The sequence below is a fragment of the Echinicola pacifica DSM 19836 genome (assembly GCF_000373245.1).
Taxonomy (GTDB): domain Bacteria; phylum Bacteroidota; class Bacteroidia; order Cytophagales; family Cyclobacteriaceae; genus Echinicola; species Echinicola pacifica.
In genome coordinates, this window is the sequence record NZ_KB890738.1 from 1 (window position 1) to 57,671 (window position 57,671).

General features: G+C 46.2%; 38 protein-coding genes and 2 tRNA genes (1 of these 40 running past the window's edge). 15 read left to right on the top strand and 25 right to left on the bottom strand.

Features of this window, described 5'->3' with window-relative positions:
• Positions 1–574: aldo/keto reductase (locus B050_RS0100005; protein ID WP_018471809.1), on the bottom strand; the 574-nt coding region annotated here is incomplete at its 3' end.
• Between the two features lie 151 nt (positions 575–725).
• Between B050_RS0100005 and B050_RS0100010 the strand changes: the two genes are divergently transcribed.
• Positions 726–1,748: a LacI family DNA-binding transcriptional regulator gene (locus B050_RS0100010; RefSeq protein ID WP_018471810.1), complete on the top strand. Its 1,023-nt coding sequence runs from the start codon at positions 726–728 to the stop codon at positions 1,746–1,748.
• Between the two features lie 137 nt (positions 1,749–1,885).
• On the top strand, positions 1,886–2,770 hold the full coding sequence (locus B050_RS0100015; RefSeq protein WP_018471811.1) for a mechanosensitive ion channel family protein: 885 nt from the start codon (positions 1,886–1,888) through the stop codon (positions 2,768–2,770).
• A 51-nt stretch (positions 2,771–2,821) separates the two neighbouring features.
• Here B050_RS0100015 and B050_RS0100020 read toward each other — a convergent pair whose 3' ends face one another.
• The 10 genes from B050_RS0100020 to B050_RS0100070 all read right to left on the bottom strand — a co-directional run bounded on the left by B050_RS0100020 (position 2,822) and on the right by B050_RS0100070 (position 21,467).
• Positions 2,822–4,498: a ribulokinase gene (locus B050_RS0100020; protein WP_018471812.1), complete on the bottom strand. Its 1,677-nt coding sequence runs from the start codon at positions 4,496–4,498 to the stop codon at positions 2,822–2,824.
• 106 nt (positions 4,499–4,604) lie between these two features.
• Positions 4,605–6,152, bottom strand: coding sequence for an alpha-N-arabinofuranosidase (locus tag B050_RS0100025; RefSeq protein WP_018471813.1), 1,548 nt, complete (start codon positions 6,150–6,152; stop codon positions 4,605–4,607).
• Between the two features lie 47 nt (positions 6,153–6,199).
• Positions 6,200–8,152 (bottom strand): glycoside hydrolase family 97 protein, encoded by a 1,953-nt coding sequence (locus B050_RS0100030; protein ID WP_018471814.1) that lies wholly within the window; start codon positions 8,150–8,152, stop codon positions 6,200–6,202.
• A gap of 4 nt (positions 8,153–8,156) precedes the next feature.
• Complete coding sequence (locus B050_RS0100035) at positions 8,157–10,523, bottom strand: glycoside hydrolase family 127 protein (RefSeq protein WP_044201401.1); 2,367 nt, start codon at positions 10,521–10,523, stop codon at positions 8,157–8,159.
• A gap of 43 nt (positions 10,524–10,566) precedes the next feature.
• Positions 10,567–11,544: an arabinan endo-1,5-alpha-L-arabinosidase gene (locus B050_RS0100040; protein ID WP_044201547.1), complete on the bottom strand. Its 978-nt coding sequence runs from the start codon at positions 11,542–11,544 to the stop codon at positions 10,567–10,569.
• Between the two features lie 84 nt (positions 11,545–11,628).
• Complete coding sequence (locus B050_RS0100045) at positions 11,629–12,312, bottom strand: DUF3823 domain-containing protein (protein ID WP_026235487.1); 684 nt, start codon at positions 12,310–12,312, stop codon at positions 11,629–11,631.
• 13 nt (positions 12,313–12,325) lie between these two features.
• The gene (locus B050_RS0100050) at positions 12,326–14,188 is read right to left on the bottom strand and encodes a RagB/SusD family nutrient uptake outer membrane protein (protein ID WP_026235488.1); all 1,863 of its coding nucleotides are present in this window, start codon (positions 14,186–14,188) and stop codon (positions 12,326–12,328) included.
• A gap of 12 nt (positions 14,189–14,200) precedes the next feature.
• The gene (locus tag B050_RS0100055) at positions 14,201–17,398 is read right to left on the bottom strand and encodes a SusC/RagA family TonB-linked outer membrane protein (protein WP_018471819.1); all 3,198 of its coding nucleotides are present in this window, start codon (positions 17,396–17,398) and stop codon (positions 14,201–14,203) included.
• A gap of 1,254 nt (positions 17,399–18,652) precedes the next feature.
• Entirely contained in the window at positions 18,653–20,608 is a 1,956-nt protein-coding gene (locus B050_RS0100065; protein WP_026235489.1) for a M1 family metallopeptidase, read from the bottom strand.
• A gap of 181 nt (positions 20,609–20,789) precedes the next feature.
• Positions 20,790–21,467, bottom strand: coding sequence for a hypothetical protein (locus B050_RS0100070; RefSeq protein ID WP_018471822.1), 678 nt, complete (start codon positions 21,465–21,467; stop codon positions 20,790–20,792).
• Positions 21,468–21,632: 165 nt separating this feature from the next.
• Here B050_RS0100070 and B050_RS0100075 point away from each other — a divergent pair, with 165 nt between their 5' ends.
• The 11 genes from B050_RS0100075 (at position 21,633) to B050_RS0100130 (ending at position 35,852) form a co-directional block, all read left to right on the top strand.
• Positions 21,633–22,304 carry a TetR/AcrR family transcriptional regulator gene (locus tag B050_RS0100075; protein WP_018471823.1) on the top strand — a complete coding sequence of 224 codons (672 nt, stop codon included), beginning with the start codon at positions 21,633–21,635 and terminating at the stop codon, positions 22,302–22,304.
• 184 nt (positions 22,305–22,488) lie between these two features.
• Entirely contained in the window at positions 22,489–24,033 is a 1,545-nt protein-coding gene (amaB, locus tag B050_RS0100080; RefSeq protein WP_018471824.1) for an L-piperidine-6-carboxylate dehydrogenase, read from the top strand.
• Positions 24,034–24,171: 138 nt separating this feature from the next.
• Positions 24,172–24,789, top strand: coding sequence for a DUF1684 domain-containing protein (locus tag B050_RS0100085; protein ID WP_018471825.1), 618 nt, complete (start codon positions 24,172–24,174; stop codon positions 24,787–24,789).
• A gap of 274 nt (positions 24,790–25,063) precedes the next feature.
• A tRNA-Val gene (locus B050_RS0100090) sits at positions 25,064–25,138 on the top strand.
• A 51-nt stretch (positions 25,139–25,189) separates the two neighbouring features.
• Positions 25,190–25,267 (top strand) — tRNA-Val (locus tag B050_RS0100095).
• Between the two features lie 609 nt (positions 25,268–25,876).
• Positions 25,877–27,442, top strand: coding sequence for an amidohydrolase family protein (locus tag B050_RS0100100; RefSeq protein WP_018471826.1), 1,566 nt, complete (start codon positions 25,877–25,879; stop codon positions 27,440–27,442).
• Between the two features lie 493 nt (positions 27,443–27,935).
• Positions 27,936–28,340: a hypothetical protein gene (locus B050_RS0100110; RefSeq protein WP_018471828.1), complete on the top strand. Its 405-nt coding sequence runs from the start codon at positions 27,936–27,938 to the stop codon at positions 28,338–28,340.
• A gap of 358 nt (positions 28,341–28,698) precedes the next feature.
• Entirely contained in the window at positions 28,699–29,787 is a 1,089-nt protein-coding gene (locus tag B050_RS0100115) for an efflux RND transporter periplasmic adaptor subunit (protein ID WP_026235491.1), read from the top strand.
• A 24-nt stretch (positions 29,788–29,811) separates the two neighbouring features.
• Positions 29,812–32,976 (top strand): efflux RND transporter permease subunit, encoded by a 3,165-nt coding sequence (locus B050_RS0100120; RefSeq protein WP_018471830.1) that lies wholly within the window; start codon positions 29,812–29,814, stop codon positions 32,974–32,976.
• Positions 32,969–34,402 (top strand): TolC family protein, encoded by a 1,434-nt coding sequence (locus B050_RS0100125; protein WP_044201550.1) that lies wholly within the window; start codon positions 32,969–32,971, stop codon positions 34,400–34,402. The genes B050_RS0100120 and B050_RS0100125 overlap by 8 nt, the downstream gene beginning before the upstream one ends.
• Positions 34,403–34,811: 409 nt before the next feature.
• Complete coding sequence (locus B050_RS0100130) at positions 34,812–35,852, top strand: linear amide C-N hydrolase (protein WP_026235492.1); 1,041 nt, start codon at positions 34,812–34,814, stop codon at positions 35,850–35,852.
• 42 nt (positions 35,853–35,894) lie between these two features.
• On the opposite strand, the gene B050_RS0100135 is transcribed toward B050_RS0100130, so the two are convergent.
• From B050_RS0100135 to B050_RS0100200, 14 genes are all read right to left on the bottom strand, one after another.
• Complete coding sequence (locus tag B050_RS0100135; RefSeq protein WP_018471833.1) at positions 35,895–37,340, bottom strand: nucleoside hydrolase-like domain-containing protein; 1,446 nt, start codon at positions 37,338–37,340, stop codon at positions 35,895–35,897.
• Positions 37,341–37,394: 54 nt separating this feature from the next.
• Positions 37,395–38,834: a glycoside hydrolase family 88/105 protein gene (locus B050_RS21905; RefSeq protein WP_018471834.1), complete on the bottom strand. Its 1,440-nt coding sequence runs from the start codon at positions 38,832–38,834 to the stop codon at positions 37,395–37,397.
• A gap of 11 nt (positions 38,835–38,845) precedes the next feature.
• Complete coding sequence (locus B050_RS0100145) at positions 38,846–40,273, bottom strand: DUF1593 domain-containing protein (RefSeq protein ID WP_018471835.1); 1,428 nt, start codon at positions 40,271–40,273, stop codon at positions 38,846–38,848.
• Between the two features lie 64 nt (positions 40,274–40,337).
• Complete coding sequence (locus B050_RS0100150; RefSeq protein WP_018471836.1) at positions 40,338–41,819, bottom strand: FGGY family carbohydrate kinase; 1,482 nt, start codon at positions 41,817–41,819, stop codon at positions 40,338–40,340.
• 89 nt (positions 41,820–41,908) lie between these two features.
• The gene (locus B050_RS0100155) at positions 41,909–42,883 is read right to left on the bottom strand and encodes an ABC transporter permease (protein ID WP_018471837.1); all 975 of its coding nucleotides are present in this window, start codon (positions 42,881–42,883) and stop codon (positions 41,909–41,911) included.
• Complete coding sequence (locus B050_RS0100160) at positions 42,880–44,400, bottom strand: sugar ABC transporter ATP-binding protein (RefSeq protein WP_018471838.1); 1,521 nt, start codon at positions 44,398–44,400, stop codon at positions 42,880–42,882. Before B050_RS0100160 ends, B050_RS0100155 begins: the two co-directional genes overlap by 4 nt.
• A gap of 1 nt (position 44,401) precedes the next feature.
• Positions 44,402–45,019 carry a DUF2291 domain-containing protein gene (locus B050_RS0100165; RefSeq protein ID WP_018471839.1) on the bottom strand — a complete coding sequence of 206 codons (618 nt, stop codon included), beginning with the start codon at positions 45,017–45,019 and terminating at the stop codon, positions 44,402–44,404.
• Positions 45,020–45,021: 2 nt separating this feature from the next.
• A complete protein-coding gene (locus B050_RS0100170; protein WP_026235494.1) occupies positions 45,022–45,972 on the bottom strand; it encodes a D-ribose ABC transporter substrate-binding protein in 951 nt (316 codons plus the stop codon).
• 16 nt (positions 45,973–45,988) lie between these two features.
• The gene (locus tag B050_RS0100175; protein ID WP_018471841.1) at positions 45,989–46,960 is read right to left on the bottom strand and encodes a transketolase family protein; all 972 of its coding nucleotides are present in this window, start codon (positions 46,958–46,960) and stop codon (positions 45,989–45,991) included.
• Between the two features lie 6 nt (positions 46,961–46,966).
• Positions 46,967–47,791 (bottom strand): transketolase, encoded by an 825-nt coding sequence (locus B050_RS0100180; protein WP_044201560.1) that lies wholly within the window; start codon positions 47,789–47,791, stop codon positions 46,967–46,969.
• A gap of 39 nt (positions 47,792–47,830) precedes the next feature.
• Positions 47,831–49,246, bottom strand: coding sequence for an L-fucose/L-arabinose isomerase family protein (locus tag B050_RS0100185; RefSeq protein ID WP_018471843.1), 1,416 nt, complete (start codon positions 49,244–49,246; stop codon positions 47,831–47,833).
• A 22-nt stretch (positions 49,247–49,268) separates the two neighbouring features.
• Positions 49,269–50,048 (bottom strand): DeoR/GlpR family DNA-binding transcription regulator, encoded by a 780-nt coding sequence (locus B050_RS0100190; protein ID WP_026235496.1) that lies wholly within the window; start codon positions 50,046–50,048, stop codon positions 49,269–49,271.
• 293 nt (positions 50,049–50,341) lie between these two features.
• The gene (locus tag B050_RS0100195; protein WP_018471845.1) at positions 50,342–51,979 is read right to left on the bottom strand and encodes a RagB/SusD family nutrient uptake outer membrane protein; all 1,638 of its coding nucleotides are present in this window, start codon (positions 51,977–51,979) and stop codon (positions 50,342–50,344) included.
• Between the two features lie 21 nt (positions 51,980–52,000).
• Positions 52,001–55,018: a SusC/RagA family TonB-linked outer membrane protein gene (locus B050_RS0100200; protein WP_018471846.1), complete on the bottom strand. Its 3,018-nt coding sequence runs from the start codon at positions 55,016–55,018 to the stop codon at positions 52,001–52,003.
• Positions 55,019–55,302: 284 nt separating this feature from the next.
• On the opposite strand from B050_RS0100200, the gene B050_RS0100205 reads away from it, so the two are divergent.
• Together B050_RS0100205 and B050_RS0100210 are read left to right on the top strand one after the other, a co-directional pair.
• Entirely contained in the window at positions 55,303–56,604 is a 1,302-nt protein-coding gene (locus B050_RS0100205) for a nucleoside hydrolase-like domain-containing protein (RefSeq protein WP_026235497.1), read from the top strand.
• A gap of 109 nt (positions 56,605–56,713) precedes the next feature.
• Positions 56,714–57,671: the 5' portion of a pectate lyase family protein gene (locus B050_RS0100210; protein ID WP_026235498.1), read on the top strand. The gene runs 431 nt beyond the window's last position; 958 of the gene's 1,389 nt are visible here — the first part of the coding sequence; its start codon is at positions 56,714–56,716; the stop codon falls past the right edge of the window.

Sequence of the window (57,671 nt, forward strand, 5' to 3'; positions counted from 1 at the left end):
AGTCTTTGGCGCCTACGCCGATACCTTTTACCAATCCCTGTTTCTTCAGGTCTTCCAAGGCCCGGTAGGCCTCCAAAATATCTTCAAAAAGCGCTTTCTCTTCTTCCTCTGTCTTCGCTTGCGCCAGGTACTCATCGGGATCATGCACCGAGGCCAGCTGAGTAGAATAGCCTTGCAGAAGCTCATTCCCCTCCTCAAAGCACTCCAAGATACCATTATAGCTGATCTTCTGCACGGCATCATGCTTCAGGTCTCTCCATACGCCTTTCTCAAACTGCGGCTCATCACCCAGCAGGGGACTTCTCACCCAGCCCAGCTTATTGCTGACCACCACCTGGTCTTTTGGCACGCCCAGTGCATTCAGCGCTGCGCCCAATGACTCCAAGGCCAGGCCAGCACCGTACTTCCCTGCCGAATCAAAAAAAGTCTGCGGCTGCGTATAACGAATGCTCTCCGCCACGATCTCCTGCTTTACCGAAGGATCCAGCGCCGTAAACAAATTGCCCAGGGCACTCGTGCCAAATACTATCGATGGAACTTCAATTCCGGTACTTCCTAATGTCTTTAATTTCATAATCAACTTCCTATTATTTTGGGAAAAGCATACCAAGATATCATTTTATTATCCCATACAAAACCCCTGAAGCTGACAGACTTGACTTTTCTCACCTGCAAAGGTTTCCGCAAAGCTTTGCAGGTAAAAAAAAAATGACTTTTTTTATAGAATGAAGAAAAAAAGAATCACCCTTAAGGATTTGGCCACCGAAGTGGGAGTTTCTATTTCCACTGTATCTCGAGCACTCAAGGATCATCCTGACATTGATAAGACGCTCACCAAGAAGATCCAAGCACTCGCTCAGCAGAAGAACTATATCCCCAACCCCTTGGCGATGGGGCTCCTTCGGCAGCAGACGCGGGTAATTGGTGTAATCGTGCCTGATCTCACCACTCATTTTTATTCTTCCATCATCACCGGTATCGAGGATGAGCTGCGGCTAGCCGGCTACTATATTGTGATTTCTTCCTCCAAAGAGCGGGTAGAAAAGGAGATAGAGTCCGTTCAGAATCTATTAAACCTCCGCATCGATGGGCTTATTGTCTGTATCGCTCAGGATAGTGAAAGTACCGAGCATTTTGAGAAGGTGCTGGACCATGAGGTACCACTGGTATTTTTTGACCGGGTCTGCCTGGAGAGGAAGGTATCCTCAGTGGTGGTGGACAATGTGGCGATGGCTAGGGACCTGACGGCTCACCTTATCGACAATGGCGCCCGACGTCTGGTGCACATTACGGGGCCCTCTCATCTGAATATCGTCCATGAAAGGGCCGAAGGATACCAAAAAGCCCTACAGCAAACCACCGTGGGGCCAATTTCCAGCCAAATCATCCATACCGATCTCAGTACTGAAAGCGCCGCCAAAGCCCTGCGGCAGCTGCTGACCGCTGAGCCCAGACCAGATGCTATCCTGGGAGTCAATGATACCGTGATCTTTGCCATCATGGACGAAATCAAAAGCCATGGGCTGAGCATCCCTAAGGACATTCTGCTGGCTGGCTTCTCGGATGAATTTCATGCCCGCGTCATTGAGCCCAAACTAACCTCTGTGGCCCACCCGACGCATGAAATTGGCCGGTCTGCTGCCCAGCTGATCTTAGAGCAGATCGAAGAAGGCCAGGCGATACACAAAAAAATTGTACTTAATACTGCCCTTCATATCCGAGCCTCCTCCACGCGGCAAAATTCTTAACCCGACCACAGAAAAACAAACTGGTCAGGAAGCGGTTAGTCTTTGGGAGTAGAACATACTAAAAAAAGAAGAGTCCCCTCAAAATTTTATTAATCGAATAAAAAATAGTTAAATTCATAGATGAACCCATTTCAATTATGAAAGAACATCCAATTTCCACCATTGCCCAGTCCTTGGAAGCTTCATGGAAGAGTTTCTTAGAGAATATTCCAGGCATTATTTTGGGCCTGGTAATTATTATTATCGGCTATCTGCTCGCCAGGAAGATTGGTGATCTTGCCCAGAATAAAATTGGCCGAAGGTCCAGTGATCCTTTGATGAGTCGGTTTCTAGCGAATAGCGTGAAGATCGGTATTTTTGTTCTGACGCTCATATGGGCTATGGATATTGCGGGACTGGGTCATATCACCACCTTTTTGCTGACCTCTCTGGGCGCTTCAGCCATCATTATCGGCTTTGCCTTTAAGGATATAGGAGAGAACTTTATTAGCGGCATAATCCTGGCCTTCAACCGCCCCTTCAATATGGAGGACACCGTGGAAGTGGGAGATCATTTTGGCAAGGTAAAATCCCTGGAATTTAGATATACCAAGCTGAAGACCTTCGATGGCAAGGACGTATATATTCCCAATAGCGATGTTCTACGAAAACCGGTCATCAACTATACCGAAGATGGTTTTTTCCGCTGGAGTTTCGTGGTAGGCATCGCTTATGAGGACGATGTGGACACGGCCAAATCACTCATATTATCTACTGTAAACGCCCATCCTTCGGTCATTCAGGACCAAATTCACCAAAGCTATGTCGCGGAGGACGAGCTGGCCGTGAGTACCGTAAACCTCAAAGTTTTCTTCTGGGTCAATACCTTTGAATTCAGAAAGGAAGCGGTAATGGTGAGAGGGCAGGTCATCAGAGATGTCAAGCAGGCCCTAGCAAGTCAGGGCTTCTCTATGCCTAGTGATATCATCGAAGTCAAGCTGTACGGCAGTCAGAAGGAATTACCTATACGCATCACAAAATAAAAAGCCCCAGAAAATTAATCCTGAGGCTCTTCGGCTGTTAGTGCTAATTATTTAGTTTTTGATCGTGTTATTTTCTACATATTCACCAAAGGCGGAATAGGACTCATAGAGCTTTTTATAGACCTCCACATTTGCTGGAATAGGCTCATAGACTTGGTCAAAGCCATTACTCATGGCCGCAATCGCTGCCTCGGTACTTGGGTGAATGCCAGCGGCCACGGAGGCATACATGGCTGCACCCAAAGCTGGCGCTTGGTCAGAGGTGGCGATTTTGATAGGCATATCGAGCACGTCGGCCATGGTCTGCATCACCAGCCTGGACTTCTTGGCCACGCCGCCCATTCCGATCACAGCATCGATGGTCACCCCTTCTTCCCTGAAGCGGTCCACGATTTTCTTTGAGCCGAAGCAGATGGATTCGACCAAGGCCTTAAATACCCGCGCCGCATCGGTGCCCATGCTTAGACCCATCAGGGCTCCCTTCAAGCCTTGGTTGGCATCTGGAGTCCGGCGTCCATTGACCCAGTCGAGGGCCACAGTCACTGATTCCGAAGGCGGTATCTGCAAGGCTTCCTCTGATAATTTGATCAATAGCTTGTTTTCTATTTCTTCGATCAGCGACTCTTTCTGAGATTGATCCAGGACCTTGCTGGCGCTTATCAGATCTGCTGCGGGATTTACCAGCAGGTTTTTGAACCAAGCGAGGACATCGCCGAAGCCCGACTGGCCAGCTTCCAGACCGATGGACCCTGGGATGACTGATCCGTCCACCTGGCCACATATTCCCTTCACCAGGTTTTTTCCTATTGCCTCGTAAGAGGCCACCATAATATCACAGGTAGAAGTCCCCATCACCTTCACGAGGGTATTCTCTGTCACCTCGCCACCCACAGCCCCCGCATGGGCATCAAAAGTCCCCACGGCCACCAGGGTATCGGTGTTCAGGCCCAGCTTTTCCGCCCATAGCGCACTCAGCTGGCCTGCGGGAAGGTCTGAAGTATAGGTTTCGGTATAAAGGCGATCTTTTAAGTCCGCCAATCTCGGGTCCAGCTTAGCGAGAAATTCCCTGGAGGGTAATCCCTCCCAGCTCTCATGCCACAGGGCCTTATGGCCAGCAGCACATCGGCTGCGCCTAAAAGTCAGCGGATCCTGCGCACCTATAAGCTCGGCAGTGATCACATCACAATGCTCCATCCAGCTATATGCGGCATCTGACACCTCCTCATCCTCACGGATGATATGGAGGATCTTAGCCCAGAACCACTCGGAAGAGTAGATTCCTCCCTCGTATTTGGTATAATCCTCCCCACCCCAGCTTCGAGCCAATTCATTGATCTCATCAGCTTCACGAATAGCGGTATGGTCCTTCCATAAGACCATCATAGCATTGGGGTTTTCGGCAAAGTCCGGCGAAAAAGCCAGCGGCCTAGCCTGAGCATCCACGGCCATCGGTGAGGATCCGGTGGTATCAACCCCTATGCCTTTGATCTGCTCAGCGGGGATTCCCGCTTGACGGATCACCTCACAGATGGTTTCCTCCAGGCCTTCCAAATGGTCTTTTGGATGTTGTCTGAACTGATTTTTGACTGGATCGCAGTATTTGCCAGCCTTCCAGCGTGGGTACCAAAATACATGGCTGGCTTTCACCTCCCCATTGGCGGCATTTACCATCACAGCCCTTACCGAATCTGACCCGTAATCAAGGCCAATGACAAAATTATCATTCATATTATTGATGCTTAATATTGATGCGACTTACTGCTTAATCTGCTCGCCGAGCTTGCCTCCTTGTCTAAGGCTACACTTACATCGGCTAAGATGCTATAAAAATCGCTTATTTTACTCGAAGGACTATCACGGACTTTGCTGGTACCTTTACTTTTAGCACCTCTTTATTCCACTTATAATCTTCAAAATCCTTAATGGAAACAAGGTCATTTTCCTCAAATGTATTATGGCTATTGATTTCCGGAGCCGTTAGGTAGCGGCCAGAGACATTTTTGGCCTCCGTACCGTTCAGCGTGACGTCCAGATCAATGGCATGGTCAGGGTCGATATTCGCAATACTGATGTTTACCGTGCCATCCTCAGATAGAGAAGTGGAGACATTTAAGGCATCCATTTCCACCCTTCCTGCTTTCACCTTGTCGGAGGACAATAAAGCTGGCAGCAACATGGCGTCCATATGTGGCTTATATAGGTCAAAAACATGATAAGTAGGAGTCAAAAGCATCTTATCTTCCTCAGTAAGGATCAGGGCCTGCAGTACATTTACCGTCTGGGCCAGGTTGGCCATATGTACGCGGTCGGCATGTTGGTTGAAGATATTCAGGGTGATAGCGGCCACAAAAGCATCCCTAAGGGTGTTTTGCTGATACAAAAAGCCAGGATTAGTATTTGGCTCCACATCGTACCAGGTACCCCACTCATCCACGATCAGCTTCACCTTTTTTGATGGATCATATTTGTCCATACGGGTGCCGTGATTGGTCAGAAGCTCATCCATAAAGGCGGCCTTCTGCAAGGTGCTCAGGTATTCTTCTCTAGAAAAATCCGTGGACGAACCCTTATCTCCCCAGCTTCCCGGGATGGTATAATAATGCAGCGACATCGCATCCATCATATTCAATGGAATATCTCGCATCAGGACCTCCGTCCAATTATAATCCGTCGAATTCGCTCCACCGGCGATTTTGTAAAGCTTAGATCCTGGGTAATCCCTCGCAAAAGTGGCGTATCGGCGGTACTCATTAGCATAGTATTCTGGAGTCATATTGCCTCCACAGCCCCAGCTTTCATTGCCTACACCCCAGTATTTGATATTCCAAGGCTTGTCTCGACCGTTTCTTTTTCGCAAATCCGCCATAGGACTTACTCCGTCAAAATTGATATACTCCACCCATTTTGACATCTCTTCCACAGATCCACTGCCCACATTTCCGGTAATATAAGGTTCGGTACCTAATAACTCCACAAAGCCAAAAAACTCATGCGTTCCGAAGGAATTGTCCTCCACCACGCCACCCCAATGGGTATTGATCATCTTTGGTCGCTCACTGGTGGGGCCTATGCCGTCTGTCCAGTGGTACTCATCTGCAAAACATCCCCCTGGCCATCTTAGATTAGGAATATCCAAGGCCTTCAATGCCTCAAAAACATCCTTGCGGTAGCCATTGATATTGGCAATATCGGAATCTGGTCCTACCCATATTCCCCCATAGATGCAGCGGCCTAAGTGCTCACTGAAATGACCGTAAATATGCCTGCTAATCTGCGTCTTGCCATGATCAGCATTGATTACCAGCTTACTTTGAGCGCTAGCTCCAAAGCTGAAAATCGCTAATACAGAAGCTATTAAGCCCTTTAATAAATACTTTTTCATGATCTTAATTTAGGTTTATTAATTATTAAGTGTCTAATTTACATTTTTTAATTGGTTTGAAAAAGCACAAAGCCAGAATTGCTTGGAAAATCAATAGCAGCAAGCTGAGTATTGCTTAGATTTTTCTGCACCAGTGCTTGGCCATCTGCAGAATCCATGATCAAAATCCAGGAACTCCCTGTTCCCGCAAAGGACAGATCCAATGAAAGTTTTTTGGCTTCTCCGGCATTGATCCCTGCCAGATACCAGTGATCGTCCCCCTTGCGGGCCATCACGGCATAGTCTCCCGGGTAGCCTTGGATAAAATTAGTTTCCTCCCAGGTACCCGGCAGGCTTCTCAGATAATGGAGCACAAAGCCCTCCTGCTTGAAGCTGCCTTCAGGGGATTCGGCCAGATGCTGTATTCCCGATTCAAAGATGACCGTAAGCGCCAGTTCGAAGCCTTTGCTGGTCTTCCGGTCTATATTAGGAATCTCATCCAATGACATGGGAGTAAAATCCATAGGGTCAAAAACATTCCTTGTGAAGGGAAGCACGAGGCAATGTCTGGCCGCCCGATCTGCAAATGCCTGTTCAAAAGTGATCATCTCAAATCCTTTGACCGCTTCCATCGTCATCAGATGCGGATAAGTACGCGCCCATCCTCGTGGAAGCGTGGTTCCATGGAAATTGACCATCAATTTGGCGTCAGCAGCATCCTCCAAAATATCAATATAATAACCGATCATGGACTGGCCATCCCCCCCAAAAAAGTCGATTTTTACTCCTGCCACGCCCATATCTGCAATCTTTTGAAATTCGGCTTGCCGGCCTTCTGCCTCTAGCAGCATTCCTCTAGGGTGATAGGGAGTCGTATTCCAGCTGCCAGCGGAATTATACCACAGGTGCACCTTTACGCCCTGCTCTGAGGCATAGGTCACCAGCTCCTGGATTTTTTCATAGCCTATAGTCGTATCCCAGTTGACATCGATCAGACAGTGTTCGTAGCCCATTGCTGCCGCAAAGTCAATATGTTCCTTTTGGATATCATAAGTAATCGAATTGTCCTTGCCGAGTGCCCAGCTCCAGGCGGCCTGCCCAGGGAGCACGAAGCTCATATCCTCTTTTAGTTGCTCCTCTGCCAGGTCGGTGCCCAAGGTGGACTCCACCACGGTTTTTAGGTCACCGGCAGCGATAATGCGCCACGGTGATGACCAGGGAAAAGTCCCCGTAGGCTTGGCAGGCCCTCCCGGAAAGGCCTCCTCATCGGAAGGGAAGATAAGAGAATACTCCCCCTCTGGTGAGTCTGCCGCCAGACGTGAGCCGCAATAATCTCTGCCCAATCCCGCCTCACTAATCAACAACCAGGCGCCATCAGTCTCAAATAAGGCTGGATATACCCATCCAGCACTAATCGGGGACGGCGTCCCCACTGGTACGCCCATTTGGTACTCCTCCTCATAAGAGGGATTGCTACCTTCCCAGCCGGTATTGACCTCGGCAATTGGCTGCATCCAGGCCTTGGCGCTGGCGGGAAGATTGAAGCTGGTCAATTCTTCATTTATTGTATAAATCTCCTCGCCCTCTCCTTCCAAATGATACTGAAAGGCCAGACCATCATTGGATAGCCGGAAGATGAGCGTCATCTGTTGGCCTGAGGGATTAGCAAAGGTGAAGGTTTTCTGATTGGCCTGATATTGTATTGATCTTGCCTTTCCATGCAGCAGCGTATAATCATCCTTTACAACTTCCAGCGCAGATACCTGCTCGAGATTGAGTTCTTTTGACAGGTCCATTTGATCCAATATCAAGCCCAAAGCGGACCACTCCAGCAGCTCCTGGTCTTCACGGATCAGTCTATATTGAATCTCCCCATTTTCGGAAAGAAGTTCCAGCCGCAGCTGCTCATTGGGGGAGGTCAGGCTCAGGTCCCGGGGGCTGCTGCATCCCGGCGAAAGGCTCAGCAGAATGATCACCGAAAGGAGTCGAAGCAATAGTGTAATGGTGCGGGGTCTATTCATAGTATTATTTCATTAAACGGATATAGTAAATCTTTTCAATCTGGCTTCCAGGCTTAGCCTTAAAGGTAATTTTCAATTTATCTGTGTCCTGATAAGCATCAGGGAGGACGAGGTCCAGCTCCTGACTTTCTCCCTCCACGGTATCCAGCAGGATAGTATGGAATAGGGTCTCATTCAGATACAGCTCAAAAGGCTGTTTCTGTGCCTTTGCAGGGAAAGTAAGTCTCAATTTTCGCCCTTCAAGCCTGGGATTCTTTAGTTCATAGCTAAACCATGCCGAGCCACTTCGCCAGAAATAGCCATTTTCATTACCTGAGAGGGTTTTCTCTCCTTGGAAGAAATGGTCCGACTCCGGCTGCTGCTCGCCAGTAGCGACCTGATCCACAGTTTCATGATCGAGGGCTAGCATCCACTCGTCTTTCTGGTTAAAGGAATTTCTTATTTCCGCCTCCATTCCTTTTGCCGCTAGCGGCCAATAGACCTGATATCGGGCATCATGAATGGTATAAAATGGCTTAAGGGTAAATTTCTCATCATGATCCTCTCCTTGCGAAAGTTCAAAAAACAAGGGCTCGGCGCCGGCAGAAATAAGTTGCAAGGCCTGCTCCTTCTCTGCGGTCAAGAGCGGTACTGCTGCGAGCGGTCTCATCTTCCCAGCAGCTATATGGCCCATTCGACTGCCATCCGCCAGTAAGCCCGGCATATCGTATGTTCCCGCTTCCGCGGCAAGAACAATCGGTCCATAGACAAATGCCCCCCAGTCCGAGCCATCGGGCAGAGTCTCCCATTTCATGGTCATGGGCATCTGCACTTCCAGCTTATCTTTATGATCCCAGATACGATCTATGCTCACATAGCTTCCCGGCTTCTGGTCCAGTGGAAGGACTTCGCCATTCAGCAGGATAGTTAACTGGCCTTCGGGCACCCAGGAAGGGTACCTCATCAGCAGATTGATTCTCTTGGACTCTTCTAGCTCAAAGTGAAAGGTGCTTTTTTCTTTCTCAGGGAAATCAGTTTCTTGTTTTAGCACTAATCCCATGTCTGCCCAGTCTAGCTCAGAGGGGATAAATAGATTGACATACAGGTCCTCCCTGGTATGCGCATAGATGAATTCACCATATTTAGCGTGATTTTCCAGACCCGAGCCGACACAGCACCAAAATCCCTCATGGGCTTGGGAATACACCCGATAATGCTCCGGACGCATGGGAGTAAAATAGACGAAGCCACCACGCACAGGGTGTTGGCTTGACAGGATATGATTGTACAGACCCCGCTCGTAGAAATCCACATATTCGACTGAGGGCTGAGCCATGAAGAGCTGCTCCGTAAGTCGGAGCATATTATAGGTATTGCAGGTTTCTGGGCCTTGGTTTGAGGACATCATAGAGGAGAAGTCATCGATGGGGTGAAAGTGCTCCCGCACGCTATTACCACCGATGGCCACCGTCCGGTTCTCTGTAACGGTATGCCAAAAAAAGTCGGAGGCCTCATGCCAGGAGTCTATGCCCGTGGCCAGGGCTATGCGCTGAAAGCCAATCACCTTAGGAATCTGGGTATTAGCGTGCATGCTGGTCAGTAGGTCCTGATGATCCACCAGAGGCTCCAGGAGCAGCAGGTGAGACATTTTCCTGGCCAAGTCCAGGTACTTCTCCTCCCCCGTCATGATGGCGACATCTGCAAATGTCTCATTGAGGCCTCCATGCTCACTGATCAGCAGCTCCTGTAGCTGCTCGTCTGAGAGGCTGCGGGTGAGGGCATAAAACCATTCGGTCAAGTCCACTAAAACTTCTCTGGCCTGTTCATTTCCCCCGATCAGATAGGCATCCCGCAGACCTGCAAAGATCTTATGAATATTATAAAGGGGTACCCATTTTTGGTTGAGTGAAAATCCTCCGGCATCGATTTCTCCGCGGCCTATCTGCTCCCACATGGCCATGCCACCAGGAATTCCTCCCACATAGCCATTTCCATTTTTCTGCTGCGCAAGGGCCAGGCTCTCCACCATATAATCCATCCTCCGCTTCATCTCCAGGTCACCCGTGCTAGCATACATCATGGCTAAGGCAGACAGATAATGTCCACCTATATGCCCATCCAAACCCGTATCCTCCCAGTTGCCATACCGTTCAGCAGCCCAGTCAAGGCCTGCTTCCTGCATATAAGGCGCCAGCAATCGGTCCACATCCATCTCCAGGATATACTTCCTATCCACCTCCTGGGCATTCTGAAATGGGCTAGGGTAAAGTCGTACTTGCTCCAATGAAAACAATTCCACCTGCTCATACTGTGGATAAGCCTTCTCGAGTCCTATCCCTATCAAGGAAATCGTGAGCATCAAGGATCTATATAGAAGTGGGGAAAATGTCATTTGTTTAGGTTTATGGATACTTATGATAAATCGGTATTGAACCTTAATACACTATAGATGGCCAGCCGGCATCATCCCATTGGATCTGCCGTGACAGGAGTTTCGGCTTCCCTCCTTCGTGAGCATCATAGCCGTGGAAGATCAGGTAATCTTTGCCTTCGAAGTGGTAGGCGGAATTATGACCGAGCCCAAACCAATCCTCATTGCCTTCCAGCAGGAGGCTGCCTCCGCCATTGTATAAGTTATTGCCTTCTTTGTCCAGATAGGGGCCTTGAATCTTCTCCGATCTGCCCACCATTATCTTATAGGTGCTCTCGGCTCCTCGGCAGCACAGGTCGAAAGAAATGAAAAGGTAGTAAAAGTTATTTTTCTTAAAAATAAATGGGGCTTCCACGGCGGCATCGCCGGGTGCTCTTTCGTTGAGTTCAAAAGTTCTAGGTCTTCTGGCTATGGTAAACCAATCTTCAGGGCCATTTCTCACGGATAGCAGGTCCTCCGAAAGTCGCACCAGCTTTATCCCTCCCCAAAATGAACCAAAAGACATCCATGCGGCACCCTCCTCATCCAGGATTATATTAGGGTCGATGGCATTCCACATATCCCTTCCGGGCACGCTTTGGAGGATAATGCCATGATCGGTCCAGCCATATTCCGGGGAAGCCTGGTTCAGGGTTTTGCTGGTTGCCAGGCCTATAGCCGAGGTGTTTTTGGCGAAGGAGGATATGGAATAATATAAATAATATTGATCCTTAAAATAAAAAATATCAGGGGCCCAAATATGATTCCCGAAGTCCGGCACCACTTCCGCTGCCCAGCGGGGAGCCTGAGCAAATACAGGTGCCTGCCTGGTCCATGATTTCATATCGGTGGACGTCCATATTGCGATGCCTTTGCCGGTGGAGAACAGATAATACTGCTCCCCTTCCCTGGCCATTACGGGATCATGGACGGATATTTCCTGGGCCGCGGAGGAGCCTATCATTAGCAGTAAGGAGGCGAAGAACAGTAGGGGATATTTCATGGTCATCAGGGCTATGCAAAAAGAGAAATTCAGTCACCCTTTCGGGTGACTGAATAGTTGGTTTATAGGAATTGATAGTTAGTATTAATTGATTGCTACATTCTCCACCTGAGAATACACCAGTTCTTCCACACCGGAGGTCTTCACACCCAGCCTTACGAAAAGGTCGGTACGTCCTCTTAGGTGATTGGGGACGGTGACTTCCACTGTGGAAGGCGCACCAATGGTAATCTGCTCAGCGAAGAATCGGCCCAGGTATTCATTCCTTACGATATCTGTAAGGGAGGTCCTCCCCAGATAGAGGTCGGCAAATTCCATATTGGCCATTTGGTTGACCTGGTCCACGGTAAAGCTCGCCCGGACGATAGTATCATTTATGATGCTGTAAGTGGGCTCGTCGATGATAAAATGAGGCATTACTTCAAGGTCCATGGTGAGGTTACCATTAATATTGACGTCTATGGAATCGGTCTGATCGAGCCAGGGGCCATTGCCACGGATAAGGGTGAGCTTATAATCACCGTCAAATAAGGTCGCCGTAAAGCTACCATCATGAGAGACATACACCGGGATTTTCTGAAAGAGATCATAGCCGTGCTGCCATAGCTCCAGCTGGACCCCCTGACTGCGCAGCCCCAGGGCCTCGCCATCATATACTATTCTGCCGCTTAGGGTAGATTTTGGTGCTTCGAAATTGTCATATGCACAGCTGGCAACCGTCACCCCCAGCACCATCATTAGGCATATTTGAATTATATTACGTTTCATAATAGGCTTATTTTTAGTGGAACGGATTTCTTACAATTTTTGGATTGGCATCGATGATATTCTGGCCAATCAAGGAATAATAATTCCCCATACGGAAGAATCTAGGTGCTCTAAATCGGGGAGCCACTTCCTTGGTAAATACATACTTCCCATCACGAGGGTCTCCCGGACGAATGACTCTGTAGGGATATAGTGCATAGGCCATGCTCTCAGGATTGTCCACACTTCCGGACCATTTGAGGTGGGCCACTCTCCAGCGTTTATAGTCCCAGACGATATGATCTTCGAAGGCCAACTCCACCCTTCTTTCATGGCGGATGGTTTCTGTGGTGAGAGTAGAGAGGCTATTCTCCCCAAATCCGGCTCTTTCTCGCAGGGTATTGATATAGCCTAATGCCTCGGCAGACTGGCCCAATTCGTGGGCAGCTTCGGCGGCATTCAGATAGATCTCCGCCAAGCGGAACCTCACCCACCATACCTCACTGAGATTTCCCCGGGTACTGGCTCCAGGCGTATCATCCACATATTTCCTCAGATAAAATCCGGTATTACTTACCTCCTGCAGGTTTCGATGCGGGCCGGCCTCGGCTTTAAGTATCCCTCCATCAGTATAGACAGAGCCCAAATCAGGCTGCTGATCGGCAAATTCTATCCTATCATATCCTGAGCCATTCCACTGCATCACCCCGGCCTGCATGAATACCTCCTGACCTCTAAAAGGCGCACCGGGGTATATGATGGTTCCGTAAAGCCTTGCGTCTTTATTGGCGAAGATATCTTCCACATTGTCATAATAGATATAATCGGATCCATCGGCGGTGCGGGTCTTCAGCGCTCCATCGCTTCCATCCAGGTACTCATAGTCTTCCACCAAATTCAGTATCGGTGTCAAAGCGGATGAGGCGAGGTTGTCCTCACGTACGGAGCGGGCGACATTGTCATAGGTAAACCAATGACGCTTATCGGCGGAGGCCAGAAAATCCTGCGCCCATAGCACTTCTTTATTCCCCGACTTGGATACGATGGCCTCGTAAAAATTCTCCCCTAGGTTGGGGTTATTTTGATACAAGCTATAGCCTCCTTCTTGCAGGATAATTCTGGAAGCTTCTAGGCATTTGGTAAAATAGGCGTTGGCAAGCGAGGGGTCTATGCCCACTTCCTCACCAGGCAAGCTAATAGGCGAGGGCATAAGGCTATTGTACTTGGCCAAAGAGCCTGCATATAGTGCCGCACGGCTTACCACAGCAAGGGCAATAAAGCGGTTGGCACGGGTGAGGCTGCCACCATTTCCCAAAGTGGGCATAATGGCCTCCATCTCACTGATCACAAAATCATATACTTCCTGCTCGGTATTCCGCGGGTATTGGAGGTAAGAGGGATCACCGCTGAAATCATAGATCAGCTCCTCGGTGATGATCGGTACGCCGCCCATTCTTTTGACATGGTCAAAATAAAGATAAGCGCGGATAAACCTCAGCTCACTAATAAACTGCGTGCGCTGCTCCTCTTTGAGGCTGGAGTAATTGTTTAATTTGTCAATGGAAAGGTTGATATCTCTAATCAGCCCATAATCCCACAGTCCCCATCGGCCATAGTCATAATCCAGCAGATTATTGAGCCAGTCATTGCCGGTATATCCTGACCAGATCGCCTCATCATAGGCAGCAAAATCCAGCCATCCGGCAGTTAGGCTGGTATGAGCGGGCAGCCGATCGTAGAAATTCGACAGAACGCCTGTGATGGAATTAGGATCATTCCACACCTGATCATCCAGCAGGATATTTGGTGGCTGGCGGTCCAGCCAATCGGATTCGCAGGAGCCTAGAAATAGGCCTGCAATGACCGCCATCGCTATTATTATTTTAGATAGTTTCATTATTTCGGGGTTTTAAAAGGTAAGGCTAAATCCAAGATTGAACAGTCGCTGTTGTGGATACACCAGGCCATTGGCGGAGCCGATCTCTGGGTCGATCCCAAATTCCTTAGTATTGTCAATAGAGAATAAATTGGTGCCATTGGCATAAACTCTCACATTGCCCAGGCCGTATTTTTCCAGGAATGCTTTAGGCACCTGATACCCTATTTCCAAATTGCGCAAGCGTAAGTAGCGGACATTTGTCAACCAGAAATCACTATGTCTGTAAAGGTGATCTGCACCAGCCCTGCGGATGGCGGGGTAGGTTCCTTCCACCCATTCGCTATCAGGATTGAATAGGTCCTCGCGGTGCCATCTGTCTTCCAGCATGAAATCCGGGGAATTCCCATTGTTTTGGAAAGGATATCTCAGCTCCCAGTTTCGGGTAAAGGACTGCATGGAAGCGCCTGCAAAACTGAAGTATAACTCAAAGCCCTTATAGCTGGCAGAGCCATTCAGGCCAAAGCTCATATAGGGATTTGCTCCTTCAGCATAGCCAATAGGGCGCTCATCCATATAATTGATCAGACCGTCTTCGTTGACATCCTTATAAATGAAATCGCCCGGAAGGACGTTTCTATTGCCATTGCCATCGATATCCACAGGATAATTTTCGATTTGGGCTTCATTTTCGAACCTTCCGATCACATTATACCCCCAGTTGATATTGGACCAGCGGTCATCCTGCATCGCTCGGTACTCATTCCAGGAGTTACCAAATCGCGGCTTATATTTCTCCAATACTCTCAATCTGGAGATGGTGGCATTTCCAGAGATGGAATAGTTTACATTACCGGCCTTGCCATTATAGGTGATGATTCCCTCTAGTCCCCGGTGCACGTCAGACTCTAAGTTTTCCGAAGGAAGGCCATAGCCTACCTCCACGGGCAGCAGCACATCATAGCGTCCTGCAGGAATGCCGGATCTTTTTCTTTCAAATACATCCGCCTGAACAAATAGCTTACTATTAAAGAAATAAGCGTCCACGCCGATATCAATATTGGTATTAGTGATCCACGATAAATTGGTGACAGGAAGACCACGAGGATCCACTCCCGGCACAAAGGAGCCGTTCAGTACGGCACTTCCGCCAGCCGTTGGGATGAAGTCATAGCCAGCATAATAACTGAAAGGGGCCACGATAAAATCATTACTTCCTATAAATCGGTCATTGCCTGACTGACCCCAGGAGGCTCGGAGCTTAAGGTCTGAGAGCACTTTTCCTTTTATCTGCTGCATAAAAGGCTCATCACTTACCTTCCAGCCTGCGGAGATTCCCGGGAAGAAGCCATATCGATCTTCCTCCGGAAAAAGGAAGGATCCATCATATCGGGCAATAAGCTCGACGAGGTATTTTTCCTTATAGTCATAATTAATCTTCGCCAGATAACCATCTCTGGCTTCCTGATAGATCTCATCGATCAGCACATCCTGATCAGCAAAGGACATCAGAGGTATATAGTTGTTTGGTGGAACGGTATGGACCACCATATAATTGGAGCGTTGATCCCATCTTTCGTAGCCTACAATGGCGGAGATATTATGGTTCTCAAAGTTCCTGGCATAGTTGATCTGAAACTGACCTACACGATCGACGGTATTCCTTTTTCTTCTCTCCCGCCAAGGGTTTTGGTTGCCCATGGATTCGTTGGTATAGTAGCTATCGGAGGCTTCATCGTAACCATAAGCATCATACCTGTATTCGAAGCCATCAAAGTCAAAATTGGTGAAATTATACGAATAGGTTCCTTTCATGGACAAGCCAAAGTCGAAGTCATATTCGGCGAAGAAATTACCCTTGATGGAGCGGGTGATTTCATTTACATAGCCAGTGATCTCCTTGGTATAGGTCGCTGGGTTTACGTTGATATTATGGACTTCCCCATTGACATATTCGGGATTGTCATTGGCGTAAGGGCGCTCTGTAGGCCACATGGTGAAGATACTCAGGAAGGGATTGAAGTAATCATCCAAGCCTGGCACACCCACCTGTTCGCGGTTTTCGATCCTGCCGCTCAGCTGAGCGCCTACCTTGAAGCCCTCCGCTAGGGTCATATCAATATTTGACTGGAAATTGGTCCGCTCAAAGAGGTAATCATCAATGGTCGCATCCTGGCTCAGGTGGCCGAGTGAGAAATAATACTTGGTATTTTCGGATCCACCGATTGCGCTGGCATTGATGGAATACTGTGGGACATTTGGCTTGATGATAAAGTCATAATAATCAGTACTCACATAGCCTTTCTCTGTTCCCTGCTCCCACTTGGATAGCTCCTCCGGGGAGATGCCCGGGGCTCTTCCTGCATTCACATTGGCCTCCGCGCTGGCACGCACATATTGGTAGGCATTGGCTGGCTGAGGATAGCGAGTGAAGTTCTGAAAACCATAATATCCCGACAGGTTGATCTCAGCCTGCTGGTTGGTTTTCCCTTTTTTGGTCGTCACCAATACCACCCCATTGGCGGCTCTCATACCATAGATGGCAGCAGAGGCGTCTTTTAGGATGGTGACACTTTCGATGTCATTTTGGCCCAGGTTGTTAAATTGCGCTGCATCGGAGGGAATGCCGTCAATCACAAATAGTGGCGTGCCCATATTCCGTATCTGGATGGAGGTGCTTGACCCTGGACGGGCATCTGTCTGGCGGGCGGTGATCCCTTGGATCTTGCCTACCAATGCCTCAGAAGTGGTCACCGAGGGAGTCCTGATCAGGTCTTTGGCATCCACTTCCCCTACAGCGCCGGTGATCGTCCCTTTCTTCTGGACACCGTAACCTACCACCACGACCTCTCCCAAATCACTGAGATTTTCGGCGAGGTTTATGGTGATATTGGTTTGATTGCCTACGGCAATTTCCTGGGATTTATATCCCAGAAATGAAATCACTAATACTGACTGGGAAGAAGGGACATCCATGGTAAACTTACCTTCCAGGTCGGTGGCGGCACCGATGGTGGTCCCTTTGACCAGGATGGACACTCCCGGAATGGGCGTGCCTTCTTCATCGAGTACTAGGCCTGACACGGTGATATCAGCAAGGCTGATCGTGGAGCTCAAGGAAGAAAGTAAGTGAGGATTGGGGGCTGCCCCCAAGGGCGGAGAGTGCTGAAACAATACTGCTCCAAGCAAAGCAAGTGCGCTAAAGCGCCTTAGTAAATTATCATAATTCATATAAATGGGGTTTATTGTAAATTTTATTGGTAAATAATACTTACACTTACCTGCCAGATGGCAAGACCAATCGCTACCAAAACCTGCCTTAAGATTCCAGCTTAGTTCTATTCATTGTTGGGTAAATCCGCAAACTGTGAGGCATCTTATTTAATAAGTGTAATAAAGCCACTTATTAATATTTTCGAATATTAGGGAATAAAATTCTTTTATACAAAAATTAAATGTTTTTTCTACACTAATAATTTACAGAAAAGCATTTTGAACAAAAGTATAAAAGAAAAAGCCCTTCTACGCTTATTATAAGCCCGCCACCATACTGCTCCGTTACTATGATTGTGCGATTATTTATCATCTGAGGTTCTGCCCTTTCAGGGCCAAAATCATCCTTACCATGGGCCTGGGATAAGGACTATCTATAGTGAAATAAAATTGATTGTAATTAAGGAATACAATCAATTTTGGCCTGCCATAATTCCCTTCCTATGAGCTGGGATCCTAAAGGAAACCTGGCTATGCAATTAAGCTTCACCGGAAATGGGCTTGCAATAATAGGTAGGGTCTTGAGCATTCTTTGCGTAAAAAAAGCTTATTGGCTGTCAGTAAGGAAAATTGTAATAAAATAATACAATAACTTTTGGCCTGCCATAAATCCCTTCCTATGAGCTGAGATCCTAAAGGAAACCTGGCTATGCAAATAAGCTTCACCAGAAATGGGCTTGCAATAATAGGTAGGGTCTATGGTATTCAAATCGTAGAAAAGGATTATTAGATATCCATAAGGCAGGTTGTAATTAAGGAATACAATCAATTTTGGCCTGCCATAATTCCCTTCCTATGAGCTGCGATCCTAAAGGAAACCTGGCTATGCAATTAAGCTTCACTGGAAATGGGCTTACAATAAATAGGTAGGGTCTATGGTATTCAAATTGTAGAAAAAGCTTATTAACTATCGGTAAGGAAGATTGTAATTAAGGAATACAATCAATTTTGGCCTGCCATAATTCCCTTCCTATGGGCTGGGATCCTGAAAGAAATCTGGCTATGCAATTAAGCTTCACTGGAAATGGGCTTGCAATAAATAGGTAGGGTCTATAGTATTAATAAACTTGAAATCACTAGCTATAAAAAGGGAAATGAGCAGATGATGAATGAGGGGATTGAAGAAAAAAGAGGCGAGTCAACATGGGACAAAAAAAGAAGGCAGAACCTATGCCCTGCCTTCTTTTGCAACTAATTATATAATAGAATGCCTTAATCTTTATCGTAGATTGCAGCAGGCCATTTGTCATTTCCGATATTTACATCCGGAAGAATCTTATCAGGGTCAATCTCTATGCTTTTTACGACTTTATCAGATTGGAAAAGGTGATTCCATTGATTTCCTCTTTGCCAGATCTCCACTGGAAGCTTCACTCTTTCGGAAGATCCATCCTCGAAGATCACTTCAAGCAATACCGGCATCGGCACCCCACCTCTATTGGAAAGTGCCAGTACATAATTGCCACCATAAGGATATACAGCGTCTATGGAAAGGTCAATATTTTCGGTACCATAGAACCAATTTTGCCAGAACCAGTTAAGGTTTTCTCCAGCCACATTTTCCATATGGTTGAAGAAATCCGTTGGTTGAGGGTGCTTATAAGCCCAGGTTTTGATATATGATTTGAAGGCATTGTCAAAGCGGGCATGGTCTAGGATGTACTCTCTAAGCATAATCAAACCTATACCTGGCTTCATATAAGCGGTCATGCCTAGGTTACTGGTATTGACCACGTCTGGATAAGTTTCTATGCCTTCGCGGGTTTCTCTATTGAACCAAGAAAGGTATTTACGGGTATGGTCGAGGTCGGCGGTATATTCGCCATCATTGAAGGCCTGAGTGCTATAGTGGTTGATGAAAGTATTGAATCCCTCATCCATCCATGGATAAAGACGCTCATTACTTCCGACGATCATAGGAAACCAGTTGTGACCAAACTCGTGATCGGTCACTCCCCAAAGGTCCTCGCCTTTGCTTTCGAAAGAGCAGAAGTTAAGACCAGGGTATTCCATTCCACCGATGTCTGCGGCCACGTTGGTGGCGGAAGCATAGGGGAATTCGAACCACATTTCAGAATAATGCTCGATGGAGGCTTTGCTATACTCAGTGGATCTGGCCCAAGCTTCCTGTCCATCACTTTCTTTTGGATAAACTGACTGAGCGATGATCGTTTTGCCACTTGGGAGGTCCACTTTTGCGGCATCCCAGATGAAGGCTTTAGAACTAGCGAAGGCTACGTCTCTGGAGTTTTCGATTTTAAATTTCCAGGTAAGGGTGCCATCCGATTTGGCGCGGGTAGCGGGGTCAGCCACTTCCTCAGCTTTCAGGATCTGCACCGCAGTATCACTTTTCATCGCCTGGTTTAGGCGGTTTTGCATTTCTTTGGAAAGCACTTCTCCTGGGTTAAGAAACTCTCCAGAGCCCACCACGATATGCTGAGCGGGGGCGGTAACGCTGTATTCAAAGTCGCCGTATTCCAGATAGAACTCACCAGCACCGAGATAAGGCTCCACATTCCATCCTTTCACATCATCGAATACTGCCAGACGTGGATACCACTGCGCCAGGGCATAAATGGTACCTTCTTCCACTTCCAATCGGCCCATTCTGTCCATTCCTTTGACAGGGATGATATAAGAAAAGTCCATAGAAATGGTCGCCTGCCCACCTTTGGCAGGGATAGGCTCTGCAAAGAACACCTGCATACGGGTGTCATTGATGACAAATCGGTTAGAATTATCACCTTTTTTGCCAACTTTTCCATTGATATTGGACAGCTTATAGCCACCATCCACATCTCCATTATAGCGATTACCCTGGATAGGAGTGGTTAAAGTACCTCTAGACTCCTTGGTAAAGCGGTTTTGCTCTAAGCTAAGCCACACAAAATCCAATTCTTCCGGGCTATTATTCGTATAAGTGATGCTGATCGATCCAGTGATAGAATGATCCTCGTCATTGAGAGTAACGTCTATCTTATAATCGGCCTCATTCTGCCAGTAATTTGGGCCTGGCTTGCCAGAAGCAGAGCGGAACATATTGCCTTTGCGGTAAATAAAATCTCCAAATTCTCCTTGGTTATTCTCTTCTACTTGCTGGGCCACCGCAAAATGCGCCATAAACAAGCTCAAAAACAGAACTGATAATTTCCCTAAAGTGTATTTCATATCTTGAGTATATTAAATAATGCTGCAAATTTACATAAACTATCACGAACAGAAAATGGATTTATTTCAGCGGTCGTAAATTAGGCTCAGATAAATTAATTAATAGAGATGAAATACTAAGGATATTTCCTCCACAGAGAGATAACTGCCCTGAAAATAAGGTTAAAAAACCGTCCAGCTCTTATGGTTTAGCGGAATAGTGTAAGCGGTAGGATTTCACAGCCAAGGTATCCTGACTTGTCATATGCTCAATAAAATCCTCATTAAAAACATTATGAACCGTACCGAAGTCCACGGATATCAGTGTGCCTTCCTCAGAATATCGGACAAGCTTATAATACAATAAGGCCACTTCCAGCGCAGACTGCTCCTCGCCATACATGATATGCTGGATAGTGTACTGCCCATAGCTGCTGATATCATAGGGGAATTTAAAGAAGTCCGTGTCCACCAGCGGCGTATCCTCCACCTCATTCATCAAATTAGATTTCATGATAATGGCATCCTCCACCCTCTCCACGGCTGAGATCTCCGAGGCGAAACTAATCCTACCGTTGGCAAAATAGGTAAATCGGGCACCATCCCCATAATTGATCCCTGGCTCCACAAATTTAGAATTGTATGAAGTGAAGCCTATGGTATAATACCGCCCCAAATAGTCGGCAATGCTGATGTTTTCTGATAGAGGATCTAATAGCTCTCCTCCCGCAAATACACGCATCTCAGACTTGACAGCAATGGAATCAAAAGTCAAGGTAATCGGATAAGCAGGAAGCTGCTCCTGCTCCTCACAGGAATAAAAAACTGCTATCACGCATAATAATGCCCAGAGGCCAGAGGAAGGTATTGATTTCTTCATTTTTATTAAATCGTATTAAGTATAAAACTTTAATTTTATTCTTTCTCCCAAACATAAATATAAAAATCTCCCCAAGTGGTGACATAAATAGAATTTTGTCACCACTTGGAGATATAATGAATTTTTAAATCAATAAATTAGCCCGGAAGCAAAACCGTATGATTCATGGCACGAAAAATACCAGAGGGAGAATTCCGAAATAAGGAGCGCACAAAGCTAAAACTGATCCAAGCGGTAGGGGTGATCATCCGCACCGAGGGCTATACCAAGCTTGGTGTAAACCGCATAGCCGACACTGCCGGGGTTAGCAAAAAACTAATCTACCGCTACTTCGGAAATGCAGATAAGCTCATTGAGACTTATGTAAAAGGCGAGGATTACTGGATGATGTTTTCTACTTCTGATCAGGAGCCAATCGAGGAGTCTGTGGAAGACCAGGGACAAGCAGCCATAGCAAGGATGCTTAAAAGTCTCTATGAGCATCTGGAGAGTTCTCCAGAAGCACGAAAGATCATCGTCTGGGAGATAAGCGAAAAAAGTCAACTCATGAAAGAGGTCAGCCAAAATCGCGAAAAATTCGGCGCCCCGATTTTAGCTCAGCTGGATGCTTTCTTCGATTCCAGCGACATCGATATCAGGGGGATCCTATCCCTTCTGCTAGGGGGGATATATTATATCAACTTACATTCAAATAGCACTGGGGGGAACTTTTGCGAGATAGAAAACCAATCCGAAGAACGCAAGAAACGCATTTTCAAAAGCTTGGAGGCCATTTTGGAATGGACCTACGAGGAGGCTGGGAAGCAAAAAACCAGAGAGAAAACTCCAAGCAAATAAAATCAAGAATCCTAAATAACCTGAGCTGAGGCCCTTACAGAAAAGGTCTAAAGCTGGACAGCAATAGAATCCTAAACTGTTTTACTCGAAAGAAGTAAAACAGTTATCTTTAATTTCTTATAAATATTGAATAACTTCTAGGGCTTTTCCCAATACTAATTTTAGCATAAACCATAGACTTACCATGACTAGCGCAATAAATATTAAAGAGATCTTCGAGGCATTAGAACTTAATGAAGTAAACAAAGGCACCTGGACCGGTGTGGATGCGATAGACCTCAAAGGGGAGTGGCTGATCAGTCATTCCCCTGTGGACGGTCAGGAGATCGGCAAGGTTCAGATGACCAGCCGCGAGTCTTACGAAAAGGTAATTACGAAAGCCGAGAAGGCCTTCAAAACCTGGCGGAAGGTCCCGGCACCACAGCGGGGGGAAGTCATCCGTCAGATTGGCAATGAACTAAGGAAGAAAAAAGAAGCTCTGGGGAGATTGGTTTCTTACGAAATGGGGAAATCCTACCAGGAAGGACTGGGAGAAGTGCAGGAGATGATAGACATCTGTGATTTTGCGGTGGGGCTATCGCGGCAGCTATATGGCCTGACCATGCATTCAGAGCGTCCCGCACACCGCATGTACGAGCAGTGGCACCCCCTGGGCTTAGTCGGTATTATCTCAGCCTTTAACTTTCCTGTGGCTGTATGGGCATGGAATACCATGATCGCCTGGACCTGCGGCAATGTATGCGTATGGAAGCCCTCCGAAAAGACCCCACTGACCTCATTGGCCTGCCAGCAATTGGCGGCGAACATCTTCAAGACCAATGGTTATCCCGAAGGCATCTGCTCACTCCTTACGGGCGATGCCATCGTGGGCTCTTATCTTACCCAGGATCCACGCATCGCATTGGTCTCCGCCACTGGCTCCATCGGGATGGGCAAGGCCGTGGGCGAAGCCGTCGGAGGTCGATTAGGAAAGGTATTGCTGGAGCTGGGAGGAAATAATGCTATGATCATCTCCGATCAAGCTGACCTGGAGATAGCCATTCGGGGAGCGCTATTTGGCGCTGTCGGTACCGCCGGGCAGCGATGTACCAGCACCAGAAGGCTGATCATCCGTGAGAATATCTATGAGGAAGTGAAAGAACGACTCGCCACGGCCTATCAAAAATTGACTATCGGCAATCCATTGGACGAAAAAAACCATATCGGTCCCTTGATCGATCAGTCTGCCGTAAATCAGTACCTAAGAGCGATCGAAAGAGTAAAGGCAGAAGGCGGACATGAGGTGGTCCCAGGGGAGGTCCTGCAAGGTGCTGGCTACGAGTCCGGCTGCTATGTCAAGCCATGTATTTACGAGGTGGAAAACCACTTCCAGATCGTCCAGCATGAGACCTTTGCTCCCATACTTTATTTGATCAAATACACCGAACTGGATGAGGCGATCAGCCTGCAAAATGCCGTTCCACAAGGTCTTTCTTCCGCTATAATGACCCTCAATATGAGGGAAATGGAAACATTCCTCTCCGTCCAAGGCTCTGACTGCGGTATCGCTAATGTAAATATAGGTACCTCAGGAGCGGAAATTGGAGGGGCTTTCGGGGGTGAAAAAGAGACCGGCGGTGGAAGGGAGTCCGGTTCTGACGCCTGGAAAGCCTATATGCGCCGACAAACCAATACCATAAATTATAGCTCAGAGCTACCACTAGCTCAGGGCATCAAATTCGATATTTAAGTCCTAACTGTTTTGCTTTCCCTCAATACCAAAAGCAAATATCAATGGAGTTTCCTTCTTCCTCAAGGAGGAAACTCCTAAATTTCCATCACTCTATTTGCCATTGGTCGATAGAGAAATAGCTTTAAAAAAACCCAAATGAAAAGAATAAACAAAATCGTACTGGCCTGGATGATTACACTTCTAAGCCCTGGAATAGTGGCGCATTCACAGACTGATTATACTTCAGAAATCAAGGTTTTTCAGGAAGAGCTCAACACAGAATTTGCGAATCCGGAGGAATCTCCCCTGAAAGAGGAAGATCTGGCGGAGTTTAAAGCGTTGGATTTCTTCCCCATCGACTCCTCCTACCGCGTGGAAGCGGAATTTGTGAGAAGCAAAGATGCGGCGCCTTTTAAGATGGAAACCACGACCGCCAGAAGGCCCATTTATGAGAAATATGGAGAGGTATATTTTACCCTAGCGGGAAATAAATACCGACTCAATATCTACCAAAGTCATGACCTAAGAGAAAAGGAAGAATACAGAACCTACCTTTTCCTCCTTTTCACCGACCAAACCAATGGCAGTGAGAGCTATGGTGGAGGGCGCTTCATCGACCTGCAAATCCCCGATGGAGAACAGCTCATCCTGGACTTCAATAAGGCCTACAATCCTTACTGTGCTTATAATGCTAAATACTCCTGCCCCATCCCGCCTAAGGAAAATGATATGCCTATGGAAATTAGAGCGGGCGTAAAGAAATTTCATGATTAGGCCAGACACAGACCCAGGGAGTCGGGAGTGAATACTATTCACTTTAGCACAGCTAGATATTGGTATAAAAACACTTGAAAGAACAGTGAAACTAAAATCCCATTGCTTTCTCAGAGGGCAGCGCCTATTTAAGTGGCCGAACCTATGGATATTTTCAGCTTCATTATCAGGCAGTTAAATTTTATGTTATTTTTTTTCTTTTGAATATTTGCCAGAATGAAAAATACACCTACCTTTGCAATCCAATTCAACAACAAATTGTTGGAAACGACCAGGGAATTTAGCTCAGTTGGTTCAGAGCATCTGCCTTACAAGCAGAGGGTCGGGGGTTCGAATCCCTCAATTCCCACATTAGATTAAAAGGTAAACAACGGTTTACCAAAATAGAGAAAACATTCTTGGGAATTTAGCTCAGTTGGTTCAGAGCATCTGCCTTACAAGCAGAGGGTCGGGGGTTCGAATCCCTCAATTCCCACCATATTGCCTTTGCATAAGCAGAGGCTTTTTTTTTGCCCAATTTTTCCCCGTTCCGGCGCAATTTTCTTTTTGATCTAGAGACAAAGTCAAGAAAGGTGAGGCTTCATTTGAAAATACACTCAGTAATAAGACAAGCTAAAAAACCCTGGCTAATATTACTATCCAATATTGTCATTCTACTGGATTTGAGGACCTTAAGGCCTACGTAAAATTGACGAAGAATATAATTTTGTATACGCAAAACATTTCCTTCTATGGGAAATAATTATATATTGCACTGGGAAACAGATATAACCAACTGTATGTCAACCGGAAAGAAGCAAAGTTCTTAAATAAACGTCTTCGTTGATTTTTTCTATTTATCACTGTGCTTTTTATGAAAAATAAGCCTCCCATTATCAACTGTCACACGCACGTATTTACAGCGGACTCGGTCCCTCCCTACCTTGCAAAAACCATCGTGCCTTTAAAGCTTTGGTTTTTTCTCCACTTAGGCTTTTTTGTGAAAATTACTAGGTGGTGGTTCAGGTCTAGTTTTAGCCCTTACAAATGGCCCTACCAGAGTTGGTATCGCAAATTGCGCCATATTTTATACCAGCTACGCACCGCAATGATCCGGTATTTTATTTGGCAACTGGTAAAAACCATTTTTGGAGTGATTATCGTTGCTTCGATATTTCATATAACCTATAAAGGAACCATTCAGCCTTGGTTAATTAAAGAATGTATTTCCACGGCATGGGCTGATGGGATCCATACTTTTCTTACCAATCACGGAATACTGATCGTAGTAGATAATTGGTGGATTAAAGGCTTATTACTTATAATTCTGCTCTTATTTTTCCCAAGTGGGAGAAACCTGCTCCTATTTTTATTGAAGAAGTTCTCAGGATTATTGCAAATGCTTCCAGGCAAAAGCACAATGGGGATTATCAGTCGCTATGTGAATATCCTGCGTTTTGCTCAATACAAGCATCAGAAAGACATCTTCTCAAAGTTGATCAACCAATACCCTCCAGGAACTCAAATGATTGTTTTGCCCATGGATATGAAGTTTATGGATGCCGGAGAGCCCAAGAAACCTTTTGAGCAACAGATGTCGGAGCTCTACGAGCTCAAAAAAAGACGTTCACAGCAGATCCATCCTTTTTTGTTCGTAGATCCCAGAAGGGAATCCGCCGGAAACAAAGCATTTTTCAATTACACGATCGAAGGCAGTAAGGTGGTATTGGATAATGATTGTTTTATCAAAGAATACATGGAGGACAAGGCGTTCGCAGGATTCAAAATCTACCCTGCACTGGGGTATTACCCATTTGACGAAGCTTTATTACCCTTGTGGAAGTATGCCGCGGACAATGGCATCCCCATTATGACACATTGTATCCGTGGTGTGATTTACTATAGGGGGCCAAAGAAAAAGGAATGGGACGAACATCCGGTCTTTGAACAAAACATGAATTCTCAGGATGACAAGTCAAAAAAATATAAGCCCTTGCATTTAGAGCAGATTGAAGCCAATGATGTCCAAGAGATCTTTACTCACCCTCTTAATTACGCTTGCCTGCTTAAACCCAGCCTTTTGGTTAAGCTGGTAGCTAAAGCAAAAGACGATCGTATCCGTCAGCTATTTGGCTACGATCCGGAAACCAATACGCTAAAAACAGGCCTTGAGCATTTGAAGATTTGCTTTGGACATTTTGGAGGAGAAGAGGAGTGGGAAAAGTATTTCGAAAAGGACAGAGACAATTATACTTCTCAAATAATCAGGAAACCCTTCCAGGGAATAGAATTTCAGTCCTACCAAGGAAAAGCTCGAAAGGGCAAACTTGAACAAATCTGGCATTCAGTGGATTGGTACTCTATTATTTGCAGTTTGATGCTACAACACGAAAATGTTTACGCTGATATCAGCTATATTCTACACGGTGATGCGAAGATTCTCCCACTGCTACATTTTTCTCTTGAGAATGAGGTGCTAAAAAAACGTATTCTGTATGGTAGCGATTTCTACGTCGTCAGGAATCATAAATCGGATAAGAATATGATGGCAGATATGAGAGCACGACTCACCGAGCTGGAGTTTGATCAAATAGCACGCATAAATCCAGTGAGCTATCTTCAACGATCCATACCTGGCCATGCCGATATCAACGATTCTACTTTAAATATCTAGGGAAGCCTCTCTTATCAGATATCATACATTGCTGGTCCGCCCCCGACATGACCAGCCCTCCACGTACCTGCTTTATGTAGCCCCTAATTTCCATTTCATCATTTTGAATAGCGCCGATTTTGAGGATTCTCATGCCGATTATCCCGGGTCATTCCTCTAGTTTTAGGAGCTCCACGATGATGTCCAGCTATTTCTATTGAGCCAGTTTTTTTATGCAGAGCAGCAGATGGAGAAAGAGATCAGCAGAAGGCCTTATTGGAGAAATTTCTACTTCATAAATCACCAAAAGGTTAAAAAAAGGCTGAAACTAATTAAAACAACAAAATTTACTTTTACTCCATTTTGCATTTTTAACTATTTTCACCCCTGTTCATTGACCAATTATTAATAATGAAGAAATGCCAACGATTTAAATTATAAAAACCATATTTTTTCAAAATTTTTGGACTAATCATTTGCTTAATAAAATGTGATGTCTATACCTTTGTGAATTATGTCACGAACATTTATCAGGTTATTACTCGCATTTAGTGTGCTTCTTTCGAGCAGCTATGCGTCGGTATTTGCCCATACTGATCTGGACATAGAGGCGGTGGCGCGACAGGAATTTTCGTCAACTAGTCATCAGCAGCTTCACCCGAATTTTTTTAAGACTAAAATCTCCAACTCTCAATCTCTAACCCGGACTCCCTATTCGCTGGAGTCTGATGGAGCGGAGGAAGAGGCCGAAGAACCCAATCCTCATAATTTCCCCAACAGTCATTGGGGTTTATTTTACGAATGGGCCCTCGCTGGCAAAGTTCAGTGCAGCAAGGACGTATCCGTACAGGCAATAGCATTACCCTATTTATTATTTCCCGAGAGACGCCACCTTCTTATGGAGGTTTTTTTAATTTGATATTATTTCGGGGGCATTAAGAGCCACTTTCTCCTTCCTATTTTTGACCCATGCTATGGTATTTTCACTCATTTTGTGGGGAAGCGCAGGGTTTTCATCATGAAAAACCTACGATTATTCCCCAAAGGAGTTAGCGATAGCTGAACCCAGTTGGTCGGATCAATTCGTATGATCCTGTGAAAGGAAGCATTCCAGAGAGTCCAGTTTTTATTCCCCCATCACTGCGCGAGTCCAGTATCAGGCAGACAATCAAGGAAAATCTTGTTTCGTCTACACCCATTCACCTGATGAAGGCTCAGCTTTTTACGCCCAAAATAAAACTTCCGAATATTACTCTAAAAACAAATTAGTTGAATCTATGAAAAGATTAATCATGTCACTGGTGAGCCTATGCGCCATCAGCTATCTGGCATCCTGCACCAGCCATGGAGAAGAGCACAAAGAGGAGCATGCCTCCCTTCCTGTCACCACACCAATGATCAAAGACACTACGCTCGTGGATGAATATGTATGTCAAATCCATTCCATCAGCCATATAGAGCTGCGTGCGCAAGAGAGAGGCTACTTAGAAGACATTTATGTGGACGAGGGTCAATTTGTAAAGAAAGGGCAGCTTTTATTCAGGATCATGCCCAAGCTATATGAAGCAGAGCTTCAAAAAGCAAAGGCGGAAGCCAGTTTTGCAGAGATCGAGTACCAAAACACCAAAACTTTGGCCGACCAAAATGTGGTGGCTCCCAATGAGCTCGCGATGGCCAAGGCAAAGCTAGAAAAAGCCAATGCAGAAGTGGCCCTTGCTGATGCCCACCTGCAATTCACCCAAATCCGAGCGCCTTTTGATGGGATCATCGATAGATTTCACGTGAGACTGGGGAGCTTGCTAGATGAGGGAGAGCTGCTGACGAGTCTTTCGGACAATAGCAAAATGTGGGTGTACTATAACGTCCCTGAGGCAGAATACCTCGATTACCAAACGAATATAAATACTAACGAAGGCACCTCAGTAAAGCTTCTGATGGCAAATAACAAGGTATTTGATCAGGAAGGCGTGGTGGAAACCATCGAGGCAGATTTCAATAATGAAACTGGAAACATCCCTTTCAGAGCCACATTCCCTAATCCAAACGGGCTACTCAGACATGGGGGCACGGGCAATATCCGCATGGGAATCCCCGTAAAAAACGCTATGATCATCCCTCAGAAGGCCACTTTTGAGGTGCTAGACAAGAACTATGTGTATGTGGTGGGAGATGATCATATTATTCATTCCCGACCGATCACCATTGAAGCGGAGCTTCCACATATCTATATCGTAAGCGCAGGGCTGGAAAAAGACGACAAAATTCTGTTGGATGGCCTAAGGCTGGTAAGAGAAAATGACAAGATCACCTATGATATGGTATCTCCGGAAAAAGCACTTTCGGAGTTGACCTTATATGCCGAATAATCCACTATTAAAAAAACAGAAGCAATGTTTCAAAAATTCATTAAGCGGCCTGTATTTGCGATAGTCATTTCGGTCATTATAGTATTTGTGGGAGCGCTATCGATCATGCAGCTCCCCATATCCCAATTCCCACAGATAGCGCCGACCACGGTCAATATATTCATTGCCTATCCCGGCGCGAGTGCGGATGTATTGGTAAAGTCCACGCTGGTGACCCTCGAAAACTCCATCAATGGGGTGCAGGGCATGAGGTATATGGCCACTGACGCCACCAGTGCTGGTGAGGCCACCTTACGGGTGATCTTTGACCCCGGCACAGATCCAAACGAAGCTGTGATCAGGGTAAAAACCCGGGTGGATCAGGTCATGCCCCTACTCCCCGAGCTGGTGCAAAGGGAAGGTGTCGTGATCACCCCCATCCAGCCCAGTATGTTGATGTATGTCAACCTCTACTCTACCGACAAGAATATGGATGAGAAATTCCTGTACAACTATGCCGATGTGAAGATGATCCCAGAGATCAACCGGATCAAGGGTGTCGCCAGAGCACAGATTCTCGGAAGCAGAAAATACGCCATGCGGGTATGGCTAAATCCCGACAGAATGCGTGCTTATAATATCTCCATCGACGAGGTAATGGAAGCCATGCAAGAGCAAAGTATCGTGGGCCGCCCCGGACGTCTGGGAAGAAGCTCAGGAATGGAAGCCCAGTCACTGGAGTATGTATTGACCTATAAGGGGCGATTTAACGAACCTGCCGAATACGAAAATATCATCATCAGAGCCAATGCTGAGGGGGAAAGCATCCACCTCAGAGACATCGGTAAGGTGGAGCTGGGAAGTGAATTCTTTGATATCTACTCCAACCTAGACGGCAAGCCCTCTGCCGCCATCGTGCTGAAGCAGAACTATGGAAGTAATGCCAGTGATGTAATCGCAGAGGTGAAAGCCAAAGTGGAAGAGATGAAGGCAGACTTCCCTCCAGGCATAGAATACAATATCAGCTATGACGTATCAAAATTCCTGGATGCCTCCATCGAGCAGGTAATCCACACCCTCCGGGATGCCTTCATATTGGTAGCATTGGTGGTATTTATCTTCTTAGGTGATTGGAGATCCACCTTGATTCCGATTTTGGCGGTTCCTGTATCGCTGATCGGCGCCTTCTTTGTGATCCAGTTTTTTGGGCTGTCCATTAACCTGGTCACGCTGTTTGCCCTGGTGCTGGCGATCGGGATTGTGGTGGATGATGCCATAGTGGTGGTCGAGGCCGTCCATGCCAAAATGGAGGAATTCCCCCATCTGAGCCCTTACCAAGCGGTGAAGCGAGTGTTGGGCGAAATTAGTGGAGCCATCATCGCCATCACCATGGTCATGGTTTCGGTATTCCTGCCAATTTCCTTTATGTCCGGCCCGGTGGGGACCTTTTACCGTCAGTTTTCCATCACCATGGCCAGTGCCATCGTGATATCGGCGGTGATAGCCCTTACGCTGACCCCGGTGCTCTGTGCCATGTTACTAAAAAATAACCATGGAAAAGCAAAAAAATCCAACCTCCTCACCAAGAGTCTGGACACATTCAATGGGGCCTTTGACCGGCTTACAGGCAAATATGTAGGATTGCTGAAAAATATCGTAAGCAGAAGATGGCTGACCTTCGGAATATTATTGGCCTTTGGGGTCGGGATTTTCTTTGAAAGCCAGATCCTTCCATCCGGATTTATCCCAAGTGAAGATCAAGGCACCATCTATGCCATCATCCAGACCCCTCCGGGTGCGACCCTGGAGAGAACCAATCAGGTATCCCATAAGCTGCAAAAAATCTGTGAGGAAATAGAAGGAGTCGAGTCCGTATCCTCCCTGGCGGGCTATGAGATCATGACGGAAGGTCGAGGTTCCAACGCCGGTACCTGTCTGATCAACCTGAAACCCTGGTCTGAAAGAGAGCATTCCGTCAAAGAAATTATGGAAGAACTCGAAGAAGAGTCCAAAGGTCTCGGCGCCATCGTAGAGTTCTTTGAGCCGCCAGCCATCCCAGGCTTTGGTTCCTCCGGAGGTTTCTCCCTCCGTCTGCTGGACAAGACCACGACGACAGACTATCAGGACTTCGATAAGATCAACCAGCAATTCATGGATGACCTCAGCAAAAGAGAAGAGCTGACAGGTCTCTTCACCTTCTTTGCGGCAAACTACCCGCAGTACGAACTGGAGATAGACAACGAGCTAGCCATGCAAAAAGGGGTATCGATCGGCAAAGCCATGGAAAACCTCAACATCCTGATCGGTAGTACCTATGAGCAGGGTTTCATCAAATTCGGCAGGTTCTTCAAGGTATATGTGCAGTCGGACCCCAAATTTAGAAGGCTTCCATCGGATGTGATGAACCTATACGTGAAAAATGATCATGGGGAGATGGTTCCCTATTCAGCCTTCATGAAACTGATAAAAACCCAGGGGCCGAATGAGGTGACCCGTTTCAATATGTATAATTCCTCGGCCATTCGAGGGCTTCCTGCGAAGGGATACACCACTGCCGATGCCATCCAGGCCGTCCGGGAGGTGGCAGCGCAGACGCTGTCCAAGGATTATGATATTGCCTGGGAAGGCCTGTCCTATGACGAGTCCAACCGCGGCAATGAATCCTTATATGTATTCCTGGTGGTATTGGTGTTTGTTTATTTTGTTTTAGCTGCGCAATATGAAAGCTTCATTATCCCACTGGCAGTGGTTACCTCCTTGCCTGTAGGGGTATTTGGTTCCTTCCTATTACTGAAACTTATGGGGCTGGATAATGATATCTATGCTCAGATAGGCCTGATCATGCTAATAGGATTGCTGGGCAAAAACGCCGTGTTGATCGTAGAGTTTGCGGTGCAAAAAAGGCAGCAAGGCTCCACTATTCTCCAAGCTGCGATCGAGGGTGCCAAAGTGAGGTTCCGGCCTATTCTGATGACCTCGTTTGCCTTCATAGCTGGGCTAATTCCATTGATTCTTGCCACAGGAGCGGGTGCCATTGGAAACCGCACCATTGGGGCTTCGGCCTTAGGAGGAATGCTCTTTGGGACCATCTTTGGGGTCATCATTGTGCCTGGTCTCTATTATATTTTTGGCAAGATGGCCGATGGCAGGCACCTAATCCAGAATGAAGACGAAGTTCCACTAACTGAAGATTATGATCATCATGCTTAAAAAAATAATAAATATAAGTTTAGTCCTGCTGATCTTCACCCTGATGATGAGCTCCTGCATGACGCCATCGGTAGTAGAAAAGACTGCCAATACCGCTGTTCCGGACAGTTTTGACAGCTCGCTGGACAGCATCAATTCCGCTTCTATAAAATGGAAGGAGTTCTTTGAAGATCCCTACTTAAGGGCCTTGATCGACACTGCCTTGCAGAACAATCAGGAGCTGAATATCACCTTACAGGAAATTCGCGTAGCGCAAAATGAGATCCAAGCAAAAAAGGGAGAATACCTCCCCTATGTGGATTTCAAGGCAGGTGCCGGAATGGATAAGGTAGGAAGATATACCAGCCGTGGGGCCAGCGAAGCCACCACCGACATCAAGCCCGGCAAGGAGATGCCCGACCCAGTGCCGGACTATATGTTTGGGGCTTTTGCCAACTGGGAGGTGGACGTGTGGAATAAGCTCCATAATGCCAAAAAAGCTGCCGTCGCCCGCTACCTTTCCTCGGTGGAGGGAAAGAACTTCATGGTCACCAATTTGATTGCGGAAATAGCCAACTCCTATTACGAGCTGTTGGCGCTAGACAACCAGCTGGCTATCGTGAAGCGCAATATCAATATCCAAAGTGATGCATTGAGGATCGTACGTCTCCAGAAGGATGCGGCAAGGGTTACCGAGCTGGCCGTTCGGAAATTCGAGGCGGAAGTCTATCATACCCGTAGCTTGCAGTTCGATATTCAGCAGGAAATCACTCAAGTCGAGAATAAGATCAATTACCTCGTGGGAAGGTATCCTCAGCCGATTGCAAGGAATGCAGATGGCTTCATGGATAGGATGCCTCAGCAAGTAAAACAGGGCATCCCCTCGCAGCTACTCGCCAACAGACCCGATATTCGGCAGGCAGAAATGGAGCTTGACGCGGCAAAACTCGACGTGAAGGTGGCTAAGGCAAGGTTTTACCCTTCTATAGGCATCAGTGCTGGAATAGGTTTTCAGGCGTTTAACCCCTCCTACCTTATCCAAACTCCCGAGTCACTGCTGTATTCGCTAGCCGGTGACCTCACCGCGCCGCTGATCAACAGGAAGGAAATCAAGGCCACCTATAAAAGTGCCAATTCCAAGCAAATCCAAGCCGTCTATAAATACGAGCAGACTATCCTCAATGCCTATGTGGAAGTCGCCAATCAGCTGGCAATCATCAATAATCTGGAGCAAAGCTACGGGCTAAAAGCCCAGGAAGTCCAGGCCTTGACCGAGTCCATCTCCATTTCCGGAGATTTGTTCAAATCGGCAAGAGCAGATTATATGGAAGTCCTGCTGACCCAAAGGGATGCGCTGGAAGCTAAATTTGATCTTGTAGAAACCAAAATGCAGCAGATGAGTGCATTTATCAATATGTACCAGGCCCTCGGAGGAGGCTGGGAATAAGATTTTATAATAGACCTACTTAAAGGGTAAAGATCTACTTTGCCAAAAACAAAAAAGCCTTCAACAATTTGTTGGAGGCCTTTTTTTTCTCTTTAAAAATCCTGTAAGGCCTATTCTATACGGGTCCTTCTGAGCACGATTTTATCGCTATTATTAAGAAGAAATCGTTTAATGGGTATTTTTTATTTGTCAGTCAAAAACAAAACTCCACAATCACCAAAATGCTATACTGAGCAGTAGTACCGCTGGTGAAGCCAATAAAGTAATTTCAATTCCTATCGGCAGGATACTGTTAAATTAGTTCGGTAAATCACCATTTATCACTATCTGTTTAGAGGATAATTCCCTGCTGATTATATTTGATTTTCATCTTATTTACGAAAGTCAGGAAACGCAATCCCTACCAGTCATGAAGCAATTTCTATCATTAATACTTGTCGCAGCACTATTCATACACAATACCGTTTTGGCTTGCACCCGGGTAGTATATATAGGCCCGAAGGGCAATGTCATCACTGCAAGAAGCATGGACTGGAAGGATGATATCGCCCCAAATCTATGGGTATTCCCGAGGGGGATAGAGAGAAATGGAGAGGTGGGTCCGCTTTCATTGGAGTGGAAATCGAAGTATGGGTCTGTGGTTTCCAGTGCTTGGGATATCGCCACGGTGGATGGACTAAATGAAAAAGGGCTGGTAGCCAATGTGCTTTGGCTGGTAGAGTCCAGCTACCCTAAATTTGATCCGGCGGGGGACAGGAAGGGCATCACCATCTCCGCATGGGCCCAATACGTGTTGGATAATTTTGCCACGGTGGAAGAAGCAGTCTCGGCTTTAGAAGACGAGCCATTTGTGGTGGTAAGTGACTTTATCCCCGGAACCAAAAAATTCACCACACTTCATCTATCCATCTCTGATGCCTCTGGGGACAATGCCATCTTCGAATATATCGATGGCCAACTGCTCATCCATCATGATCGCTCCTATACGGTAATGACCAATTCGCCCATATTCTCAGAGCAGCTGGCGCTCAATAAATACTGGCAGGGCATCCCGGGGACCATCATGCTTCCTGGCACCAACCGTGCGGCAGACCGCTTCGTGCGAGCCTCTTATTATATCAATGCCATTCCCCAGACGGAGGACACGAGAATAGCGATAGCCAGTGTATTCAGTGTCATCCGCAACTGCTCGGTGCCCTTTGGGATCAGTTCCGAATCAGAGCCTAATATCTCCTCCACCAGATGGAGATCAGTAGCCGACCAAAAAAACAAGATTTATTACTTCGAAACCGTCCTGACGCCAGGCACATTCTGGGTAGATCTGAATCAGTTTGATCTCCACTCCGGAGCAAAATCCAGAAAGCTAGTGCTCAGCAATCGGTCCTCCTTCAACGGCCTCGTCAACCAAAACTTCGTCGAAGCTGAGCCCTTCAAATTCCTAGGCCTATAATTCAGGAAAGAAAATAGTCAATTTTCTTTCCTCTAAATCTATTTAAAGTAAGGTGACAATTATACGGCGATAGCGGGTAAGAGGGGGAAGGCCTTGATCGGTCACCTCGCAGATAATATGGAAGGTCTGGCCTGATTTGGCATCTTTTGGCAGAGTGATCCTGATGGTTTCCTGGCTGGAATCCTGCAAGTTGAAATCCCCGGTATAGGTACTAGGCTCAGGATAATACCACCATTGATAACTGATCTCATCTCCATCAGGGTCATGCGAACCCTGTGCACTTAGGAGGATACTTTCGCCTGGATGGGCTTTCAGGTCCTCGGGATGGCTTAGGTTTACGATAGGGGCGTGATTTGCCTCTTCATAGGCTTTGATGGACCAATCTGCCCTAGCAGCAAAGTCATTTTGGAAAGCCTCCACCCAGCGCCAAGTGGGCTTTAGGTACTCCGTCAGTGGTTGATCATTGGGCTTAGCCTCTTTGAGCCTTTCTCTTCCCCAGGCGCTATTGCCATACCAGCGCCCCTCGGGGTAGCGGTATCCTTCCTCCTGGACTGGATCCAGCCATATATTTTCGCGGACCCTCACATATCTGCCGCCCCATCCTCCAAAATCAGGGGATTCCAAGCTGCGTAAGCCTGTGGGAATGGTATGAAGAAAAGCCGGCGAATCGCCTTCAGACCTAAAATCACCCTCATCAAATCCCTTATCCCCTTCTTTGTGCGCCGGGTACATGGATAATAATGGGCCATGATTATGTAGAATATTTTCATTCATCCATTTGGCGGAGAGGTATTTCTGCTCATGGGCAGGAAGGTACTTTTTCCAGTGATAGAATATGGCTATAAACTGATCTGAAATTATCGTAGGAATATTGTATTTGCCCCATACGGGGCGAATGTATTTCTGATAGGTATCGTCTTGTTCCCATATAAAATAAAAGCGGATCTTTTTCGCTACACGCTCCATTTTCTCGGGGTGGTTTTCTTCGATTGTTTTCAGTGCTCTGGCAATGGTATTCGTGCCACCCCAGGCCTGTATCCAGATGGGACGCTCGTCCGACTCATCCAAAAGCACTTTCACCATAAATTGTGAACCTTCGGTAATTTCCAGCATTTCTCCTTCAGACGCCACATTTCCGAGCAAAGTCCTCTCTTTCAGGTAAGCTGCGGAAGGGTAATTTTCATCGTGAAGGCGAAGGTTCGGAAGTACCTTGGCATACGCTTCCAGATAAGGAAGTGCCCAATCATCTCCAGCCCATTTATGGCCCTGCCAATGGTACTGGGAGCTAGAGGTGATAATACCTTCGATATCCCATTCGTTAGCATATAGGAGGAATCGAACCAAGGAACATTCATCATCTATCTCACCATCACTAGTCACGATCACCCTGGTCCTTTCGGGCACAGATTGGGCATTGGAAAAGTGAAGGCTGAGCATCGTCACTCCTAGAATGGCGGCGGATTTTGTAAGGTTTAGGAAAGGGATCATGGCTAAATAGGCTTTGACCAAAGGTCTTCATGGGATTTATTGAGGCAATTCACTTCACTTATCTTCTGGCCATTCGCTTTTAAGCTTATAATGGAAGGTGCTGTTGATGGATTCAGACTTAGCTTTATCCACCTGAAGTTTATCATTCTCCAGCAGTTTGATCATTTCGATTCCTGCGTATAAAACGGGGCCATAGCCATGGGTGGCCTGTGCACTGCTGCCTCGATTAAAGTAATAAGTATTATCGTGGGCAAAGGTAGTGGCTTCCACCGTCCCTTCCACGGCTCCGTCCGGTCGTACTCTGGTGGCCACCGCATTCCATCCCGTCATGGCCACCGGACCATATACATGATTTATCCAGCCTTCATTTATTCCTTTAGCTATCGCAAAGGTGAACATCGCAGTGGCAGAAGTTTCCAGAAAGGTGTCGTTTTTATCAAGCATATTGTGCCAAAAGCCCGTACCATCCTGTAAGCTAGTGAGGTTTTGGATCATAGAGCGATAGAGGTGCATTACCTGATCGCGCCCTTGGTAGGATTCTGGCAATATAGAAAGCAGTTCGGCCATCGCCATGAGAGTCCAGCCATTGGCACGAGCCCAGTAGAATCGAGGGTCATAGTCACCAGAAGTCACAGACCATCCATGGTCAAACAAGCCTTTGCTTGGTACATACAGCCTCTCAGCCATTTGGATGATTTGCTTTACGGCATCATCATAATACTTAGAGTTTCCGGTGAGCTTTCCCATATTCGCTAGGAATGGCACGGCCATATAGATATCGTCTGCCCAAATAGAAAGGTATTGGGGTCTGTGGCGAGCAAGTGTACCATCTGGCAGACGCACTTCTTTATTGGAAATATAATCTGCTATATAGTTGATCAAAGGAAGATAATCCTCATTTTTAACTTTTAAGTAAGTCTTGATCATCGCCGCCCCGATGGAGCCACAGTGATCCAAGGCATGGGTATTTGTCAGTTCTCGTAAAGCTCCTGACTGGGGGCCATACTGCTCAGCATGCTGCTGAAAATAAGGCAGTACCTCCACTATCCAGTCGTAATATTTCCTATTATTAGCCATAAATACAGGATCTCCTAGCTCCGTATCTATATAATCGAAGGCAGAAAGTACCACACCATGAGTATAGGACCATTCGGTAGAAAGTCCCTCAGTCAATCGCGCATTTTCCTGAGGTGAGGATAAATTGGTAATCTCCTTGCCCGTCTTAAAGTCTATAATTTTTTGCTCGCTAGACGTTTCATAATAGCCACGGACACGGTGTAATAGCGCAATAATCTGATCTCTTTGTGGGTATTCATAAGGAATCTGATAGTTCGGGACTCTCCCTGGCAGATCCTGAGCCTGCCCATGCGTACTTATGAGCATGGAAATAAGCGCAAAGCTTATCCATAATTTAGCCTTTGGCAAGCGTCGCAAAAGGTGGTGATGGCCATAAAAATGGCCCAGCCATTTATTTGAAGAATAGGAATGATTCATAATAGTATTACTTAGGGGTTTACAGTTACTATAATACGCGTATATCGGGTCAATGCAGGAGTGCCACTATCGGTCACCGCACAGATCAGGTGGATAGTTCCAGTTCCTTCGGGCACAGCAAAGGATGTCTTTGCTGCCTGCTTATCTTTGATTACCACCTTATCCGCAGCATTCAGGAAGCTGCTAGGCTCTGCATGCACATACCAGAGATAAGAAAGTCGGTCACCGTCCGGGTCCTTGCTTCCTGAGACATTGAGTTTTATGGTTTGGCCCGGACGAGCACTTTGATCCAGCTTGGACTTAGTTTTTACGATCGGCGCATGGTTCGCTTCCTTGAAGGACTTCACCGTCCAGTCTGCCCGTGCTGCGAAATCATTCTGAAAGGCATCCGACCATCTCCACATAGGTTTAAAATAAATTTCACGTTGCTCTTCTGTGGCGGTACTTCCTTCACGGACACTCGCACGTCCCCAGCCATTACTGCCATACCAGCGGCCTGAAGGATACTGATAGTTTGCATCTGGTACGGAGTCGAGCCAGGTATTTTCCCTTACCTTCACATATCGGCCACCCCACCCGCCATAATCGGGAGATTCCATGCTTCTAAGCCCTGTATCAATGGTATGCATAAAGGCAGGAGAATCTCCTTCAGATCGAAAATCCCCATTTTCCATTGCCGGATATATAGCCGCCAGGTGGCCATGGTTCTCCAGAATATTTGCCTTCATCCAGGGTCCCTCGAAGTACGGTTGCATTTCTTTTGGCTGCACTTTTGCCCAGCGATAGGCGATAGCTTCAAATTGATCTGAGATGATGGTCGGGATATTGTACTTACCCCAGTGCGGCCTAATGTATTCCTGATAAGTTACATCCTGCTCCCATATCAAATAAAGGCGCATCTTGCTCGCCACATACTCCATCTTGTCCGGATGTTCCTCTTCGATGGTCTTCAGGGCTCTGGCAATGGTATTGGTACCTCCCCAGGCTTGGATCCAGATGGGTCGGTCGTCGGTTTCATCAAGTAGCACCTTTACTATATGAGTGGACCCTGGCGTAATTTCAGTCATCTCCCCTTCCGTCTTTACATTCCCCAATAAGGTACGCTCACGCAAAAAATCAGGACTAGGATATTCCGGATCATGTTTTATAAGATTTGGGTAGTCTTTGGCATAAGCATCCAAATAGGGGTCTATCCAATCATCCCCAGGCCACTTATGTCCATGCCAATGGTATTGCGAACTGGAGGTGATGATTCCCTCCACATCCCATTCATTCACATAATAAAGAAATCTTACAATGGAGCATTGATCGTCTATCTCCCCATCACTGGTAACCAATATGCGTGTTTTTTCTGCATTCTTCTTCTGGGCCACTGCGCTTGTTAGGCTGCCCATGAGTACCAGAATTAATAGTAGGCTTGCGTTGAATTGTGTTTTCATTAGGATTAGGTTGAGTTTATTACTTAATGGAATGAGACCTCCAGGTACATGCTAAGGAATGGTATTACTGCTGATAAATTATTTTTTTCCAGCCTTCGTAATAGCCTAGAGTTTTTGTCTGTTGATCGCCAGGCAGGGTGGTATTTGAGGAAGTGGCGAAGGCTTTAAGTTGCTCAAGGCTCTTATACACTTTGGCATGTAATCCCGCGAGGTAAGCGGCCCCAAGAGCCGAGACATCTGTGATTTCTATATTGGTCACTTTTCGCTGAAGCAGGTCCGCCAGGAATTGAATCACAAACTTATTAGAGGTGATACCTCCGTCTATTTTCAATTCCGACAAAGGAGTCCCCGAATCTGCCTCCATGGCGGTGATCACATCTTTGATCTGATAGGGAACTGACTCCACTGCTGCCCGAATGATATGATCCTTAGAGCTTTCGAAGGTCAAGCCCTCAATTGAGGCTTTTCGATTCATATTCCAGTGGGGAGCACCTAGGCCCGCGAAAGCAGGGATGAGGTACACCCCTCCATTATCGGGAATGGAAAGGCAAATATTTTCCAAATCCATGGTTTCCTCAAAAAGACCAAGCTGATTTTTGACCCACTCTATGGTTGCTCCGGCAGAAACGATAATGCCCTCAAGTGCATAGTCCACACGCTCCTCGGTACTCCAGCAGATCGTGGTCACCATCCCATTCTGCGAGGGCATTGGTGTACTTCCAATATTCATCAGGATGGAGCTTCCTGTTCCTAGAGTTGCTTTTGCACTGCCGGGCTCAAAACACCCCTCCCCAAAAGCCGCCGCATGGGAATCTCCTATCATGGATGAAATGCTGATTGGATGATCCAAAAGCCCTTCCAGGTTACTCTCTCCAAAATAGCAGGAGGAAGGCTTTAGCTCGGGCAAATTGAGCCTTTCCAGCCCATATCGGCGAAGTAGGTCCCTATCCCAGCAGCGTTGATGGAGGTTAAAAAACATCGTTCTGGATGCATTAGTATAATCTGTACAATACGAGCTCCCATTGGTAAGCTTAAATAATAACCAGGTGTCTATCGTACCAAAATAAGCCTCGCCCTGATCGATGATCTTTTTTACCGAGGGATCATTTTCATAAAGCCATATGACTTTAGATCCTGAGAAATAAGGGTCGATGATGAGTCCCGTCTTCTGGGAAATCTCAGGACCTAAGCCCTCGCTACTTAGTCGTTCGCATATACTAATAGAGCGCTTGCACTGCCATACTACCGCATTATAAAGTGGCTTCCCAGCCTTGTCCCATAGCACAAAAGTCTCCCGCTGATTAGATATTCCACAGGCTTTAATTTGGCTTAGATCACCTTTTTTTGAGACAAATCCCCCTAGGCATTTACCGATAGCCGTAAGCACATTTTGATAAATACCCTCCGGATCTTGCTCCACATGATTACCCGATAGGTAATTGGTGGCCAGGACTTCTGTTTCTTTATGAATGGCCTTACCCTTTTCATCAAAGATGATAGTTTTGGTACTGCTTGTTCCCTGATCAATTGCTAAGATGAAAGCCATGAATTTATCCGTTTCTGATTATTAATTTTCTATTAAAAGAAAGGAGCGAGCGGCTGAGCCCATGGACAGCAGCCTCCAGCCCTAAACCATTATTCCCCTTTTTTATTGGACTTGTCGATGATCACGGCTAGCAGAATCACAAGGCCCTTGATGACCTGCTGCCAAAAAGGTGATACGTTAAGGAGAATAAGTCCATTGTTTAGCACCCCGATAATGACCGCGCCGAGCACTGTACCGATGATAGTTCCTCTGCCACCAGACAAGGAAGCCCCGCCTATCACCACGGCAGCAATGGCATCCAACTCATAACTTACTCCGGCATTTGGCTGAGCGGAGTCTAGCCTAGCGGTCACGAGGATGCCGCCCACTGCAGCGAGGAGTCCCGCTAAGGAATACACCCATATTTTCACTTTGGAGGTGGGGATTCCTGATAGCCTGGAGGCATTTTCATTGCCTCCTATCGCATAGACGTAGCGTCCAAAACGCGTCTTACCTGTAAGGACCGTCGCTATTAACACCACTAATCCAGATATCCATACTGGCATCGGGATGCCTAAAAACCAGCCTGTGCCCAGAAATTTCAGTTCTTCGCCGAGTCCTGTGATCGGATGACCTTTAGTCCATAGCATGGTAAAGCCTCTGGCCATGGTCAGCATGGCCAGGGTAGCGACGAAGGGTGGCACCTTAAACCTGGTGATGGTAAAGCCATTTACAAATCCCAAAGCGGCCCCCAGCAGCAGCCCCATAATCACCGCTCCTAAGGGCGTAAAACCAATGAATAAATTGGCCGCAGGAATGCCAATTCCATGCTTCAATAAACCCGCAATCACTGCACCGCTAAATGCCAGTATGGAGCCTACCGAGAGGTCGATGCCTGCGGTAAGCACCACCAAGGTCATCCCTACGGAAATACAGACATTGACCGAGATCTGCCGCATGACATTCCAGAAGTTGTCTGGAGTCAGGAAGTTATCCGTCATCAAGGTTAGGCCCAGGCATAATACAAAGAGGGCGATCAGGGATTGAAACTTGGCAATATTTATAGATTGTTTGATGGAATTCATTGATTGATATGTTCAGGAATACAAGCATTCATTATATTATTCTCTGTGGCCTCCTCACTGGAAAACTCGGCACTTATCTGTCCCTCGGACATCACCAATATCCTATCTGATATAGCGAGTATTTCGGGGATCTCCGAGGAAATTACCAGTACCGAAATACCCTCCTTATTTAGGGTTGAAATAAGTTCATAGATTTCATTTTTGGCATTTATATCTATGCCTCGGGTGGGCTCGTCGAGCATCAGTACCAAAGGCTTCCGCTCTATCCATTTCCCCAAAATAACTTTCTGCTGATTTCCACCACTCAGATTTCTGATGAGTTGGTCTTCGTGGCTTACTTTAATTTTTAGGGAGGCGACATGCTTATCATATAGCTTGGACTGCAGTGTATCATTGAGTAATCCAAATTTGCTTATCTTATCGATCACCGTCAGGCTGAGATTTTTTCCTACGGACATGCCAGGCACTATTCCATCTTTCTTTCGATCCTCCGGCACGAGCGCCATTCCGGCCTCGATAGCCTGTATAGGACTTTTGAATTCTCTAATACGCCCATCCAGAGCTATGGTCCCAGACAAAGCGTCAGGATGAAGACCAAACAAGCATTCACATAGTTCGGTCCGTCCAGCGCCCATCAGCCCATATATCCCAAGCACCTCGCCTTTGCCAAGGCTAAAATTTATATGGGAAAGCAGGGGGCGTTGAGGATTCCCTGGATTCTGAAGCGTCATATTTCTGACCTCAAGAACCTTTTCAACTGGCTTATTTTTAATGCTTTTTTTACTAATCATCACTTCCCTCCCAGCCATCATGGTGATCAGTTGACCCCGGGTGATTTCCCTCACAGGCCCCTGTCCTACCACTCTTCCATCCCTGAGCACTACAAAATCATCGGCAAGTGCAAATAGCTCATCCAGCTTATGGGAGATATATACAATAGCCTTCCCCTCGGCCTTCAGCTCTTTGATAATCTCGAATAATACCTCCACTTCACTTTCTCCTATGGCAGAGGTAGGCTCATCCATAAAGACTACTTCTGATTCCACCAGCAAGGATTTTGCGATTTCTATGATCTGTTGTTGCCCCACTTTTAGCGAACTGATCAGCGCTGTAGGTGATACCTCTAGTTTTAGTTTTTCCAGCAGCACCTTGGTTTTTTGAATCATGCGCTCTCGGTCCAGGAAACCAAATGAATTGATCAGCTCCCTGCCCAAAAAGATATTCTGCGCCACAGAGAGGTAGGGGATCAAGTTTAGCTCCTGATGGATAATTGAGATGCCTCTATCCTGGGCATCTCTAGGCCTGGAGAATTTGACCTCTTCATCCTTATACCGTATTATTCCCTCATAATCGGTGTATATTCCCGACATTATTTTCAGCAAGGTGGATTTTCCCGCACCATTTTCACCAATCAAAGCGGTAACTTTCCCCCCTTCCAGTCGCAGGTCCACTGCGCTTAGGGCAGTCACTCCCGCAAACCTCTTGGTGATTTGCTGTACTTCTAATAGTGGCTGCATATTAAGGGATAATTTTAAGGGTAAATGGAATCACTTCTAACTGACTCAGAGTAAGATGCTCCCTATTGAGCTCCACAGCACCTTCAAAGCGTACTGTTTGATGAATTTTCAGTTCTGAGCTAAATGAAGGAATGAGCTCCTTGCGGATTCTGTCATTGATCATTTCAGATATGCTATTGAAGTCTGAAGTATCGTCAAAATCGTTTATTTTAATTAAGCCTGAAGCATCACGAATTGCATTGCCGAAGATGAATTCAGTTTCTATCTCCACCGTATTATTGGCAGTTTGGAGAAGTACATTATTCTCATTAATCTGAAGTACCTCCCCTTGACCTTTCACCCTAAAGTATCCTATATTTCCAATGCCGAGGGAATTTCCATTTTTGGCAAAAGTGCTTTTCGGATGCTGCTTTAAGCTATCAATCAGCAGGTCAATATCAGGGGCATTATTATATACCTTCATCAATTCTGTATTCCAGATGCCTTCCACAAAAGTCTCTGCATCAAAATCTATGATTTGGTTTTCCGCGAGTTTTTGATCCAGGGGCATAAGATAGATTGATTTAAATCCGAGAAATACCGCCAGAATACCGACTAAGATGTATTTAAGAGCTTTCATAATCAATTGCTTCCGTAAGCTTCATAATCATTTACATTTTCCTGGTTTACCATCTCCACCGTGACGGGCACTTTTTGAGCAAAATCTCTTTTTCCTTCGAAGTATTCGTGAGCATAGTTAGCGGCAGTTTTGGCGATTAGTTTGGGGAATTGCATTCCAGTGGCGAGGATTTTCTTCTGTTGGATGGAGGTGATCACATCACTGGCTCCGTCAAATCCAAAAACCATCACCTGTTGATCTTTGCCGGCAGCCACCAAGGCCTGGTATGCGCCCATGGCCATCCCATCATTTCCACAGAAGACCCCTTTAATATCAGGATGGACCTGAAGAATGGATTCCATTACTTCCATGGCTTTATTTCTATCAAAGTCTGCATTCTGCTGAGCGACCATTTTCAGTTCGGGATAATGATCCACCACAGCATGGAAGCCTTTCGATCGGCTCCAGGTATTATTATCTCCCACCAAACCAAGAATCTCCACATATTTTCCTTTTTTATTGAGCTTTTCGACGAAGTACTTGCCGATGGCTATACATCCTGCATAGCTATCTGAGAGTATCTGGCTTACGGCCACATCGTTGGCATTGATTTCCCTATCCATACAGAAGACGGGCACTGAAGCATCTCTGGCAATTTTGACATTGGCGATGGATCCATCTGCGTCGGTGGGGTTAAAAAGCACTGCATCATAACCAGAAGAGATGGCATTTTCGAAATGATCAGTTTCTAAGGCAGTATTGTTTTGCGAGTCAAAGATGGTCGCCTGATAGCCGAGCTTTCTGGCTTGGTTTGCCGCCGTCTCCGCCAGCACGACAAACCATGGGTTATTCAGCGTGGAAACTATTACAGCCACTTTCTTCCCCTGGTCGGAGGATCGATTCTCCTTCTCATTACAGCCATATATGGCCATTAGCATTATTAAGAGGACAAGTATGGGTTTTAAATTGGTCATTTTGGGTTGGGGCTTTTTATTTCAGCATTGATTTGGCTTTGGCCATGATGCCTTCTTTGGAGAGCCCATAATGGGCAAAAATCTCCAACTGGGATCCGGTGATGGTATATTCATCAGGAATTCCCATAATGCAAAAGGGGTTTTTTGCTCCTTTTTGAAACAAATAAGAAGCACAGGCTTCTCCCATACCGCCATTTACCATATGTTCTTCTACCGTAATAATAGGCTTGCCCGCAAGGGCTAGCTCATCCAGAATCCGGGTATCCAGCGGTTTTATGCTATGCATACTGATGACTTTGACCTGCCTATCATGATCCTCTCTTAAGGCTCGGGCTGCCTGCCATGCAGGGTAAACCGTTTCGCCAGTCGCAATGATGGTCATATCATCTCCCTGGTGTACGGTACGTCCCTTTCCGATTTCGAAGTTTTGATTATTTTCCTCCTGGAGGAATGGCATATTTTTTTTGCCAAAGCGCATATATACCGGCTGGTCAAGGCTGGCAGCCAGCCTTACGGCCATTTCAGTCTCATAATTATCGGCTGGCGCCAATATGATGATATTGTTGATGGCGCGCAATACCGCAAAGTCATGCAGGCTATGATGAGTAGTACCCAAAGCCCCATAGCTCACGCCGGCGCTAATCCCCACCAGCTTGACAGGGTTATCGGAGTAGGCTACATCATTTTTGATCTGCTCCAATGCCCTGGCAGTCAGAAAGCAAGCGGGTGAAATAGCAAATGTTTTCTTGCCGGCTGAGGCCAGGCCGGCGGCCACGCCCACCAAGTTCTGCTCGGCGATCCCTACCTCCACCATTTGCGAAGGAAATTTTTGGCCAAAAGGGACCAGTTTTCCCGAGCCTCTTGAGTCACTGGTTACAGCAATGATGGAGCTATCCTCGGCTGCTAAGGCCTCTAAGGTTTCGGCGAACACCTGTTGATTTGCCAGACCCATTTGCAAGTCCTTTTCTTCTATTTTATCTAATTCCATAGTTATCTATATTAAGACCTCAGCGGCAGACAGTTCGGACAATGCGAGTTCATATTGCTCAGAACTCGGTACCCCGTGGTGCCATTTTATATTTCCTTCCATATAGCTGACACCCTTTCCTTTGGTGGTATGAGCAATAATAAAATTAGGTTTTCCAGGCTCCAAAGGGCCATTATTAAGTGCCTGCTCTAGTTCGGATAGCTTATGTCCATCCACCTCCACCACAGCCCAGCCAAAAGCTTCCATCTTTACTCGGACAGAATCGATATTCATCACCTCATGATTATCTCCTGTGATCTGTTGTTTATTATAATCCAGGATGGCATAAAGATTATCCAGCTTATAATGCGCTGCCGCAAGGAATGCTTCCCAGTTGGATCCTTCGGGCAGTTCCCCATCCCCAATTAGGGTAAATACACGGTGATTTTTTTGATCCAATTTGGCGGCGATAGCCTCTCCAACACCTATGGGAAGCCCATGGCCTAAGGCCCCGGTATTTTGCTCCACCCCATTCACCTTTTTGGTAGGATGACCGATATAGTGTGATTGGTACTGGCAGAGCGTGGCCAGGTCAGTTTCCGGGAAAAACCCTCGATCTGCCAAGGTCACAAATAATGCCTCAACGCAGTGGCCCTTGCTTTGGATATACCGATCTCTGTCTGGATTTTTGGAATCTTTAGGGTCAATATGAAGTACCCTATTATAGAGGACATTTAGGATATCCACACAAGAGAGACTTCCGCCAGTATGCCCTGCTTTGGCCTGATAGATGTATTTGAGGAGATTTTTCCTCAGTAATACAGACTTCAATTTCAATTCTTTATCTGTCATTTTGATATGCATTTATGGAGCTTGCTTCCTCGTATATTTTTAGCCTTCATGGTGGTACACCTCCCAGCCCATATAATTTTCGAAGGCCTCTTTGAGGGCTCCGGAGGTATGGGAGGCATTCATGACCACGTGATGTTCGAAGCCATTTTTACAGATATGCTTCATCAGGCCTTGAAGGTTTGGGATTTGAGCGACCGCCCTGTTGCCAAAGGTGTTGAGTTCATCATTGGTCAGCTGACCATCCCCCACATAGGCTTTGATAATACCTTTGGTATCATCGGTGCTGATTCGGCCATAGGTCAATGGAGAGGCGGGAGTCCTGCCGTCCAAGGCTCCATAGGTGTTTTCTACCCCCACTGTAGTCCCCAAAATTGGGGCATTGCTGATCTCTATATCTGGTAGGAAGGATTTGGCCCAGTTGCCACAGTGGAAAAGCACACATTTCTCATCGTCATCTGCATAATTATTATTCCAATCCACAAGGGCACTAGGAGATCCTGAGGCCAGCTGCATAGCATACATGCTTAGCGTGCCGGTCACATCCACCTCGCAAGCACTAGGGATCATTCCTTCCGAAAACATACTGGAACTGGTGCAGACATTGCAGCCAAAATTTTGTTGTAAGGAGGTCCAGCACTGTATGGCGTTGGCATCGAGTTGATTTTCCTCCATAAAATCATTTAATACCACATCCAATTTGGCCATTTGGATTAATGATTCACTAGGAGTCTTTCCAGTGGAGGCATAGTTATGTATTTTTTCCAAATGGGCTTTTACCCTAGGGTGATCAGGGCCGAGCTTATTGGCATGACCAAGGATCTCGGAGAGGTCACAGGTAACCACGGATATGCCATTTTTCTGCAAAATCTTTTCACTATACCGCACCGTATTGAAGGCCGTGGGACGTGCACCTATTGCACCAATCCGAACGTTTTTCATGCCTTTCACCACTCTGCATACTCCTATAAATTGCCTCAAATCCTCCAAAAACGATGGGTCTGTTGGGTGGACCACATGCTTAGTGGTAATTGAATATTTTATCCCATATTGGTAGAGGTTATTACATACTGAGATTTTGCCACACCAAGAATCCCGACGATTGGCGACATTGAGCTTATGAAGCTCATCAGGATAGCCTTGTATTAGGACTGGCACCTGGAGATCGGCCAGCTGCAAGGTGTCAGCTATACCTCTTTCGTCACCAAAATTTGGCAGCACCACCAAGACCCCTGCAATATCATTTTTATGCATTTTGAATAAATCAGCACATTTCCTCGCATCAGCATAGGTCTCTACTCCTCCCAACTTGGTATCTTTCTCCTCTAAGATGATGGGTTTTATCCCCTGCTCATTTAGCATTTTTAATACCTCCGCTCTTGCCTCTGACACAAGTTTGTCTGGAAAAAAATCCCGATTTCCTATGATGATCCCTAGTGTAATGTTTTGATTTCTCATTGTTATGCTGACTGATATTTCGTTATTTTATATTTTTATTTTCCGCAATGATCAACTGTATATCATTGTCTTTGAGCACTTCTTTATGCTTATCTTCTACTCCTTCATCGGTGATGATATAATCGATCAAGGACAATGCGCCTAGGCTGGCAAAGGCACTTTTACCTATCTTGGAGGAGTCTGCCACCAGATAAGTGGTGTCGGCCGCATCTATCATCGCCTTCTTTACCACTAGGTCACTGATGCTGGGATAGGTAAGCCCTGACTTCAATGAGATCCCGGCAGTTGCCAAAAACAGCTTCTGCACATTCAAGCCTTTAAAGAAATCGGCCGCTTTCTGCCCCGTCAGCGATAAGGTGGGCGCCTTGAACTCTCCGCCCGTCATAATCACCTCTATATTGGGGGTGGCCCCTAGCATAAGCGTAATATTCAGGGCATTGGTAATGACAGTAAGGCCTTTAATATCCATTATCTTTTTGGCGATCTCTGTGGTGGTGGATCCTGAATCTAGAATGATCGTATCCCCGGGATGAATAAACTCCAGGCATTTTTCAGCGATTATTTCCTTTTCCCGGAGGTTGTCCTGATGGATAAGGGAGAAACTACGCACTTGATCTTCGACATTTTTCAGATGCACCCCACCATGTTCCCGGATGACCAAACCATTCTTCTCCAGCTTTTCCAGATCCTGACGTATCGTCACTTCAGTGACCTTAAACAACCTTGCTAGATCGATCACCTTGGCGGATCCATCTTCTTTCAAAAGATCAAGTATCTTTTCTTTTCTTTGTTTTGGTAACATATTCATTAGTATTTTATGTAAAACAAAGATAATTAATCCCCAATCCTATTACTATTATTTTGTTTTGATATCAATTTCGATTCATTATAGATAGATATTCTTCTCCTTTTCCTTCCTTCTAATCTGCCTAGAGGGTAGAATATAGTTGAAAGGCCCCGTACCACACTCCATTCTAAAAGCTGGTTATGACTACTTTATTCTTTTACAAAATCGCTTATTTTCTAAAAAAAAGAGGAGAGAGCACGGCAAGACTACCTGTGCCTCTCTTCTAAGAATTAATAAACCCGTAGTTATTATTGGTATCCAGGATTCTGGACAAATTCGTCGCGATTGGTGACTGCATCCAGTTGGGCCTGAGGAATAGGTCTTATGGTATGATAATCTTTCACATTGATCACATCAGGGTTGAGAGCCAGAACTCTCTCTACTAACTTACCAGTTCTTTTGAGGTCAAACCATCGTAATTGTTCTCCGGCAAACTCCCTGGCCCGCTCATCCAGAATAAAATCGAGGGTTAGCATTTCCGGGGAGATCATCATTTCATCCACCTGGCCAGGCTTTGCTGCGCGCGCTCTGACCCTATTAATATGATCTGCTGCGGTCTGAAGATCTCCGAGGAACATCCGGGCTTCTGCTGCGATAAGGTATAATTCTGCAAATCTGATCACATAAGCATCCCTGGAACTCTGAGCCTCATTGGCGCTGGAGCGAGTATCATCCATGTGTTTTGTGAGCGTGGGGTAGCGAAGATTATCTCTTACCTTACCATTTTCATAGTAAATATCATTCCTATTATATACCTGATAAATATGGCCGGGATTGCCAGCAAACTCCGTCCTTGTGGCCACCACAGCGGTATCACCCCTAGACATTCCTGCAGGTGTATTGCTGGAGTTTGCGTACCACACTTCCATAAAAGAACCCTCATATCTCGCATCTGCCTCAGAAAATAAGTCCAGCAGCGTACGCGTTGGCATATACCTATTGAAGGGTCTTCCATATTCGATTGCGCGGGTCAAGCCTGGCAGGTTGTCATATTTCATAAGAAAATGCAGATGGCCATTATTACTGCCCCTGCCATGACCTAGTGGATTTGTAGCGTCATTCTTAAGATCATTAAGAGTAAGATTAGCTGAATAGTTTACGGCATAGACGATCTCACTGCTTTGGTTATTATCCATCGCCCAGAGATCAGCATAATTTGGCACTAGGGAGTACCCGAAGCCTCCATCAATAACAGACTCAGCCATTTGTGCGGCTTGTTGGTACATTTTCCGGGTAAGGTAGATTCTAGCCAAAAATGACATAGCTGCTGGTCTGGTCACTCTTCCATAATCAGGGCTTGTATCTGCAAGATTGGCCACGGCAAAATCCAGGTCCTTCAGAATCTGATCGTAAAAGGTATCCACTGGAGTTTTGTTTGCAGTGGTAACGATTCCCTGGGATTCTTCTAGGGTGAAATGCACTCCTCCCCAAGTCTCCACGATATGATAATAGTAAAAGGCTCTCAAAAACCGCAATTCCGCTTCTCTTTGTATGCGTAGTGCTGGGCTGAGCCCCGCATTTTCGATTCTATTTATCCCTGCATTAGTTAGATTTATCCCTGCGTATAATTCCCTCCACTCGGTAGTGATCGGAGCATTCGTTCCTTGAAGATTCGTATAGGTGGTGAGATCTGGCCACACATCTCCAGCAGCGCTCATCCAAATATCGGTTCCCATTTCTGTCATATTATAGCCTTCTTCCTTTCCATACCACCATCGCTGGTAGGAATAGGCGGCATTGACCAAGGATTCAAAACCCTCAGGCGTACTATAAACCGCCTCTGCTGTCAATCCACTTGGATTATACTCTTCCAGCAAATTATCGCAGGAGCTTGTCAGCAGGCATAGTGGCAACAGGATTGTCGTTAATATTGATCTATTTTTCATTATTCTGCGCTTTTTAGGGGGTTAAAAACCAAGATTTAATCCGAACATATAGCTTTTCAGCATTGGGAAACTTTCGCCCCCACCTCTTTCCGGATCATATTCGTCTAGCTTGGAGCTCTTGGTCCACGTGAGCAAGTTGGTGCCGGAAAGGTAAATTCTGACATTACTAAACAGTGGATTATCCTTCACCGGAAGGGTATATCCTAAGGATAAATTCCGGAGTCTTATATAAGATCCATCTACGTATCCAATGGTGCTCCAATAAAGAGTGGATGAACCTGATAGTCCTGCATTGGGACGGGGATATTCATTGGTAGGATTTTCGGGAGTCCAATAATCAATGGCCGTGGAGCTATTGTTGAGATTGGACTGCCGGTCATATCTACTCAGGAAGTTAGGATTGATAGTCTGTCCCCAGCGGGCAAATAGATACACGCTTAAATCAAAGCCCTTATAGTTGATTTTATTGTTAAGCCCCCCAAACCAGTTGGGTCTATTATCACCACCGAGTACTTTTCTGTCATTGACAGCATCGATTTGGCCGTCCCCATTGAGGTCTCTTACCTTGATGTCTCCCGGGGCCTGCCCGAAACTCTGAGCCTCATCGGCCTCGGAGCTTTGCCAAATGCCCAACTTTTCGTAATCATAGAAGACTGAAATTGGCTCCCCTACAAACCATCCGTTTCCTATATCATCCACACCCTCAGTCACCAGCGACACGATTTCTTCTTGATTTCTAGTGAAAGTGATCATGCTTTCCCACTGAAAGTCTTTTGACTCTATATTTACCGTGTTCAGCCCTATTTCCACTCCGTGATTTCTGGTTTTTCCTATATTCTGATAGACCTGTTGCACGCCAGTGGTCGGCGGGAGACCGCGGGGAAGAAGTAGATCAGAGGTACGTGTGTCATAAATATCCACAGTGGCGCTGAGTCTATTTTTCCATAAACCAAAATCCACCCCAAGGTTGGTAGTTGCAGAGAGCTCCCATCCCGCATCGGGATTACCCAGGAGCGGAGAGAAAGTGAATCCCTGGAAACTAGACTCTCCAAAAGCCATCGGCATCCGAGTCAGTGAGCTCTGCGTTCCGTAAGGCTGGATACCTGAATTTCCCGCCACCCCATAGCTCAGTCGAAGTTTCAACTCACTAATAGAGGCGATATTCTCCATAAAATTCTCATCCACTATTCTCCAGGCAAAAGCCGCAGAGGGGAAAAATGCCCACTTATTTCCTTTAGACAAGCGTGAAGCGCCATCCGCCCTATCCGTCAGGGTAATGAGGTATTTACCTTTATAGTTATAATTTAGCCTGGCGGCAAAGGACAGGACATTCCATTTGGCATAGCCACTATTGATGGTGATATTATCTGGAGCGTTGCCAAGACCAAAGTACAGCTGACCTGGCAGCAATTGGCTTTCACCCTGTGCCAGGACATTATCTCCTTCGTTTTGTACATAACTGCTCAGGGCTGTAATAGCAAAGGAATGGTCCTTGATTTCTTTGGAGTAATTGATGACATTATCCCAGTTGAAAAAGCGACTATTGGAGGCTGTATATTGGGCTCTGCTATTTCCTCCGTTTCTGCTTATAGAGTTAGATCCTTCAAATAAGCCTATTCGGGAATTGCTGATGCTAGATCCAAAATTACTTCTGAAGCTAAATCCTGCAAAAGGCTTGAGTTCCAAATACACATTGGCGATTACATCGGTAATTTTGCCTGTATTGGAGAATACATCGACTTGCTCATCAGCAAGCGGACTGATGGAAGATCCACCTAAGGGATAAACAATAAAATCTCCATTTTCGTCATATACCGTCCCAAGCGGGATGATTTTATTAGCCATATTAAGAGGGTCTCTGCGGTAGCTTTCGTCCCTATTGGCCACCTGAGATTGCAAACCTGCTTTTACCCAATTATTGAAAGTATGATCCACATTGGCCCGAAGGGTATATCGCTTAATATCATCAAATTTCAATATCCCTTTTTCGCTATAATAGTCCAAGGAAGTATAAACCTTGGTCTTGTCACTTCCTGCATTTACGCCAATATTGTAATTTTGCTGGGTGCCATTCTTAAATAGTAAATCCTGATAATCTATCCAATCCCCATTTTGAACTGCGGCTAGCTCTTGTGTATTAAAGATCAATGGGTCATCAGCCTCTGAGCTCCATTTTCCAGTGGTTCGATTGGCCTCTCTTTTGATGGCGGCATATTCGTCACCATTCATGACCGAAGGGTACCTGGACACCTGAGACAGCCCAAAGTACGAGTTGAAAGTCACTTTGGGGGTTCCTGTAGCCCCTTTTTTGGTGGTGACAATCACAATTCCATTGGCCCCTTGCCATCCATATATGGCCGTGGAAGAGGCATCTTTGAGGAATTCCATCGATTCTATATCATTCGGGTTGATATTATCAATATTTCCCGTCTGCACCCCATCCACAATAAATAAAGGATTATTTCCAGCTCCAATAGACCTGTTTCCTCTAATCCTGATATTGATTCCGGAGGAAGAGGAACCGGATCCACGGGTGATATCGACCCCTGCCACTTTCCCCTGAATAGATTCAAGGGGGTTTTGGGCGGGTACTTGTCGGATATCTTCACTTTTCACTGAGGTCACTGCCCCTGTGAGATCCCTCTTTTTTACGGTGCCATAGCCTATCACTACGACCTCTTCTAGGTTAGTAATATCTGGCTCCAGGCTCACCTTGAGGCTACTGCTATTTGCCACTTTCTTCTCTTGTGAGATATAGCCCACAGAACTAAAAACCAATGTAGCTCCCTCCGATACGGAAATGGAAAACTTACCATTTACATCCGTTACCGTTCCATTATTGGTGCCTTTTTCCAAAATAGTAGCACCCGGAAGGCCGCCTTCAAACTCCGTAGCAGATACTACTCCAGTTATCTTCACTTCCTGCGCCTGAACGCCAAAGCAAATACACATTAAAAAGGCCAAACAGAGTAACCCTTGATTGATCCCTTGGGACCTATACCAGGCTGGCTCGCTTGAAGTGAGTGAAATTTTCATCATTTATTATGGGTTATTGTTAATAATAGTTTCGAAAATCTTCGGTAATACTTTATTTCATCCTTAAACAAAAAGTGAAACTAAGTAAAAACTCCATTTCCATGGGGTAAAACTAGATAAGTACTTTTGAATATCCAATAAATATCTTTGTTTATTTTGTTTTATTTGTTTTTATTTTCTTTTGTGTTTCTTTTTTATACATTTACAAAGCAGTAAAATAAGAACACTAACCTAACTCACTATATATTAAACACATACAGTAATCCATCAGAACAACCCATTTGATTATGAAAACAAAATCAAGCTTTTTCCTATTCGGCATATCCATGCTTATCCCATTGATATTTGGGTGTCAAAAAGCTGATAAGGGGACTGATAAGCCTAGAATCTTGATCAGTTCCGATATTGGAGGGACTGATCCGGATGATTTCCAATCGCTGATTCATTTATTAATGTATGCAGATCATTTTCGAATAGAAGGTTTGGTCTCCTCACCATTTGGAGGTGGGCGAAAGGAAGATTTCCTAAACATCATTAATCAATACAGTAAGGATTACGAGAAACTCCTGAAGCATGCCCCCAGTCTTCCCAGCCCCGCCACATTGGAATCCATCACTAAACAAGGGGCGGTGGATGCTGCACCATTTAGGGGTTATGATGAGTCCACAGCCGGCTCGGACTGGATCGTAAGCTGTGCCAAAAAAGATTCAGATCAAGCCTTATGGGTACTGGTATGGGGTGGATTGGAAGATCTCGCGCAGGCACTTCATGACGCTCCGGAAATAAAACAAAATATTAAGGTGTACTGGATCGGCGGGCCGAACAAAAAATGGAGCATCAATGCCTATTCATATATCGCAGAGCATCATCCTGACCTGTGGATGATAGAAGCAAACGCTACCTACCGAGGATGGATAATAGACCAGGATTCCCCGGAAAAACTTAAGAAAGACCAATTCTATACCAATTATATAGAGGGAAGAGGCGCATTAGGAAGGGATTTTTACCATTATTTAAATGGGGAAATAAAAATGGGTGACACCCCTTCCTTAGCCTATCTCATGAATGGCAACCCCGATGACCCCACCGGAGAAAGCTGGGGAGGGAGTTTTCGCAAGATAAATAGAAGTTCGCGATCTATTTTTGAAGGCGGAAGTACAACTTCTGATACCGTCGCAACTTACGCTACTATCGAATGGCATTTTATAGGTCCACAATTAGAGGTTCCCGAAGATTCCGTGGTCTTTCAAATAGAAATCCAAAACCAGCTATGGCCCGGATACTATCTAGGTGATAATAAATATGGTGTCAAGTACTCTCCCAAAAAAACTGAGTCAGGAACTTACAAAACATCCAGCAACATCCCTCAGCTGAATGGATTAGAAGGAGCCTACACCAGCATTGCTCCTTGGCCTGGCCAAGCCAAGCCGAGCGACTATCCTTTGGGAGATCATTGGTACAGCGACCGCCTGGAAGCAGACCTCTTCCTACAGGGCCAGCAAGGAGCAAAAACCATATCAAAACATCGAGAAGCTTTTATGCTTGACTGGGCAGAGAAATGGGATTGGCTAGAAGAGAATCCTAATTAAATGCAAATCCTTATCCCTATTTATGCCCCTCCTGTTTATTTAAAACTAAGGCATCTATTCTTTACCTTATATTCTTCCATTATATTGAAAACTTACAATCCCAATAACCATGAAATTGATCCTTATAAATTTTCTAGTATTATTAATTAGCATTCCCAGCATGGGGCAGCAACTGGCCTTTCCGACGGCGGAGGGATATGGCAAATACTCTAAAGGAGGCCGCGGGGGGCAGGTATATGAGGTCACCAACCTAAATGATAGCGGCACTGGCAGCCTCCGGGCCGCTGTGGAGGCTGCCGGACCGAGGACCGTGGTATTCAGAGTGTCAGGAACTATCACTGCCGAAAGCCCGCTGCGCATAAAAAACCCCTATATCACCATCGCCGGACAATCCGCTCCTGGAGATGGAATATGCATCAGGAAACATCCAATCGTCATCGAGGCAGACCATGTCATCCTTAGGTACCTGAGGGTCAGGCTTGGCAATGAATCCGGAGATGATACGGATGCCGTGTCCAGCAGATACACCAGCCACATCATCCTGGACCATATTTCTGCTAGCTGGAGCGTGGACGAAACCATGTCTATCTATCACTGCGACAGCATCACAGTGCAATGGAGCATCATATCCGAAAGCATGTTTAACTCCAATCATGCCAAGGGATCCCATGGCTTTGGAGGAATCTGGGGCTCCAACTACAGCAGCTACCATCATAACCTGCTAGCCCATCACGGAAGCAGAAACCCCCGAATGGCCTCGGGATCAGGCTATACCGATTATAGAAATAATGTCATTTATAACTGGGGATACAATAGCCTATATGGAGGAGAAAACCAGCAGGTGGGCAACCCAAAGTTTGCCTTCTCCGAATTTAATATTGTGGCCAACTATTATAAACCCGGCCCAGCTACCATCCCCGGCGGGGTAGCCGAAAGGATCGCCAGCCCATCTATGCGCAATGATAAAGGCGATTTTGGGAAGTGGTATATTGCAGAAAATAGAATTGAAGGGAACGAAAAGGTATCCACTGACAACTGGAGTAGGGGCGTCCAGCCTCAAGGTGGGG

Coding starts and splice junctions, on each gene's coding strand:
- B050_RS0100070 (WP_018471822.1), bottom strand. CDS start 21,467: ATGAAGAAATCAATACCTTCCTCTGGCCTCTGGGCATTATTATGCGTG.
- B050_RS0100015 (WP_018471811.1), top strand. CDS start 1,886: ATGAAAGAACATCCAATTTCCACCATTGCCCAGTCCTTGGAAGCTTCA.
- B050_RS0100200 (WP_018471846.1), bottom strand. CDS start 55,018: ATGATGAAAATTTCACTCACTTCAAGCGAGCCAGCCTGGTATAGGTCC.
- B050_RS0100050 (WP_026235488.1), bottom strand. CDS start 14,188: ATGAAACTATCTAAAATAATAATAGCGATGGCGGTCATTGCAGGCCTA.
- B050_RS0100185 (WP_018471843.1), bottom strand. CDS start 49,246: ATGAGAAATCAAAACATTACACTAGGGATCATCATAGGAAATCGGGAT.
- B050_RS0100190 (WP_026235496.1), bottom strand. CDS start 50,048: ATGTTACCAAAACAAAGAAAAGAAAAGATACTTGATCTTTTGAAAGAA.
- B050_RS0100170 (WP_026235494.1), bottom strand. CDS start 45,972: ATGACCAATTTAAAACCCATACTTGTCCTCTTAATAATGCTAATGGCC.
- B050_RS0100045 (WP_026235487.1), bottom strand. CDS start 12,312: ATGAAACGTAATATAATTCAAATATGCCTAATGATGGTGCTGGGGGTG.
- B050_RS0100165 (WP_018471839.1), bottom strand. CDS start 45,019: ATGAAAGCTCTTAAATACATCTTAGTCGGTATTCTGGCGGTATTTCTC.
- B050_RS0100085 (WP_018471825.1), top strand. CDS start 24,172: ATGAAAAGAATAAACAAAATCGTACTGGCCTGGATGATTACACTTCTA.
- B050_RS0100115 (WP_026235491.1), top strand. CDS start 28,699: ATGAAAAGATTAATCATGTCACTGGTGAGCCTATGCGCCATCAGCTAT.
- amaB (WP_018471824.1), top strand. CDS start 22,489: ATGACTAGCGCAATAAATATTAAAGAGATCTTCGAGGCATTAGAACTT.
- B050_RS0100205 (WP_026235497.1), top strand. CDS start 55,303: ATGAAAACAAAATCAAGCTTTTTCCTATTCGGCATATCCATGCTTATC.
- B050_RS0100180 (WP_044201560.1), bottom strand. CDS start 47,791: ATGACAGATAAAGAATTGAAATTGAAGTCTGTATTACTGAGGAAAAAT.
- B050_RS0100125 (WP_044201550.1), top strand. CDS start 32,969: ATGCTTAAAAAAATAATAAATATAAGTTTAGTCCTGCTGATCTTCACC.
- B050_RS0100130 (WP_026235492.1), top strand. CDS start 34,812: ATGAAGCAATTTCTATCATTAATACTTGTCGCAGCACTATTCATACAC.
- B050_RS0100040 (WP_044201547.1), bottom strand. CDS start 11,544: ATGAAATATCCCCTACTGTTCTTCGCCTCCTTACTGCTAATGATAGGC.
- B050_RS0100010 (WP_018471810.1), top strand. CDS start 726: ATGAAGAAAAAAAGAATCACCCTTAAGGATTTGGCCACCGAAGTGGGA.
- B050_RS0100035 (WP_044201401.1), bottom strand. CDS start 10,523: ATGACATTTTCCCCACTTCTATATAGATCCTTGATGCTCACGATTTCC.
- B050_RS0100020 (WP_018471812.1), bottom strand. CDS start 4,498: ATGAATGATAATTTTGTCATTGGCCTTGATTACGGGTCAGATTCGGTA.
- B050_RS0100145 (WP_018471835.1), bottom strand. CDS start 40,273: ATGAAAACACAATTCAACGCAAGCCTACTATTAATTCTGGTACTCATG.
- B050_RS0100055 (WP_018471819.1), bottom strand. CDS start 17,398: ATGAATTATGATAATTTACTAAGGCGCTTTAGCGCACTTGCTTTGCTT.
- B050_RS0100150 (WP_018471836.1), bottom strand. CDS start 41,819: ATGGCTTTCATCTTAGCAATTGATCAGGGAACAAGCAGTACCAAAACT.
- B050_RS0100160 (WP_018471838.1), bottom strand. CDS start 44,400: ATGCAGCCACTATTAGAAGTACAGCAAATCACCAAGAGGTTTGCGGGA.
- B050_RS0100175 (WP_018471841.1), bottom strand. CDS start 46,960: ATGGAATTAGATAAAATAGAAGAAAAGGACTTGCAAATGGGTCTGGCA.
- B050_RS0100065 (WP_026235489.1), bottom strand. CDS start 20,608: ATGAAATACACTTTAGGGAAATTATCAGTTCTGTTTTTGAGCTTGTTT.
- B050_RS0100195 (WP_018471845.1), bottom strand. CDS start 51,979: ATGAAAAATAGATCAATATTAACGACAATCCTGTTGCCACTATGCCTG.
- B050_RS0100075 (WP_018471823.1), top strand. CDS start 21,633: ATGGCACGAAAAATACCAGAGGGAGAATTCCGAAATAAGGAGCGCACA.
- B050_RS0100120 (WP_018471830.1), top strand. CDS start 29,812: ATGTTTCAAAAATTCATTAAGCGGCCTGTATTTGCGATAGTCATTTCG.
- B050_RS0100025 (WP_018471813.1), bottom strand. CDS start 6,152: ATGAAAAAGTATTTATTAAAGGGCTTAATAGCTTCTGTATTAGCGATT.
- B050_RS0100110 (WP_018471828.1), top strand. CDS start 27,936: ATGTCACGAACATTTATCAGGTTATTACTCGCATTTAGTGTGCTTCTT.
- B050_RS21905 (WP_018471834.1), bottom strand. CDS start 38,834: ATGAATCATTCCTATTCTTCAAATAAATGGCTGGGCCATTTTTATGGC.
- B050_RS0100030 (WP_018471814.1), bottom strand. CDS start 8,152: ATGAATAGACCCCGCACCATTACACTATTGCTTCGACTCCTTTCGGTG.
- B050_RS0100155 (WP_018471837.1), bottom strand. CDS start 42,883: ATGAATTCCATCAAACAATCTATAAATATTGCCAAGTTTCAATCCCTG.
- B050_RS0100135 (WP_018471833.1), bottom strand. CDS start 37,340: ATGATCCCTTTCCTAAACCTTACAAAATCCGCCGCCATTCTAGGAGTG.
- B050_RS0100100 (WP_018471826.1), top strand. CDS start 25,877: ATGATCCGGTATTTTATTTGGCAACTGGTAAAAACCATTTTTGGAGTG.